The sequence below is a fragment of the Indioceanicola profundi genome (genome assembly GCF_003568845.1).
GTDB classification, from domain to species: Bacteria; Pseudomonadota; Alphaproteobacteria; order Azospirillales; family Azospirillaceae; genus Indioceanicola; species Indioceanicola profundi.
On sequence record NZ_CP030127.1, the window covers coordinates 813,101 to 868,907 of the forward strand.

Annotated in this window: 51 protein-coding genes and 1 riboswitch (2 of these 52 cut by a window edge); of the genes, 20 read left to right on the top strand and 31 right to left on the bottom strand. The window is 66.0% G+C overall.

Going from position 1 to position 55,807, the window contains the following annotated elements:
- The 3 genes from DOL89_RS19780 to DOL89_RS19790 all read right to left on the bottom strand — a co-directional run.
- Nucleotides 1–87: the start of an NAD(P)H-dependent oxidoreductase gene (locus tag DOL89_RS19780; RefSeq protein WP_119681072.1), read on the bottom strand. It extends 1,239 nt beyond the left edge of the window; 87 of the gene's 1,326 nt are visible here — the first part of the coding sequence; the start codon lies at nt 85–87; its stop codon lies off the left edge, out of view.
- Between the two features lie 27 nt (nt 88–114).
- A complete protein-coding gene (locus DOL89_RS19785; protein WP_119681073.1) occupies nt 115–918 on the bottom strand; it encodes a phytanoyl-CoA dioxygenase family protein in 804 nt (267 codons plus the stop codon).
- Between the two features lie 61 nt (nt 919–979).
- Nucleotides 980–1,660: a GntR family transcriptional regulator gene (locus tag DOL89_RS19790; RefSeq protein WP_162937704.1), complete on the bottom strand. Its 681-nt coding sequence runs from the start codon at nt 1,658–1,660 to the stop codon at nt 980–982.
- A gap of 242 nt (nt 1,661–1,902) precedes the next feature.
- Here DOL89_RS19790 and DOL89_RS19795 point away from each other — a divergent pair, with 242 nt between their 5' ends.
- Entirely contained in the window at nt 1,903–3,387 is a 1,485-nt protein-coding gene (locus DOL89_RS19795; RefSeq protein ID WP_404813515.1) for an inorganic phosphate transporter, read from the top strand.
- 6 nt (nt 3,388–3,393) lie between these two features.
- Here the strand turns inward: DOL89_RS19795 and DOL89_RS19800 are convergent, their stop codons facing one another.
- A complete protein-coding gene (locus DOL89_RS19800) occupies nt 3,394–4,848 on the bottom strand; it encodes an NAD(P)-dependent oxidoreductase (protein WP_119681075.1) in 1,455 nt (484 codons plus the stop codon).
- Between the two features lie 39 nt (nt 4,849–4,887).
- Nucleotides 4,888–5,133, bottom strand: a complete 246-nt coding sequence (locus tag DOL89_RS19805) for a hypothetical protein (RefSeq protein WP_119681076.1) — start codon at nt 5,131–5,133, stop codon at nt 4,888–4,890.
- Nucleotides 5,134–5,337: 204 nt separating this feature from the next.
- Between DOL89_RS19805 and DOL89_RS19810 the strand changes: the two genes are divergently transcribed.
- On the top strand, nt 5,338–6,132 hold the full coding sequence (locus DOL89_RS19810; RefSeq protein WP_119681077.1) for an SDR family NAD(P)-dependent oxidoreductase: 795 nt from the start codon (nt 5,338–5,340) through the stop codon (nt 6,130–6,132).
- 313 nt (nt 6,133–6,445) lie between these two features.
- Here the strand turns inward: DOL89_RS19810 and DOL89_RS19815 are convergent, their stop codons facing one another.
- Complete coding sequence (locus DOL89_RS19815) at nt 6,446–7,387, bottom strand: LysR family transcriptional regulator (RefSeq protein WP_119681078.1); 942 nt, start codon at nt 7,385–7,387, stop codon at nt 6,446–6,448.
- A 101-nt stretch (nt 7,388–7,488) separates the two neighbouring features.
- Between DOL89_RS19815 and DOL89_RS19820 the strand changes: the two genes are divergently transcribed.
- A complete protein-coding gene (locus tag DOL89_RS19820; RefSeq protein WP_119681079.1) occupies nt 7,489–7,959 on the top strand; it encodes a DoxX family protein in 471 nt (156 codons plus the stop codon).
- A 78-nt stretch (nt 7,960–8,037) separates the two neighbouring features.
- The gene (locus tag DOL89_RS19825; protein WP_162937705.1) at nt 8,038–8,850 is read left to right on the top strand and encodes a DODA-type extradiol aromatic ring-opening family dioxygenase; all 813 of its coding nucleotides are present in this window, start codon (nt 8,038–8,040) and stop codon (nt 8,848–8,850) included.
- Between the two features lie 7 nt (nt 8,851–8,857).
- Here the strand turns inward: DOL89_RS19825 and DOL89_RS19830 are convergent, their stop codons facing one another.
- The 8 genes from DOL89_RS19830 to DOL89_RS19865 form a co-directional block, all read right to left on the bottom strand.
- Entirely contained in the window at nt 8,858–10,675 is a 1,818-nt protein-coding gene (locus tag DOL89_RS19830) for an ABC transporter ATP-binding protein (RefSeq protein ID WP_162937706.1), read from the bottom strand.
- Nucleotides 10,676–10,677: 2 nt separating this feature from the next.
- Nucleotides 10,678–11,766 carry a glycosyltransferase family 2 protein gene (locus tag DOL89_RS19835; RefSeq protein ID WP_119681081.1) on the bottom strand — a complete coding sequence of 363 codons (1,089 nt, stop codon included), beginning with the start codon at nt 11,764–11,766 and terminating at the stop codon, nt 10,678–10,680.
- The gene (locus tag DOL89_RS19840) at nt 11,763–12,674 is read right to left on the bottom strand and encodes a glycosyltransferase family 2 protein (RefSeq protein WP_119681082.1); all 912 of its coding nucleotides are present in this window, start codon (nt 12,672–12,674) and stop codon (nt 11,763–11,765) included. The genes DOL89_RS19835 and DOL89_RS19840 overlap by 4 nt, the downstream gene beginning before the upstream one ends.
- 11 nt (nt 12,675–12,685) lie before the next feature.
- Complete coding sequence (locus DOL89_RS19845; protein WP_119681083.1) at nt 12,686–13,708, bottom strand: polysaccharide deacetylase family protein; 1,023 nt, start codon at nt 13,706–13,708, stop codon at nt 12,686–12,688.
- Complete coding sequence (locus DOL89_RS19850) at nt 13,705–15,378, bottom strand: glycosyltransferase (RefSeq protein ID WP_162937707.1); 1,674 nt, start codon at nt 15,376–15,378, stop codon at nt 13,705–13,707. Before DOL89_RS19850 ends, DOL89_RS19845 begins: the two co-directional genes overlap by 4 nt.
- Before the next feature lie 13 nt (nt 15,379–15,391).
- Nucleotides 15,392–16,552, bottom strand: coding sequence for a glycosyltransferase family 2 protein (locus DOL89_RS19855; protein ID WP_119681085.1), 1,161 nt, complete (start codon nt 16,550–16,552; stop codon nt 15,392–15,394).
- Between the two features lie 535 nt (nt 16,553–17,087).
- The gene (locus DOL89_RS19860) at nt 17,088–17,780 is read right to left on the bottom strand and encodes a ChrR family anti-sigma-E factor (protein ID WP_119681086.1); all 693 of its coding nucleotides are present in this window, start codon (nt 17,778–17,780) and stop codon (nt 17,088–17,090) included.
- Nucleotides 17,777–18,388, bottom strand: coding sequence for a sigma-70 family RNA polymerase sigma factor (locus tag DOL89_RS19865; protein WP_119681087.1), 612 nt, complete (start codon nt 18,386–18,388; stop codon nt 17,777–17,779). The genes DOL89_RS19860 and DOL89_RS19865 overlap by 4 nt, the downstream gene beginning before the upstream one ends.
- Before the next feature lie 350 nt (nt 18,389–18,738).
- Between DOL89_RS19865 and DOL89_RS25070 the strand changes: the two genes are divergently transcribed.
- Nucleotides 18,739–18,906: a hypothetical protein gene (locus DOL89_RS25070; RefSeq protein WP_162937708.1), complete on the top strand. Its 168-nt coding sequence runs from the start codon at nt 18,739–18,741 to the stop codon at nt 18,904–18,906.
- 27 nt (nt 18,907–18,933) lie between these two features.
- On the opposite strand, the gene DOL89_RS19870 is transcribed toward DOL89_RS25070, so the two are convergent.
- Nucleotides 18,934–19,497 (bottom strand): GNAT family N-acetyltransferase, encoded by a 564-nt coding sequence (locus DOL89_RS19870; RefSeq protein ID WP_119681088.1) that lies wholly within the window; start codon nt 19,495–19,497, stop codon nt 18,934–18,936.
- Between the two features lie 136 nt (nt 19,498–19,633).
- Here DOL89_RS19870 and DOL89_RS19875 point away from each other — a divergent pair, with 136 nt between their 5' ends.
- Nucleotides 19,634–20,305, top strand: coding sequence for an HAD family hydrolase (locus tag DOL89_RS19875; RefSeq protein ID WP_318658543.1), 672 nt, complete (start codon nt 19,634–19,636; stop codon nt 20,303–20,305).
- Between the two features lie 16 nt (nt 20,306–20,321).
- On the opposite strand, the gene DOL89_RS19880 is transcribed toward DOL89_RS19875, so the two are convergent.
- The 5 genes from DOL89_RS19880 to DOL89_RS19900 form a co-directional block, all read right to left on the bottom strand.
- The gene (locus DOL89_RS19880; RefSeq protein ID WP_119681089.1) at nt 20,322–20,855 is read right to left on the bottom strand and encodes a Csu type fimbrial protein; all 534 of its coding nucleotides are present in this window, start codon (nt 20,853–20,855) and stop codon (nt 20,322–20,324) included.
- Complete coding sequence (locus DOL89_RS19885) at nt 20,855–23,143, bottom strand: fimbria/pilus outer membrane usher protein (RefSeq protein ID WP_119681090.1); 2,289 nt, start codon at nt 23,141–23,143, stop codon at nt 20,855–20,857. The genes DOL89_RS19880 and DOL89_RS19885 overlap by 1 nt, the downstream gene beginning before the upstream one ends.
- Nucleotides 23,079–23,825, bottom strand: a complete 747-nt coding sequence (locus tag DOL89_RS19890; RefSeq protein WP_119681091.1) for a fimbrial biogenesis chaperone — start codon at nt 23,823–23,825, stop codon at nt 23,079–23,081. The genes DOL89_RS19885 and DOL89_RS19890 overlap by 65 nt, the downstream gene beginning before the upstream one ends.
- A 10-nt stretch (nt 23,826–23,835) precedes the next feature.
- Nucleotides 23,836–24,333: a Csu type fimbrial protein gene (locus tag DOL89_RS19895; RefSeq protein ID WP_119681092.1), complete on the bottom strand. Its 498-nt coding sequence runs from the start codon at nt 24,331–24,333 to the stop codon at nt 23,836–23,838.
- Between the two features lie 317 nt (nt 24,334–24,650).
- Nucleotides 24,651–25,031 carry a YbbN family protein gene (locus tag DOL89_RS19900; RefSeq protein ID WP_205574712.1) on the bottom strand — a complete coding sequence of 127 codons (381 nt, stop codon included), beginning with the start codon at nt 25,029–25,031 and terminating at the stop codon, nt 24,651–24,653.
- Between the two features lie 183 nt (nt 25,032–25,214).
- Here DOL89_RS19900 and DOL89_RS19905 point away from each other — a divergent pair, with 183 nt between their 5' ends.
- The 3 genes from DOL89_RS19905 to DOL89_RS19915 all read left to right on the top strand — a co-directional run bounded on the left by DOL89_RS19905 (nt 25,215) and on the right by DOL89_RS19915 (nt 29,472).
- Nucleotides 25,215–26,870: a hypothetical protein gene (locus DOL89_RS19905; protein WP_119681093.1), complete on the top strand. Its 1,656-nt coding sequence runs from the start codon at nt 25,215–25,217 to the stop codon at nt 26,868–26,870.
- Nucleotides 26,867–28,051: a glycosyltransferase family 87 protein gene (locus DOL89_RS19910; RefSeq protein WP_119681094.1), complete on the top strand. Its 1,185-nt coding sequence runs from the start codon at nt 26,867–26,869 to the stop codon at nt 28,049–28,051. Before DOL89_RS19905 ends, DOL89_RS19910 begins: the two co-directional genes overlap by 4 nt.
- A 131-nt stretch (nt 28,052–28,182) precedes the next feature.
- Nucleotides 28,183–29,472 (top strand): DUF4185 domain-containing protein, encoded by a 1,290-nt coding sequence (locus tag DOL89_RS19915; protein WP_162937710.1) that lies wholly within the window; start codon nt 28,183–28,185, stop codon nt 29,470–29,472.
- 10 nt (nt 29,473–29,482) lie between these two features.
- On the opposite strand, the gene DOL89_RS19920 is transcribed toward DOL89_RS19915, so the two are convergent.
- The 4 genes from DOL89_RS19920 to DOL89_RS19935 are packed head-to-tail and all read right to left on the bottom strand — an operon-like array spanning nt 29,483 to nt 34,138.
- On the bottom strand, nt 29,483–30,259 hold the full coding sequence (locus DOL89_RS19920; protein WP_119681096.1) for an SDR family NAD(P)-dependent oxidoreductase: 777 nt from the start codon (nt 30,257–30,259) through the stop codon (nt 29,483–29,485).
- The gene (locus DOL89_RS19925; RefSeq protein ID WP_119681097.1) at nt 30,256–31,608 is read right to left on the bottom strand and encodes an FAD-binding oxidoreductase; all 1,353 of its coding nucleotides are present in this window, start codon (nt 31,606–31,608) and stop codon (nt 30,256–30,258) included. Before DOL89_RS19925 ends, DOL89_RS19920 begins: the two co-directional genes overlap by 4 nt.
- Nucleotides 31,605–32,624, bottom strand: coding sequence for a lysylphosphatidylglycerol synthase transmembrane domain-containing protein (locus tag DOL89_RS19930; RefSeq protein WP_119681098.1), 1,020 nt, complete (start codon nt 32,622–32,624; stop codon nt 31,605–31,607). The genes DOL89_RS19925 and DOL89_RS19930 overlap by 4 nt, the downstream gene beginning before the upstream one ends.
- Nucleotides 32,625–32,638: 14 nt before the next feature.
- Complete coding sequence (locus DOL89_RS19935) at nt 32,639–34,138, bottom strand: UbiA family prenyltransferase (protein ID WP_119681099.1); 1,500 nt, start codon at nt 34,136–34,138, stop codon at nt 32,639–32,641.
- Nucleotides 34,139–34,357: 219 nt separating this feature from the next.
- Here DOL89_RS19935 and DOL89_RS19940 point away from each other — a divergent pair, with 219 nt between their 5' ends.
- On the top strand, nt 34,358–34,732 hold the full coding sequence (locus DOL89_RS19940) for a response regulator (protein WP_162937711.1): 375 nt from the start codon (nt 34,358–34,360) through the stop codon (nt 34,730–34,732).
- A 123-nt stretch (nt 34,733–34,855) separates the two neighbouring features.
- Here DOL89_RS19940 and DOL89_RS19945 read toward each other — a convergent pair whose 3' ends face one another.
- On the bottom strand, nt 34,856–35,869 hold the full coding sequence (locus tag DOL89_RS19945; protein WP_119681101.1) for a UDP-glucuronic acid decarboxylase family protein: 1,014 nt from the start codon (nt 35,867–35,869) through the stop codon (nt 34,856–34,858).
- A 308-nt stretch (nt 35,870–36,177) separates the two neighbouring features.
- Nucleotides 36,178–36,372: riboswitch (cobalamin riboswitch) on the top strand.
- A gap of 201 nt (nt 36,373–36,573) precedes the next feature.
- Between DOL89_RS19945 and DOL89_RS19950 the strand changes: the two genes are divergently transcribed.
- Genes DOL89_RS19950 through DOL89_RS19980 form a run of 7 tightly spaced genes read left to right on the top strand, consistent with a single transcriptional unit; the run spans nt 36,574 to nt 43,697 of the window.
- Nucleotides 36,574–38,457, top strand: a complete 1,884-nt coding sequence (locus DOL89_RS19950; RefSeq protein ID WP_162937712.1) for a TonB-dependent receptor plug domain-containing protein — start codon at nt 36,574–36,576, stop codon at nt 38,455–38,457.
- Nucleotides 38,458–38,460: 3 nt separating this feature from the next.
- Entirely contained in the window at nt 38,461–39,285 is an 825-nt protein-coding gene (locus tag DOL89_RS19955; protein ID WP_119681103.1) for an ABC transporter substrate-binding protein, read from the top strand.
- The gene (locus DOL89_RS19960; protein WP_119681104.1) at nt 39,282–40,304 is read left to right on the top strand and encodes a FecCD family ABC transporter permease; all 1,023 of its coding nucleotides are present in this window, start codon (nt 39,282–39,284) and stop codon (nt 40,302–40,304) included. Before DOL89_RS19955 ends, DOL89_RS19960 begins: the two co-directional genes overlap by 4 nt.
- Nucleotides 40,301–41,095 carry an ABC transporter ATP-binding protein gene (locus DOL89_RS19965; protein ID WP_119681105.1) on the top strand — a complete coding sequence of 265 codons (795 nt, stop codon included), beginning with the start codon at nt 40,301–40,303 and terminating at the stop codon, nt 41,093–41,095. The genes DOL89_RS19960 and DOL89_RS19965 overlap by 4 nt, the downstream gene beginning before the upstream one ends.
- Nucleotides 41,088–41,621 (top strand): bifunctional adenosylcobinamide kinase/adenosylcobinamide-phosphate guanylyltransferase, encoded by a 534-nt coding sequence (gene cobU, locus DOL89_RS19970; RefSeq protein ID WP_119681106.1) that lies wholly within the window; start codon nt 41,088–41,090, stop codon nt 41,619–41,621. The genes DOL89_RS19965 and cobU overlap by 8 nt, the downstream gene beginning before the upstream one ends.
- Entirely contained in the window at nt 41,614–42,231 is a 618-nt protein-coding gene (gene cobO / locus DOL89_RS19975; RefSeq protein WP_119681107.1) for a cob(I)yrinic acid a,c-diamide adenosyltransferase, read from the top strand. Before cobU ends, cobO begins: the two co-directional genes overlap by 8 nt.
- The gene (locus DOL89_RS19980; protein WP_225889996.1) at nt 42,231–43,697 is read left to right on the top strand and encodes a cobyric acid synthase; all 1,467 of its coding nucleotides are present in this window, start codon (nt 42,231–42,233) and stop codon (nt 43,695–43,697) included. Before cobO ends, DOL89_RS19980 begins: the two co-directional genes overlap by 1 nt.
- A 13-nt stretch (nt 43,698–43,710) precedes the next feature.
- Here DOL89_RS19980 and cbiB read toward each other — a convergent pair whose 3' ends face one another.
- Entirely contained in the window at nt 43,711–44,730 is a 1,020-nt protein-coding gene (gene cbiB, locus DOL89_RS19985; protein WP_119681108.1) for an adenosylcobinamide-phosphate synthase CbiB, read from the bottom strand.
- On the opposite strand from cbiB, the gene cobD reads away from it, so the two are divergent.
- Nucleotides 44,729–45,775 carry a threonine-phosphate decarboxylase CobD gene (cobD, locus tag DOL89_RS19990; RefSeq protein ID WP_119681109.1) on the top strand — a complete coding sequence of 349 codons (1,047 nt, stop codon included), beginning with the start codon at nt 44,729–44,731 and terminating at the stop codon, nt 45,773–45,775. The two genes, cbiB and cobD, sit on opposite strands and share 2 nt — an antisense overlap.
- A gap of 24 nt (nt 45,776–45,799) precedes the next feature.
- Here the strand turns inward: cobD and DOL89_RS19995 are convergent, their stop codons facing one another.
- Nucleotides 45,800–47,266, bottom strand: coding sequence for a PDZ domain-containing protein (locus tag DOL89_RS19995; RefSeq protein WP_119681110.1), 1,467 nt, complete (start codon nt 47,264–47,266; stop codon nt 45,800–45,802).
- A 212-nt stretch (nt 47,267–47,478) separates the two neighbouring features.
- Here DOL89_RS19995 and DOL89_RS20000 point away from each other — a divergent pair, with 212 nt between their 5' ends.
- Nucleotides 47,479–49,173, top strand: a complete 1,695-nt coding sequence (locus DOL89_RS20000) for an AMP-binding protein (RefSeq protein WP_119681111.1) — start codon at nt 47,479–47,481, stop codon at nt 49,171–49,173.
- 373 nt (nt 49,174–49,546) lie between these two features.
- Nucleotides 49,547–50,965, top strand: coding sequence for an MHYT domain-containing protein (locus DOL89_RS20005; RefSeq protein WP_119681112.1), 1,419 nt, complete (start codon nt 49,547–49,549; stop codon nt 50,963–50,965).
- Nucleotides 50,966–51,027: 62 nt separating this feature from the next.
- Here the strand turns inward: DOL89_RS20005 and DOL89_RS25075 are convergent, their stop codons facing one another.
- From DOL89_RS25075 to DOL89_RS20020, 4 genes are all read right to left on the bottom strand, one after another.
- The gene (locus DOL89_RS25075) at nt 51,028–51,180 is read right to left on the bottom strand and encodes a hypothetical protein (RefSeq protein ID WP_162937713.1); all 153 of its coding nucleotides are present in this window, start codon (nt 51,178–51,180) and stop codon (nt 51,028–51,030) included.
- 87 nt (nt 51,181–51,267) lie between these two features.
- Nucleotides 51,268–52,092 (bottom strand): DUF1206 domain-containing protein, encoded by an 825-nt coding sequence (locus DOL89_RS20010; RefSeq protein ID WP_119681113.1) that lies wholly within the window; start codon nt 52,090–52,092, stop codon nt 51,268–51,270.
- Nucleotides 52,093–52,343: 251 nt separating this feature from the next.
- Entirely contained in the window at nt 52,344–53,183 is an 840-nt protein-coding gene (locus DOL89_RS20015) for an aldo/keto reductase (RefSeq protein WP_119681114.1), read from the bottom strand.
- A gap of 125 nt (nt 53,184–53,308) precedes the next feature.
- Nucleotides 53,309–55,807: the 3' portion of a hybrid sensor histidine kinase/response regulator gene (locus DOL89_RS20020; RefSeq protein WP_162937714.1), read on the bottom strand. 66 nt of this gene lie beyond the right edge of the window; 2,499 of the gene's 2,565 nt are visible here — the last part of the coding sequence; the start codon falls outside the window, past its right edge; the stop codon is at nt 53,309–53,311.

The window sequence follows — 55,807 nt, forward strand, 5'->3', positions numbered from 1 at the left end:
GGAGCCGAACTTGCCGGCCCCGATCAACCCGACACGGACCGGCCTTCCCTTGGCGGCGCGCTCTTGCAAGAGGCGGTATAGGTTCATGCGCTGTCTCTCCCTGTTTTCTTATTGTTATTCGGCGGCTAGGACCGGTTGTTGCCGTGCCAGTTGAAGCAGGGCGTCGTCGCTCGACGGCTCGATCGGCGTGAAGTCGCGGTGCGCGATCCAGTCCGGCCGGGTCGGAGTTCGAATGTAGTTCGAAACGGCGTTGAGCGTCAGATAGACAATGGTGCGGCCATAGGGGGTGATGTTGCCGGCGCTACCATGGACCAGGTTGCCATGGAACATCAGCACGCCGCCCGGCTTGCCGACCGGGGCAACGATCCCGCCCTCCTCCACCAGACGCGTCACCGTGGCCTGATCCAGCGTCCAGAGCGGGTAGGAGGTAGTCTGAAGGTCGTGGCCCGCCGGCAGCACGCCTTCCTTATGGCTCTTCGGAACCAGCATCAGAGGGCCGTTGATCGGCATCACCTCGTCGATGAAGACGGCGATGTTCATGGCCTTCGGCTCCGGCATGCCGTCGTCGCGCGCCCAGGTGCCGTAATCCTGGTGCCATTGCCAGACATCGCCGTTGAAGGCTGCCTTGGCGTTCACCTTGAACTGGTGCATGTACAGCTTCTCGCCGAAAAGCTGCTCCACCGGTTCGATCAGGCGCGGGTGCCGGCCCAGGATGCCGAAGGCGTCATTGTAGGTGTGGGCGGCGAAGGCGGTGCGGGGTGCGCCCGATTTCTCCCGCCAAACCTCCTGCCGGTCGGTGGCGTAGATGGCCTGCGCCTCGCGGCGGAGCAGGGCCACCTCCTCCTCCGAGAAGCATTCGGGCAGGAACAGCCAGCCCTGCTCATCGAAGTCGGCGAGCTGCTGAGGGGAAAGCTTCATGGCGTGAATCCTCCGTCTATCCGGCTCTTGACGGCCGTGATGGGTTGGAGCGGCCGCCTTCTCAAGCAGCGGTCCGCCGGGACAGGCGCAACACGGTTTCGTTCCGTGCACGGTCGGTATGGCGGCGGGCGGCCTCCGCCGCCCTGTCGCCATCCCCCGCCAGGATAGCGAAGAGGATGGCGGCGTGTTCCGCCCAGATAACGGGCCGGCCGGCGGCATCCGCCAGCACCATGCCCATGGACCGTTTCAGGTGCGGCCACTGAGCCGCCACCGTCTCCTCCACGGCGCTGTTGCCGCTGAGACGGTAGATAGCGCTGTGAAAGGCTACGTCCGCCTCAATATAGGACCCGACGCCGGCCTCGGGCCCGAGCTCCTGACCGGCGGCCAGGGCAGTACGGACGGCATCGACCTCCGCCGCCGCGGCGGCCTTGCGCGCCACCCGCTCCGCCGCCAATCGGGCGGCAAGCTGCTCGATCACCGTGCGCACCTGATAGAGGTCGTTGATGCGGGCAGCCTCCACATGGGCCACGATCAGGCCTCGCTTCCCGGACTGTTCCAGCAGGCGCTCCCGCCTCAGCAGTTGCAAAGCATGGCTGATCGGCTGGCGGGAGACGCCCAGCATCTCCGCCAACTCCCCCTGGCGGATGCGGTGCCCCGCCGGCAGGGTGCCATCGACTATGGCCGTCAGGAGCCGCTGATGAACCTGATTGATCAGAATCGGCTGGTTGCCAAGTGGCTCCATCAGCGGCCCTGCCCTGAACATGGAATTCGGAATTCCGAATGCGAAGACAGTGTCACCTTGCCGCGGCTTTGGTCAAGTCTGCCCGGCGTCAGCAGCGGCGGCAATTAAGGGTGAGCTCCGCTCCGATACTGCCCTCTTTTTAGGTGCTGCGCGAACCAGAGCCGGGAAATCAGCGTTGAACGGCGTTGGCGAAGAGGGAGTGCAGGTTGGCTCAGCTTTCCCCATCACTGAAGAAGCATGCCTTGGAGCAGGATCGGCGCGGGCCGGCGAAGGGTTTCAAACCGGGCGTATCCGGGTTCCTTCCAATCGGGTTGAGCCTGGGATTCCTGGCACTCGTCGCAGCTGTCGCAGCAAGCAGCGCTGGCTCGGTGACTGGCAGCTGGCTGATCGTCGGGGCGGCTGTGATCGGCGGCTACATGGCGCTGAACATCGGGGCCAACGATGTTGCTAATAACATGGCCCCGGTGGTTGCCGCGCGTGCGCTGACCATGGGCGGAGCGCTGGCCGTTGCCGCGGTGTTCGAGGCCGCCGGCGCCCTGCTGGCCGGAGCCGACGTGGTGGAGACGGTGAGCCGGGGCATCATCAACCCCGCCGGCATCGCCACGAGCGGCATCTTCGTGGCGGTGATGATGGCAGCCCTGCTCGGGGCGGCACTATGGCTCAACCTTGCGACCTATGTGGGCGCTCCGGTCTCGACCACCCACTCCATCGTCGGGGGCGTACTGGGCGCCGGACTGGCGGCCGCCGGGCTGGAGGTGGTGAACTGGCCGGTGCTGGCCGCCATTGTGGCAAGTTGGGTTGTATCACCGGTGCTGGGCGGCATCCTGGCCGCCTTGCTGCTGGCCGTCCTGAACAGGCTGATCCTGCAGGCGCAGGACCGCATCGCCGCATCCAGGTTTTGGGTGCCGGTCGTGGTCGGAGCCACGGCAGCGACATTCGCCGCCTATCTGATCCAGAAGGGTCTATCGCGGGTATGGAAGCCTGACACGATCCTAATGTTGGCCTTGGTGGCAGGGATCTTCGTGCTGGTCGCCTGGATTGCCCGCATGCTGGTCGACCGTCAGGCGCCGTTGTTGGAGAACAGTAAAAAGGGGGTGGGAACCCTGTTCGCGATTCCGTTGATCGTGTCCGCGGCCATCCTCTCCTTCGCCCATGGCGCAAACGATGTGGCCAATGCCATCGGTCCGCTGGCCGCCATCGTTTCCTCCGTCCAGGGCACGGTGGGTGAGAAGGTCCAGGTACCGGGCTGGATCATGGTCATCGGCGCCCTGGGCCTGTCGGCGGGCCTTGCCCTGTTCGGCCCGCGGCTGATCCACATGGTGGGGCAGCAGATCACACGACTGACGCCGGTGCGGGCCTTCTGCGTGGCTGTGGCCGCCGCGGCTACGGTGCTTGCCGCCTCGGCTCTAGGGCTCCCCGTCAGCTCCACCCACATCGCCGTCGGGGCGATCTTCGGGGTAGGGCTGGCGCGGGAATATTACGGCAGTCGTGGCGGGCACCTGAAGCGCGCCCGTCGGGAACGGGAGGCATCGCTGTCGACATCGGTCGCCCAGATTTCCGCCCTTCCCGCCGCCCCGGGGAAGGAGAAGCGGCGCCGGCGGAAACTGGTCCGCCGACGCCATCTGCTCACCATTGTCACGGCATGGCTGGTTACGGTGCCGCTGACGGCGCTGCTGAGCGCCGTGCTATTCCATGTGACGCGACTGCTGACCGGCCCTGTTTCTTGAAGCCGGTCAGGCGGCGGTGGCGACGGGATTGGCCGTGGCAGCCTGGGCCTTGCGGCGCAGGTAGGTATGAATGTGTTCCGCCACGTCGCGGCCGTCGCGGATTCCCCAGACCACCAGACTGGCCCCCCGCACGATGTCTCCAGCCGCGAAGACGCCGTCCAGGCTGGTCATCATGGTGCGGAAATCGATGGATACGGTGCCCCATCGGGTGACCTTCAGATTGGCGTCCCCGAACAGAATCGGCAGATCCTCCGGCTCGAAGCCCAGAGCTTTGATGACCAGATCGGCCGGGAGGGTGAATTCCGATCCCGGCACCGGTTGCGGGGTCTGCCGGCCGGCGGCATCGACGACGCCGAGATGGATGCGGGACGCCAGCATGCCCTGCACCCGGCTGTCGCCGTGGAAGGCCTCAGGCGCGGTTTGCCAGACCAGCTCCACGCCTTCCTCCTCCGCATGGGACACCTCGCGCTGGGAGCCCGGCATGTTTCTGCGGTCACGGCGGTAGACGCATTTCACCGATTTGGCGCCCTGACGGATCGCTGTGCGGACGCAGTCCATGGCCGTGTCGCCGCCGCCGATCACCACCACATCCTTGCCGGCTGCCTTCAGGCGACCGCTCTCATAATCCACCACCGTGTCGCCCAACCCAACCCGGTTATTGGCGATCAGGTAGTCCAGAGCCGGCACGATCCCGTCCAGCGTGCTGCCCGGCGCGCGAATGTCGCGCGCTTTGTAGACGCCGGTGGCGATCAACACCGCATCATGCCGCTGCCTCAGTTCCGCGAGGGTAATATTGCGTCCGACATCGGTGCCGGGGTGAAAGCGTACCCCCTGCTCCTCCAGCCACGCGATCCGGCGGAGTACGATGAACTTCTCCAGCTTGAAGCTGGGGATACCGTAGATCATCAGCCCGCCCATGCGGTCGTGCCGGTCATAGACATCAACGCTGTAGCCCTTGGCCCGCAGCATCTCCGCCGCCGCCAGCCCGGCCGGGCCGGCGCCGATGATTCCGACCGACTGGTCGCGCTCTCGCAAAGGCAGGCGCGGCTTCACCCACCCCTTCTCGAAGGCCGTGTCGGTGATGTAGCGCTCAATGGTGCCGATGGTCACGGTGCCGTGGCGGGACTGCTCAATCGTGCAGTTGCCCTCACACAGCCGGTCCTGCGGGCAGATGCGGCCGCAGATTTCCGGAAATGTATTGGTCGCGGAGGCGATCTCATAGGCCTCCTCCAGCCGCCCCTCCGCCGTGAAGCGCAGCCAGTCGGGAATGTTGTTGTGCAGCGGGCAGTGCACCTGACAGAAGGGCACTCCGCATTGGGAGCAGCGTCCGGCCTGTTCACCAGCTCGGTCCTGGTGAAAGCCGGGATAGATTTCGTTGAAGTCGTGCCGACGCTCTTCGGCCGACCGCTTGTCGGGCATCCTCATCTCGGTATGGACGAAACCGAGCATTCTGTGCGCCATCAGCCGCTCCTCTTCTGCGCTCGCGTGCTGGAGACCCGCTTAAGATTCGCCCCTACGGGTGGGATCGGTCACCAGATGGGACGTGGTGCTGGCCGGCGGGTGCGGCACGGCGTTATCCCGGCCCCGGTTCACATCGGCGCTCTCCGGAGCGATATCGGCGACGGCGTCATGGTCGAGGCGCTTTGCCTCTTCAATCAGTTCCCGGCCCTGGGGATCGCCCTGCTTGAGCTTGCGGGCGCCCTCCTCGGCCATTTCTCTCGCTTGGTCGATATTGTCTTCGGCCATTGCAGGATCCTCCACCCGTCAAACCAGCAGCAACAGGCTCTGGCCGGGGTTGTTCCCCCTGCTTGGGCCAGGGATGGTGCAGCGCACGCGACACCGGCCGATGTTGTTGGTTTCCGTACACGGCTGTAAGCGCCGATTTTTCCGGAATGGAAGCTTCCAGGCCTTTTGTACTTCGCAGGATCGAACAGCAGGACGGATCGAGAGATGAAGATCGAGCTGAACGGTAAGACCGCCATCATCACCGGCTCCACCGCGGGCATCGGCTATGCGATTGCAAAGGGCTTGGCCGGGGCCGGAGCATCAGTAGTCCTGAACGGACGCAGGCAGGACACGGTGGATGAGGCGGTCGGCCGACTGACGAGCGAAGTGGCGGACGTGGAAGCGCGCGGCATTGCCGCCGACCTCGGCACGGCGGAGGGCTGCAACGCCCTTGTCTCCGCCGTTCCGGACGCGGACATCCTGGTCAACAATGTCGGAATCTTCGGCCCACAGGATTTCTTCGACACGCCCGATGAGGTGTGGGAGCGGTTCCTGGCAGTGAACGTGCTGTCCGGCGTGCGGCTTTCACGGGCCTATCTGCCCGGAATGGTGAAGCGGGGTTGGGGCCGGGTGCTGTTCCTGTCGTCGGAATCGGCGCTGAACATCCCGGCCGACATGATCCATTACGGGGTCACCAAGACCGCGGACTTGTCATTGGCGCGCGGTCTTGCCAAGCGGATGGCGGGCACTGGCGTCACGGTGAACGCCATTCTGCCCGGCCCGACCCTGTCCGACGGTCTGGAGGCCATGCTGAAGGAGGAGCAGGAAAAATCCGGAAAGCCGATTGAGCAGGTAGCCGCCGACTTTGTGATGGCCAACCGCCCCAGCTCCATTATCCGCCGCGCGGCGACAGTAGAGGAAGTGGCGAACCTCGCCGTCTATGTGGCTTCCCCCCTCTCCTCTGCCACGACGGGCGCTGCCTTGCGCGTGGATGGCGGAGTGGTGGAGACGCTCGCTTAGCCGGTCGGTACCGCTGCACTGGCCGCAAGGGAGCATTGCTGCATCTGCAAAGACCGCGATGCAACATTACGGCGCCTTTCTGAAAGCCGCAGGATTCCAAGGTTCTCCGAGGTTTGGGTGGGATTTCCTTGCTGGATCGTCATTTCAGAAACCGAATGGTTCGAGAAAAAAGGGCTTCCCATGCTGCGGTGCAATACGTAATGTCTGTCTCGCGGCGTTCGCGCCGCACGCCTTCTTGGGCGTTTCCTCCCTAAACTCAGGCCGCCGTTACTGGCGGCCTTTTTTCTTTTCAGGGTTCTGGCAGGCAGCGAACTCAGCCCGGATCGGCCCTTCCCTTCATCCCGGCCAGTTCGGCCCGGATGAACTCGCGGAAGACGCGCACACGGGCCGGCATCTCCCGGCCGCCCAGACTGATGGCGTGCAGCTTCGCCTCCAGCCATGTCCAGCCAGGCAGAACCTGGACCAGACTCCCAGATGCGACCGAGGCCGCCGCAACGACGTCCGGCACCGGGCCGATTCCTCCGCCAGCGGCGACGATCCGCAGAACGCTGGAAAAGTCGGTCGTGCGGATCACCGGACGGGCCAGCACCTGCTCCATCCGCCCTTTCCGGTCGCTGAGGCCGATCTGCATCGCACCTACGGCGCCATGGGCCAGGACGAGATCATGGCCGGAGAGGTCGGCCGGCATCTGCGGTTCCCCCCGCGCGGCGAGATAGACGGGAGAGGCATAGAGGCTGGCGCAGAAGGTGGCGAGTTCGGACGCGCGGTAGCCCATGTCGGGCAAGGCGGTGGAGGAGGCGCGCAAGGCCAAGTCGATTCGGTTCGCCGCGAGGTCAAGCGGGGAGTCGGTCAGCAGCAACTCCACCATGATCTGCGGATGCAGTGCGCGGAAGCGGACCACGAGTTCTGACAGCACCTCAAGCCCGATATCCAGCGAGGCCGTCACGCGAAGATGACCGGATGGTACGGAGCGGGAGGATCGCGCCCCCTCCGCCGCGTCGTCCAGCAGCCGGAGGCCATCGCGGGCCTTGATGTAGAAGGCCGCACCCTCCTCGGTGGGAGTCACGGCCCGCGGCGTGCGTGCCAGCAGCCCGACGCCGAGATGCCGCTCCAGCCGCGATACTCGCCGGCTAACCCCGCCCTTGGTTTCCCCCAGTAGCCGTGCCGCTGCCGACACAGTGCCGAACTCCACGACAGCGCAGAAGGCGCGTATATCGTCCAATGACCCGCCGATGGTTTCCGCTTCGTCAACCATGTGTTCCAAACCAGCCGTCTCCCGCGCTCCCGGAAACCATAGCACATTCAGGCCCAGACAACGGCGCGATCCGCAGCGCCCATTTAAAATGGAGACCTGACATGACCGCTTCCACCATCTTCCAATCCGCTCCCACCGGCCTGACCGCAATCGCTGACAAGGCGGCCCCGCTGGCCTACCCCCTGGTGCGCGCCACCGCCGGACTGCTGCTGATCCCGCACGGGGCGCAGAAGCTGTTCGGCTGGTTCGGCGGCTACGGGCTGAGCGCGACGGGTGAGTTCTTCGCGACCCAACTCGGGATGCAGCCGGGATGGCTGTTCGCACTCGGCGCCGGCATGGTGGAGTTCTTCGGCGGTCTGGCTCTGGTCCTCGGCCTTCTGACCCGGCCTGCGGCACTGGCCATTGCCGTCCTGATGGCGGTGGCTGTCTTCTCCGTCCACTTGCCCAACGGCTTTTTCTGGACCGATGGCGGTTACGAGTATCCTCTGATGTGGGGCCTGATCGCGATTGCCATCTTCCTGCAGGGCGGCGGCCGCTACTCCCTGGACCGCCGGTTGGGCCTGCCGGTCTGAAGTGAGTATAAGGGGCGCGGCCGGTCCGGCGGACCGCTGCGTCCCGATGATTTCCTGCCGTTCATGAGGGACTTCAAGATGACGGACAAGCTGCCCACCCTCTTCGTGCCGCATGGCGGCGGTCCCTGCTTCTTCATGGAGTGGAACCCGCCGGATGCCTGGAACCGCATGGGCGACTGGCTGCGCGGCGTATCCGGCCTGATAGGCGCGCGGCCCAAGGCGGTGCTGGTCGTCTCCGGCCATTGGGAGGAGCCGTCCTTCACCGTGAATGCCCAGGCCGCCCCGCCCCTGCTCTACGACTATAACGGCTTTCCGGAACACACCTACCGCCTGACCTACCCGGCTCCTGGCTCCCCGGCCCTGGCGGCCCAGGTGCGGGAACTGCTGTCCAAGGCAGGGTCTCCTACGGCGGAGGATCACCGGCGCGGGCTGGATCATGGGGTGTTCATCCCCTTCAAGCTGATCTACCCGGATGCCGACATCCCGGTGGTGCAGCTCTCCCTCCGCACTGGGCTGGACCCGGCGGAGCATATCGCCATGGGCCGGGCCTTGGAGCCGTTGCGCGAGCAGGGCGTGCTGATCGTCGGCTCCGGCATGAGCTTCCATAATATGCGGCGCTTCCGCTGGGACGGCTCCTCGCTGGACCCGGACTCGGTGCGCTTCGATTCCTGGCTGGCCGAAACGGTGGAGGCGGAACCGGCGGAACGTGAGCGGCGGCTGACCGCCTGGGCGGACGCGCCGAGCGGCCGCGTTTCCCACCCGCGTGAGGAGCATCTGCTGCCGCTGCATGTGGTGGCTGGCGCGGCGGGCGGCGATCTCGGGCACCGGGTGTTCGAGGACCGCGTGCTGGGCAGCGCCCAGTCCGCCTTCCTGTTCGGCAAGGCGGCATGACCCGGACCTAGAGCTGGGCGGCCTCTGCGAAGGCGCCGCTCTGCAGTTCCCACAACTTGGCGAAGGCGCTGCCCTTGCGGCGCAGCAGGTCGACGGGCCGGCCCTGTTCCACCAGCCGGCCGCCGCGCATCAGCACCACATGGTCGGCATCGCGGATGGTGCTGAGACGGTGCGCGATGACGATGATGGTGATTGTCCCGGCAAGCGCGCCGAGCGCATCCTGGATCAGGCTTTCCGAAAGACTGTCCAGGGCGCTCGTCGCCTCGTCCAGGATCAGGATATCCGGCCTGCACAGCAGCGCCCGAGCCAAGCCGATACGCTGGCGCTGCCCGGCGGAAAGTTGCAGGCCGCGGTCCCCGACCGGCGTGTCGAGGCCCTGGGGCAGCCTCTCGATGAACTCCGCCGCATGGGCCTTGCGGGCGGCTTCCATCACCTCTTCTCGCCGGGCGTCCGGGCGTCCATAGGCGATGGCGTCGAAGATGGTGTCACCCAGCAGATCGGCGTCCTGGCCTGCGAAGGCCAGCCGCGCCCGCCACCCCTGCAACTCCAGCTCCCGCAACGGCACGCCATCCACCCGGATGTCGCCCCTGTCGGGATCGTAAAGCCGGCAGAGCAGGTTCAACAGCGTGCTCTTCCCCGCCCCGGACTCGCCCACCAGGGCGGTAACCCTGTTCCGGGCGATCTCGAAGCTCACATCCGTGATCGCCGCGCGCCTGCCCTCGCCGTAGGAGAAGCAGACATTGTCGAAGACGATGCTTTCCCGCATGCCGCTGTACGGAATTGGGCCGGAGACAATGTAGGGTTTCTCGTCGCGGCGGAGCAGGCCCACGATCTGCTGCACCGCCGGCAACAGGGCAGCGATTTCCACCCTTATATGGTCCAGTCGTCTGGCATGGGGCTGCAGCCGGTAGAGAAGAACCAGAAAGGCGATCAGGGTCGGGAAGGCAACGCTGGCGGACCAGGCGAACAGAAGGATACCCAGGAACAGCGGCCCGTACAGCATCTCCGTCGCCGGCTGGATCATGGCTCCCGCCAGTTCCACCTTGAGGCTGGCCGCCCGGTCCCGCTCCGCCGCCTCGGCGAAGCGGCGATGCTCCCGATCCTGCTGACTGAATAGGCGGATGACCCGCATGGCGCCCAGCGCCTCAATAGTGCGCTTGGACAGCGCGGCGGAGCTTTCAACCGTCTCCGCTCCCAGCCGACCGACACGCCGCGCCACCACGCGAACCAGCAGCGTAATGGCGATGCCGCCCAGCGCTGCCGCCAAGGTCAGACCGGGAGAGATCAGGAGAAGCAGCCCCCCGAACACGGCGACGGCACAGATACTGATCATGGCGCGCGACAGCAGCAGGATAAACTCCCCTACCAGCCAGGTTTCCCCGCGCACCATGTCGAAAAGGCGTCCCTGGTCCCGACTGGCGAAGAAGGCGTAGCCGACATCCATGAGTTGGCGGAAAAGGGCCAGCCGCAGGCGATGAATCATGTGCCCGCTGAACCAGATCGACAGCGCTTCGTACCCGTACTGGACCAGGGATTTCAGCACGATCAGTCCCATGATCGTGCCGGCCAGCAAGGCGATGCGCCCCTCCTGTCCCAGCCCGGCCCCGAACCAGTCGAACAACGCGGTGAAGACGCCCGCCTCCTGCCCCGTCTCGAACAACGATGCGAAGAGCGGGATCATCATGCCGATTCCCAACCCTTCGGTCAGCGCAGTGAGCAGGCCCAGCACCACCAGGACTGGAAGTGCCCAACGGCGTCCCTCCGTATGGAGATAGACGGTGTGGATCAGTTGAGGGTCCATTGCCGCCGGGGATTGGTCCTGCACGGCTACCTCCCGGCCGGCGACGCAAGGCTGCGCCAGCCGGAAGCAAAGGCCAACCGCCGGGCGGCGGTCGGCGGCGTTGATGTGGGCAGGTCAAGCCCATCGCGGGGGGCCAGCTCCAGGAAGGCAGGGCCGGGCGCGTCAGGGGCCATGATGGAATTTCCAGCAGCAGATCCCGACCGCAGCGCCTTGCGCAAGGCAATGGAGAGGGCGTGCAGGGTGCGGCGGCGCAGCAGTGCGCCTGGATCGCGGACCAGCGTTCCGGCCAGTTGGCGCAATCCCCGCTCCATCTGACCTGCATAAAGCGCCTCCGTCGCCAACCAAGCCCGGCATTCCCCCTCCGCCCAGCGGAGCAGGCGAGCCGGCAGTCGGGGACAGGAGGTGCGCAGTTCCTCCAGTACGAGCTGCTGGGAGCGGAGCATGGCGGCGGCGTTGCCGGACATGCTGGCGCCGGTGCGGCGGTAGCCCATCAGGAACTCCTCCGCGACGCCCACCTCCCAGCGGGCAGCGATGGACAGGAAGAGCTTGATATCCTCTGCTCCCTCCGCCCGATGGCTGCGCAGTCCGGGATCGAAGCCGCCCGTTCCTTCCAGCGCCGACCTGCGGATCAGAGCAGCACTGCCACCGCCGATGAAATTGCACAGCACCAATAAACCGAAGACATCGCCTTGATAGGGCGGCAGGGCCGGACTGCGCAGCACTTGGCCGGCCGCGTCGATCTCCCGGTACCGGCAATAGACCAGCCCGCACCGGCTGCCGCCCCTGCGCATGACCTCCATCTGCCGTTCGATCTTGGTCGGGTGCCAGATATCATCGGCATCCAGCAGCGCAATGTAATCGCCTCGGGTCTCGCCGATGGCCCGGTTGCGGGCGGCTGCCACCCCGGCATTGGCCTGACGCACCAGCCACACCCGCGGGTCCGCGGCGGCCAAGCCGGCGACGATCTCCGCCGTCCCGTCGCGGGAGCCGTCATCCACGACGACGACTTCCAGCATGGGGTAGGTCTGGTCCAGTGCGGAGCGCACCGCCTCGCCGATGAACGCCTGCGCATTGTAGGCCGGTATGATGACGGAGACGAGATCGGCCATACTCATGACGGCGCTCCCGCCCCCAGGAGCTGCCCAATGGCCCTGCGCCCGATCCGCTCAACCCGGCTCATCCATGGATAGCGGTAGGGCCGCAAAGCCCGCCGGGTGAGCCGCCATACCGGTGTCCCCGTCAATTCCCGCCCACGCAGATACTCCTCAAACCAGTGAAGAAAGCGGCTGCGGTGCAGGTTGTAGGATGCGCCGGTCAGATCGACCTGCATGCTGGAACCCGGCCGTTGCCGGTACAGGTCCCAACAGGCTGCGGAGACATAGACAGGCGTGGCGAGATAGATTTTGGTCAGGAACGCCTGATCCTCATAAGCAACGCGGAAGCTGTTCTCCCAACCGCCGACCCGGTCCACCACGTCGGCCCGCACCAGGACCGTGTTCATGGAGGGCGCCGCCCCGCCGGCCAGGGGATAGAGCAGCTCCAGCAGGTGCGGCGGCGCGTAGACTTTGTCCGGCGGAGCCCCGATAGCGACCACACGGTCCTTGGCGGCATCCTCCGCCCGACCGGTCCAGCCATGCCAGTATCGGCTGGCGCCGATGACCAGCCCCACCTCCGGATGACGGCTTAATATCTCCATCTGCTCTGCCAGCTTGCCGGCCAGCCAGACATCGTCGCCGTCCAAGCTGGCAATCCAGCGCCCGCGGGCATGTCGGCGTCCAAGATTCCGCGATGCGCTGATCCCTAGGTTGGCATGGCCGGGATGCTCGACCCGGCGGATGCGTCCGGGGTGCCGTTCCGCATATCGCTTCGCGATTTCCGTGCTGCCATCGGACGAGCCATCATCCACCAGGATCAGTTCCCAATCCTGGAAGCTCTGCGCAAGCACGCTCTCCACCGCCTCCGCCAGAAAACGCTCGAGGTTGAGGAAGGGGATGATCACGCTGATCAGGGGCCCGGTGGTCATAGCGCCTTCCTTCAGTAGAGATCGCCGGTGGCGAGCCGGCGGGCCAGCTCCGCTCCGGACCAGTCCTGCATCGGTATGCGTGGCAGGCGGAAAGAGTCCGTGCCCCGGTGCAAAGGGCCGGCCATAGTGACGCAGGCGGCCGTGAAGCCGGCCATGCGGACCAGCTCCGGCGTCTGCGGGCCATGGTCGCCATAGGGATAGGCGAAGCTATGGACATGGCGCCCGGCGATCTCCTCACAGGCCGATCGCCCATCTCGGATTTCCCGGAGCTGGCAGCCGGTATCCTGGGCCGGCAGGGTCGGATGGGTCAGGGTATGGCCCCCGATTTCGGCCATGGGGGATGCAGCCAGACGCGCCGCCTCATCCCGGTCCATCGGCCGGTTGCGAATGTCACGCGCAGGAACGCCGCCGGTCTGCTCAGCTAATTCCGCCAGCATGGCCTGTCGCCGGTAATGGGGCAGCGGACGCAGGCGGGACCAGAGGTCGAGATACAGTGCGTGCCGGGGCGTGGGCGGCGGCTCCCACACGCGCCAGCCGCGGTGCCGTTCCTCATCCTCCGGCGACAGGGTCGCGGCGGCGCCGAATTCGACCGGATCGGTCCATTCGCGTAGGGCCGGTCGGGACGGGATGGTGCCGGGCCGCAGCAGAATTGCCGCAAGCTCGTCCCACCAGAATGGCGTCCGCCCGTCCAGCAACCCCGGAGCTAGGAAGAAGGTTGCCGGTACGCCTGCCCGCTCCAACCGCGGCAGGGCGTTCAGCAGATTGTCGGCATAGCCGTCATCGAAGGTCACGGCGATTGCCCGGCGCGGCAAGGTTCCGTCCGCATGGCGGAGCGCCATCTCTCCCAGCGTCATGCAGGGGCCGTAACCGCTGAGCACCTGGAGGTGTTCGGCGAATCGGTCCGGCGTCACGGCCAGCCCCCAGGGGTCACGATCCAGCCGCTCCACCCGATGGTACATCAGCACATATCGGCCGCCGAGGCTGGCCTGGACCTGGCGTTTGAAGCGGCCGGCCATGCAGCGCAGCCGGTTCATGCCGGGCCTGCCTTGACCGCCCGCGCGGTCACGATGACCGGATACGCCGGGTCCTTGGTCCCCAGCTCCGCGGGCGTCAGCTCCTGTGCCGAGAGGCCCTGGAGGAAGGCGGTCGCGCTGAGGACATTGCCATGGCTTTCCACCTCCAGGCCCGACCAGTCCTCCGCCAGCAGGCGACGAACGGCGGCCGGGGTGAGCGCCCAGTACCAGGATTCGCCCCATTCCCCGCGGTCGATCTGGCTGATCCCCGGCACGGTCAGCAGCAGCACGCCGCCGGGCTTCAGTATCCGGTGCAGGGTCGCAACAGCGCGGGGCATGTCGAAAATCAGATGCAAGGTCTGGGTCAGCACCACGCAGTCGAAAGCATCGGACGGAATATGCTCCGCGTCGGTGAGGTCGCCGACGAAGGTCGCCAGCGGATTGGCGTCGGACACATGCAGGATGTCGCTCTGCCTGACGCGGCTGCCCCCGAACAGCATGGTGTAGGCATTGTCCCCCACCTCCAACACGCGGCCGGAGATGTCTGCGGCGCGGCTGTGCAGGAACGCTTCGATATAATGCCGGTCCACGGGCAGACCGCGGCCGAAGCCGAAATCGGGGTCGATGGGCGCCGTACGGCGCAGATCGCCGAAAGTCACCTCCCCGACGGGCGGGATCAGGAGCTTGCCGGAAGCCTTGCGCATTACCCGGCGAAAGCCGGTGGGAAGCCGCCGTTCCAGCCGCCGAACCGCCGCCCTTGCCAGCGCCGCAGCGGCTGGCGGAAAGGCGCGGGGTGCGGTGCGTACAGCCAGCGCAAGATGCCGCCGCGCTTCCTCCCGCCGCCCTAGATCGGCCAAGCCCTTCAGCGCCTGGAGGATCAAGGGCAGCCCGTAGGAGCGCTGGTAGAAGACCAGACCGCGCGCCAGGGCGCCTGCATGTTCTGGATCGACCGCATAGCGTTGCTGGGCTTTCAGGACGGTGAGCGCGGTAGTCAGCATGCGCTCCGGATCGCGGGACATGTTGGCGTCATGCTGCCGGTATTCGGCAATGACTCCGCTGTGGCAGGCAATGGGATGGCGGCGCGCAAGGCGAAGATAGACGTCGTAATCCTCACATGCCCGCAGCCCCTCATCGAACCCGCCGGCATCCAGCAGCAGGCAGCGGCGGTAGAGCACGGTGGCATGCATGCCGATCACGTTGGCTGCCAGAAGGGCGCGGTAGCTGGCTTCCTCCGCCTGGGCCCGGACTTCCCACAAGGGTGCGCGCCTCTCATCCACGCCGAGATGCCCGCCATAGACGAAGGCGCAATCCGGACGGGCGGCGAAGGTGTCCAGCCCTTTCTCCAACGCCTGGGGCAACAGCAGGTCATCCGCGTCAAGGAACGCGACGAAATCTGAAGCAGCGGCGCGCAGCCCCGTATTGCGGGCCGCACTCAGCCCTGCATTGTCCTGCCGGATGTACCGTATCTCCGCATAAAGACGGGCAACCTCCTCCGTATTGTCGGTGGAACCGTCATCCACCACGATGATCTCTGCCGCTGGAACGGTTTGCGCCAGCACGCTGTCAATTGCCGCCGCAAGGAAGCGTCCGTGATTAAAGCAGGTGATGATTACGGCGGCCGACGCCCGGTCTGTCCGCCCGGCGGGTGCCTCGGATTGCGGGGCGGGCAGGACTGCAACATTGCTGACCATGATCCGGCGGCTCCTAGGCGGAACGTTTGCGGCGGGTGCGCACGGAACGGCTCGGTGCGGTCGGGCTGATCCCATCCGCTCCGTCCGCAGGCGGCGTGCAGTGCACGGCTTTGGCTACGGCCTGACGGTGGTTTTCCCACGCCTCCGGAAGCCCCCCATCCAGGCAGGCAGGGTCCATATCGCCGAAATGGGCCAGGGGCCGGCGGATGCGCCCGCGCAGGCGATCCGCGCAACGGCTGAGCACCGGTTTGACCCCCAGCCGCTGCGCCAATCGCGCGGTCAGGATTTCCACCAGTGTGGCCAGCATGCCGGGGCGCAGCGTCGCCGGGTCCTCCACGGCCGAACGGGCGAGCAGGGTAAGACCCGTCCCGACCTGTCCGTAGCTCAAGGTGTTGAAGCCCAGCCAACGATGGAAGTTGCCGGCCGCCCAGTTGAACAGCCACACCGGGATCTCCGGATGGCGCGCCTTGACCTCCTCCATCACCATGAGCCATGAGCGCTGCATCAGTACCGCATTGGCGGACATGCCGGACCGGCTGACCCGGTATCCGACCAGATATTCCGGGCAGAGTTCGAACCGGCAGCGCTCCGCCAGCATGAGATAGAGCTTCAGATCCTCGCAGCCCTGCGCGCCGCGCTCCCGCAGCGACCGGTCATAGCCTCCGACCGCCTCCAACTCACGGCGGCGGATCAGCGGGATGCTGGCGGAACGGATGAAGTTGCTGAGCAACAGCGTCGTGAAGACATCACCGGTCCGCTGGCCGGGCGGCAATGTTTCCACCACCTGATCGGCCTTGTCGATCAGCCGTGTGTAGCAATAGACGACCCCAACCTCCAGCCCGGCGGCGGTCAGCAGCGCCAGTTGCTTTTCTATCTTCGTCGGATGCCAGATATCGTCGGCATCCATCGGGGCGATGTAGGCGCCGGACGAAATGGCGATGCCGGCATTCCGGGCGGCCGCCACGCCGGCATTGGACTGATAGACGTATCGGATACGCGGATCCTGCCGCGCCATCGCCACCACGCGCACACCGGTCCCGTCGGTGGACCCGTCATCGATGACCACCACCTCAAGCGCCGCATGGGTCTGGGCGAGTACGGAAGCCAGCGTGGCTTCGATCGTAGAGGCCGCGTTGTGGGCTGGAACGATGACCGAGACCAGATCTTCGCGCATCAATCCTCCAACGGGACACAAGTTCGGCGCCTCCGCGACAGGTCCGCGGAGCTTCCACCATTCGGCATTCAAGAGCGTCAGGCTCCGGGCCAGTTGAGCCTGGAGAAGGGATATCAGGTCAGACGCCGCCCTATTCGCGGCTCTACGGCAAAACACCCACAGCACATGCGCCGCTGGCGTTACTGATACCCCTCTTTCATCTGCGCGGTTCAGGCGCTTCGTCTTGTTCTACACGACGGCTCTCTTCATCGCTTGGCTCACGCCAGACGCCAGCTTCGATCAGCATTTTCGAAAGCGGCATAGCTGCGCGAATATTCCTGCGCAAAAGGCCGGTTTTCCACCGAATATAAGGCCAAGAGATAAGCAAGTTCGGAGAGCCCGAATGGGCGAAGCCGCCCTACCGGACGTATAGGCCCGATGCGAAAGAAGTGCTTTTTGATTCAGCGGGCAGAGCGCCGGCAAGCTAGGCAGAGCACCCCCAGGGCAGCCCCCCGCGAATCTGCCCAGCCCCCGACCTGCTGAAAGCAACGAAAGCTCAGCTATCGTGCTGTTCGGAATGGGCAGCTTCAGCCGCGTCGCCTTCCAGGAATTCGAGTTCGCCATCGAGAAGAAACAGACAGACACAATCCTCGGTCCCTGTTCCGACCGCGTGGTGAAGCGAAGCCGGCTCGTATGTCACCACGTCGCCCTTGGCATAGGAGCCATATTCATCCCGGAAGGTTCCAGTCAGGAGAAGCAGCCCTTCCAGCGCAGTATGGCGGTGAGCCGGAACAACCCCACCCGGCGCCATACGGAGCAGGCACACACGGCTCCCGGAGGCCTCATAAGCCCATTCGGACAGGCTGACGCCCTGCGCGATATCGGTCCAGTTGCCCTTATCGGTAAAGCCACGGTAACTGCGGAGCGGTTCCGGAACCCATTGCGCGGGAGCAAACGCCGGGTCCTTGCGCGCCGCCGCATCCACTTGGGCACTGGACGGGGCTTCAGGCTCGTCAAGCCGACCGAGCAGGTCGGCGAGCAGCGCTTCCATCCCATTGTCTTCCATAGTCGGCGCGATATCCGCGAGCCACTGGCCGCAGCTTTCCTCATAGGCGCGCACACGGGCTCGGCAGGCCGGGCAATAGGCCAGGTGCGTGGCGACAAACAGCGCCTTCACCTCGAACAGCGATCCGCTCGCATATGCGAACAGCAGATCGTCATCGGGGTGGTGGTCGGGTAACCGGCTCACGCGCAGGTCTCCATCAATTCCCTCATACGCTTCAGCGCGAGACGGGTTCTCGATTTTACAGTTCCAAGCGGCACACCTAGCATTTCGGCGATGTCCGTCTGGCTCCGATGCTCGTAATACGCAAGCCGGAGCACTTCGGATTGCTCACTCGGCAAAAGTTTCAGTGCCGCAGCCATATTGCGGACCTGATCCGCCTCCAGCGCCTCCTCCTCCGGCGTCCGAGGGGCGGCAACCTCCATCGCTGGATCGGAAATGTCGGGCTCGGGCCGAAGCTCTCCCCGGAACCGGTCGATGAAACGATTACGGCCGATTGCGAAGATCCAGGCGGATGCCGTTCCCGCGGCCGGGTCGAAGCTGTCGGCACGGCGCCAGACGGCCAGCATGGCCTCCTGCGCAATCTCCTGCGCCTGAGCGGGCGGAGCGCCAAGGCGTTGACAATAAGCAGCCAGCCGGGGCGCAAAGCTGCGGAACAGCTCTGCAAATGCCCCCTTGTCCTTTTCGCATGCCACGGCCAGGAGCAGGCGTTGCAGCCGCACACTGTCTGCAACGCCCGCCTCGTCCCGCGCCAGCCCAGGCGTTGCATCCGCAGGGGCTTCGGTTTCCGCCATTGGCACCGTCCGCATCCACCCTGTACTGGCGCTTCTGCAGCGCCGTTCATTTGATGCCTATTCTAACCCACCCGAATTAAAACTTAAGCAGATAAGCGATGTCCCGGCCACTAAGCAGATATCCCTCGAGTTTGGCGGCCAGCGTTCTCCGCGCACTCCGGTCGCTACGACGCCACCGGGCAACCCACTTCCCGCACGGGGCGGACAGTTGCCTCGATGGCATGCTGCTATGCGAAAAGCACAAGGGGCATATCAATTCCGTAATATTGTTGTCACGTGGCGTATAGAGATATCACTTCCTTGCCTAGGCGGATCGCCCGGTCAAAAATACGCTGGCAGGGAGAAGCTCTATGTCCATCTACTCGGTTCAGCATATCGGTCCCGAGCAGCCGTGGGGACGCCCCGTCCTGCGGAGCTACTGCACCACCGATATTGCCGACGCCAGAAAGGTCCACCGCGACTGGAGCGGCGGCGCAGCCGCCGAGGATGAGGTGCGGCTGATCGAAGAGGAGATGTGAGCGGCGTCCCGGCCAAATACCGGCCCGTCAGACGACGGACGGGCCAATCGTTTTTCCCATCCGGATCAGGGGTACGATGGCCCGGCCGGCCGGGCCAGCCATAGTCCGCTCTATCTCCTGGTAACCGCAGGCGCGGTACAAGGGTTCTCCCGCCATGGTCGCCATCAGCTCGACCCGGCCGAATCCTTCCGCCGCCGCAGCAGCTTCGCTCAAGTGAAGAAGCAGGCGTCCGACGCCACGGCGCGTATATGCGGGATGGGTGTACATTGCCCGGACCCTGGCCGCATCACGCGTGGGGTCGAGCAGGGCGGCGTTTCGAACATCCCCGCTGTGATCCCCGCCATAGAGCGTGGCCCGCCGACTCCATCCGCCGCAGCCGGCCATATCCCCGCCGATCTCCACTATGAAATAGGTCCGATCAAGGACGAGCTGCGTATCCAGCCCCATGATGGAACGGCTGGCCTCGATCTCGGCAGGGCTGAGGAAACCCTGTTGAAGCTGGTCGATGGACAGGCCCATCAGTTCCCGGAGGGCAGGCAGATCATCTTCCGTTGCCAACCGGCCCGTCAGAGCGGCAAGTGCGTGTTCCATCACCTTTCCCCGTCCAGCCGTCTACCTGGAGATGGTATTGTGCAGTGCAAAAAGTGGCAATCGGTCCGGAACGGAGGACGCGCAACAGATCTCCCGTTCCGCTTGTTGGCGTCCCGCACTTTGGAAGGGAAGCTCAATGGCCATCGAGGCGGTGATATTCGATGTCGACGGAACGCTGATCGACACAGTGGATCTGCACGCCGCCTCCTGGCGTGAGGCGTTGCACCGATGGGGCGTTGATGTTCCGCATGCCGAGGTGCGCGCCCAGATCGGCAAGGGCGGAGACCAGCTCATGCCGGTGTTCCTGCCGAAGGAGCTTGTCGAGAAGGAAGGCGAAGAGATCGAAGCCTTCCGCAAGCAGCTCTTCATGTCGGATTACCTGCCCCGCGCCCGGCCATTTCCGAAGGTGCGCGACCTGTTCGTTCGGCTGCGGGAAGACCGGAAGAAGATCGTGCTCGCCTCCTCCGCCAAGGGAGACGAGTTGGAGCGCTATATCGAGCTGGCGAACATCAAGGACATCATCCAGGGCGCTACCAGCTCCAGCGACGCAGAACGCTCCAAACCATACCCCGACATTTTCCTGGCGGCGCTTGAGGAGGTCGCTCCCTTCACGGCCGAGCAAAGCGTCGTGATCGGCGACACCCCATACGACGCGCAGGCAGCGGGAAAGGCGGGCCTGCGCACGATCGGCGTACTTGCCGGCGGCTTCCCCGCAGAGGAGCTGAGACAGGCCGGTTGTGCGGACCTGTACTGGGACGCGGCGGACCTGCTGGAGAAATACGCGGATTCGCCATTGGCGAGGGGATAAAGCCAGTGTCGGCGGCTCAATGTTCCAGCATGACCGTGACCGTGTCGAAATAGCCGCCGACCCGGCGGTTCTGGCCGCCCGGCAGACGGCCATAGATAGTGTAGGTCCGGCTGACCTGTCTTTGCGGCCTGGAGATCGTCAGGATGTCCTCCAGAACGTAGGAGCCGGCAGTGCCGTCTCCCAAGGGTTTGGTTCTGGCCGGATCACGGAACAACGCATAATCCAGCCGTTGGCCCGCCTGCGCCAGTTTCCGGGAGGTGGGATTTCCGGACAGGCCGGCATCGAAGAACAGCCGTATGTCCACCTCATAGACGTAGTTGCCGGCCGGTTCGAAGGTGAGATCGCAGGTCACGGTCACGATCGTGGTGGCCTCGCGGGCGGTGAAATCGAAGGGCGATCCGCCTGCGAAATCCAGTGTGTCCGCCGCCACGGTGCAGACGCAGAGCCAGGAACAGGAAGGGGCCGCCCGTGCCGTCCCGGTTGGCACGCTCAAGCCGAGCGTGAGGACGACCAGCAGCAAACTCAGCCTGATTGCCGCGCCCAGGCGCATCACGCGGCCTCCCTGCAGACCAGCGGGCCGATGAGCGGCAAAGCTTCGTCCAGCGGAGGTGCCGGGACGAGAACGGTGCACCCTCCGCCCGTCCAGTGGACGGTCAGTTCCGCTTCCCCCGTCAGGTCGGGCAGGAATACCTCGCCGCCATGGCCGACCGGCTGCGGCGGCCCGCCAGAAAGGTTCGCGCGCGCGCCGAGCGGAACCGGTTCGCCATTCGACCGCACCAGCCGGAGCCGAACACCCCGCTCAACCGTGATCGCGAAGTCCAGGCGAAGGCCAGAGCGATAGTAGGGAACCGCCGCCCGGTCGGACTCGGCCACCGTGCTTTCAAGGGGCAGATCGGTCGGATCAAGCTGAACGTTGGTCTGCTCATAGGCCCTGAGGCCGGTGACGAGAGCGAGGCCGCGCGCATCGGTGCGCGCCACCTTGCGGCCATTGGCGCGGATGTCCATTCCTTCCAGCCCGCCGGCATCGACCACCGCGAATCCGTCCTGGATGATGCGGGCGGCGAACAGGTTCCCTTCCGCCCAGACAATGCTTCCGGCCGCTTGCAGTCGTACGTCCGTTTCCCCGCCGAACCGGGCGGCCTCGCCCGAAACGGTGGCCCACATGGAGTTGGCGGAGAGTCCTGCAACCGTCCGTCCGCCATCTCCTTGGGTGTGCAGAAGACGCCAGCCGGTACCCTCCACTGGGTCGGCGCTGCGCTGCGCCTGCACGGTCGCGCGCTGACGTCCGGCTTGGCTGGTTATCGAGGCCCCCGCCGTGATGCCGCCTCCCAGGGGCATGACGAAGGACAAACCGAAGACGGCGTCCCCCTGTGCCGGCTCATAGTTCGCAGACACAGACAGGAAACCCCTTGCTTCCGTGCGGACGCTTGCCGTGGCGCCCAGCAGGGTGATATCCCCGCCATCGACGCGCCCGCCCAGATGGGTCGCCGACAGCCCCAGGCTCAGCCCATCCGTCGGGATCAGCCCGGCGCGTGCCTGGATACGGCGACGGTAGGAATGGTCGGGGTCGTCGCCGATCTGCCGGAAGCGCCTGCTGGACCATTCCACCAGCCCGCCGAAAGACAGGACCCGCCCCGCCCTGTCGATGCCCAGACTTCCCAGCACGCCGTCGCCATCATCGGACCGGCTGGCGGCGAGCGCGGCCGTGACGGTTCCCAGTGCCGATCCCGTAACTACACCCAATCCAGCCGTCACATGGTCCGGCCCTGCCTCCCCATGCGCTTCCGCCGTGAGCCATTCCGTGATGCCTCCCCGCGCCGTCCCGGTGGCGAAGAGATCGCCATAGCTCATGCTGCGACGGCCATACTCCTCCCGCAACGCCCCGGCCTGCACCGCGAAGTCGGTCAGGCCGGGGCGCAGAAGTCCCTGCGTGGTGGTGTACTGCGCGGTGATCACCTGTTCCCGTCCCAACAGATCGCGGATCACCAGTTGAACGTCACCGCCCGGTCCCACCTGCGGCACATCCTCCACCACGAAGGGGCCGGCGGGCACCTCCGCCCGCCGTTGGAACACGCCATCCACATAGAGGTCCACGGTGGAGGGAAGCTCGGCGGCGCCCATCGCATCCAATGTCGGCGTCGTCACGAATCCCGGAACCACATCGAACGCCCGCCCGATCTGCAGACCGCCGAACCGCACCGGCCTGCCCCAGCTCGAACCGCGGGAGATGCTGTCGCCCAGGCGCCAGCGAACCCAGTTCCCGGTATCGTCATGGGTCATGCTGGTATCCAGCCTGACCATGGCCGGCCCGCTTCCATGCGTGGAAAGCCGGCCGGTGCTGGTAGCGAAGAGACTGCCCCCGTAACCGGCGAGTTCCAGAAGCCCCGCCCCCTCCGTATCGCCAGCGGTGTGGCCGGCCAGCAGATCATAATTGAGATACAACCCGCGGCTACCGGACATAGGGCCGGCAACAGCATCATCACGGGCGCTGAGCCGGGTGGTGCGGAACAGCTCCGGCCTGGCGTTGAGGATGAGAAGCTGGGCTGCGTCATCGATCTGCCAGGACAGGCCGCTAAAGCCGGAAAGGCGATAATAGAAGGTTCCTTCATGCTCGGCAGCCGGGGCGCCGGAATAAGTGAAACGCAGGCTTTCCAGCAGCGCGGCGGGGGCAAGCACCTCCCCCTGCTCCACAAGGAACAGCTCCACCCGTCCGGTCCGGGTGCCGTTCAACTCCACTTCCAGGAAGTGGCTCCGCGGGGCGGAGCCTGCCGCGTCAGCGGCCATCGTCCAGGTCAGGAAGCAGAGCCACGTCGCCATGCGGGCGAGCCAGCCTTTCATCCACACCGCCCTCGTCTGTGGTCGCGCTCACGCGCAGCTCTCCTCCTGCCGCGCCGGCTTGGTCGGGGCCGATGCGGAACCGCCGTTCGGAGCCGGGAAGCACGTAGACGAGCCCGCCGAGACTCCTGTCGCCGCCAGTGTCGGTGATGCGCAGGTTCCGGAGCTTTTCGTGTGACGCGCCATCGTTCCGCACCGCCAGTTGCAGCTCGCGTCCGGTGGAGATCAGCTCCCAGGACAGGTTTGGCTCTCCTGGGGAACCGACACGCGCAAAGACTGGGAGGGAGATGCGCAGCGGCAGCGAGAGGGCCTGACCAGCCTGCCTGTCAGCCGATGGAATCTCGTCCAGCAGCAATCGGTAGCTGTACTCGCCCGCGGTTGCAGGCATGGAGCGCAGCCCGACGCGCACAATCTGGGTCCGACCCGGTTCCAGCTCGAAAATCGGCGGACTTGCGATCAATTCGGTCGTGTCGGCCAGCCGGTCGTTGCCCCCCTCCTGGCTCCACCGGAACCCGCGCACCTGGACAGTCACCGGCTGGCGGCCCGAATTCAGCACCTTGAGCGCAGTGACGCGCGCGTCCGGCCTCAGGTCGAGCCGGGTGGGAGATATCTCAAGCTGGCCGGCAAAGGCCGGCGCTCCAGCCAGAAGGCCCGCCAGCGCCGCGACCGCACCCCAACCTCGCATGCCACCCTCCTCAGAAGGTCACATGGACGGTGATCGTGTCGGAATATATCCCTACCGCACTGTACTGTCCGGCGGGGATGCGGCCATAGATCGCGTAGGATTGTGCTGCGCCCGTTCCGGTCCCTGCCTGGGCATTGGCTTCTGCCATTCCCCAGAGTTGGGTTCGCTGCGCATCTTGATAGAGGCCGTAGCCCAGGCTGCGGCCACCATTCATCATACGGCGATCGTTAACGGTGGCGCCGGTGCCAATCCCCTGATCCAGGCCGATCTGGTAGCCCGCGCCGTCCGAGCAGGTCACCGTCACGCTGGTGGCGGCCTCGACCGGACTTTCCTCACTCGCGACATAAGCCCCGAAGCTCAGATCATTAGCGGAAACGCTGCATGCGGCCTCGACGGTCGCGGTTACCTGGAAGCTGGTGGTGGCGGAGCCCGCCAGGGCAGCCGTGCCGCCGCCCGTACAGAACAGGGTCGCCAGGACCAAGGATTTTGACAGGCGGACTCGACGCATGGGCCTTCCTCCGTCAGCAGATTCTGGAACAAGAGGCCGGTCTCAGCTCGAGTACCGGCCCGAACAGCGGATCCAGCCGCTTCAGGAAAAATTAACCCTTATTTGAGCGCAATTACAGGGAGCTTGCGGATTGAATCGAATCCGAGGTGGTAGATGGTGGTGCGACAGCAAGCCCGTAGGACTCGCGCATCCGCCCCGACAGGCTATACCTCTTTTGGCGAGACCTCAGCGGATTGTTAATCCGGCCGCCGTAATTGCGGGCCAAGGAGCTTGGCTTGTGTCCGTAGCCGATATGGCATCCAGGCTGCCGCCCCAACTCATCCGCCGCGGCCCTCTATCTGGCGAGTGATTGCATCGGCAAAGGCGTCCACGCCCGGCCAGCTCGTTATCCGACCGCGAAGCCTGTGTCCCTTGAAGACCAGGAACACCGGAATTCCGTGCAATCCGAACCGGTTCGCCAAATCGAAGTCGTCATAGACGTTGTCGTGCAGCCAGCGAACTTGTGGCCAGCGGAGCCGGCCCGCCGCGTCCAGGATCTCCCGCTTTGCAATGTCGCAATTCGGACAGTCCCGTCCCCAGAGGAAGAGCACTGTCACGAGATCCCTGCCGGCCTCTGCCAACTTATCGTCCAGCGAACTGCTGGTTACACGCTCCATAGGGAAGCGCTGGAAGAATTCGGGAACCATAATCTCAGCCATGCGCGCCTGTTCCTTCCGGGCCGGATCATTGGCCGTTGAAGGCCGTAGTACGTATGTGACGTTTGGACGGATCGGTCAGCCCTATTTTTGTCCGCATTCCAGAGCAGATTTCAGCGTCCGAGCCGGGGACAAAACAGCCTGCACGCCCGTTATGACGCGGGCAACATTGTGCAGAGCAACAAAATGGCGGCAACCAGCGAGGCCTATTCGGGAGTGGTCCGCCCGGTCAGGGCGACGTCGCTCTCCACAGGGATTCTGACGGCTTTTACCTTCTTCCTGATCGTGCTCTCGGCTCTGCCGCTGCTGATTACCGATTCCCCCCCGGTCTTCGATTACCCCAATCACCTCGCACGAGTTCATATCCTGGCGCATCTGGACGAGGTCCCCGCCTTCGCGGCCAACTTTACCCTGGACAGTCTTTTCCTTCCGAATGTGCTGGCGGATTTGATCCTGCTGGCCCTCGAACCGTTCCTGGGAATCGAGCTGGCGGGTAAGGTTCTCCTTCTCCTTCTGGTGACCCTGACCGTTTCGGGAACGGTGGCGCTGGGCACGGCCGCCGCTGGCCGCCGCACCGTCTGGCCCCTGCTGGTCGCAGCGCTGGTCTGGAACGAGGTGATGGTCTGGGGCTTTCTGAATTATGTGCTGGGCGTCGGACTACTGCTCTGGGCCCTGGCCGCGTGGCTCCACCTCGATCGTGTTTCCAGGACGGGACAGCTTGCCTCGGGTGTGGTGTTCGGGCTGTTGCTGTTCCTGGCGCACATGGTCGCTTTCGGACTTTTTGCCGTGGCCATTGCCGTTCTGGAACTGGCGCGGGCCTGGACGCGCAGACAGGAAGGGCTCGCTCCGGTCATGCGGCGGCTGGTCGTCTCCGCCCTGATCTTCGTGCCGGCACTGGCGCTGTTCTGGATCAGCAGTCCGGCCAGCGGTCTGCCGATGGAGTTCCGCTTCGCCTTTACCGCGTGGCAGAAATTCTCGCCCTTCACCCGCCTGCTTTCCACCGGCAACACCGTGCTGGATGTGGCAACGCTGGCCCTGGTGGTTGCAACCATCTGCATCCTGCTGTCCAGCCGGCGGGTCAAGCTGCATCCCGGACTGGGGCTGGTCGCGTTGGCCTTCGTCGTGATGGTGCTGACGCTGCCCTACTCCGCCATGGGCTCCTACTTCCTGGACAGCCGCATCGCACCGGCTGCGGTGATCCTGCTGACAGCGGCATTGATCCCGGCGCGGCCATCCCCCCGGCTTGCCGCAGCGTTCTGTCTGGCGCTGGTGGCGGTGGTGGGAACCCGGGGCGTCGTCATGGCCCGTGACTGGGCGCCGCAGGATCAGCGCATTGCCGCAATCAAGCAAACGCTCCAGCAACTTCCCTCCGGCGCGATCCTGGTTCCGGCGGAGGCGGCGCCCTTTGAGCTTGGCGACTGGACCACAACCCGCCGCACCAACCCGGCGCATGAACATACGGCCACCTACGCCGCCATCCACCGCGACGCGGTCGTGGTCAACCTCTTCGCCCGCAAGGGCCAGAACCCCCTCATCTTCACGCCGGCCGAGAGCGCGCTGTTGGCAGTCGCAGGCAATCCCATCGCCCGCGCCGGCACGGATGAGGAGCTGGTCGGCTTTCTTGAGCGCGTGAACGAGGCAGCCCGCAGCATGAAAGACAGGCCCAGGGTCGGTGTACCCGGCATCTACGTCATCGTCTTCCATCGTGGGTGCGGGACGTTGCCCAAAGGCCTGCCGGTCCAGACGGTGGCCTGCGAGTCCGACCACATGCTGATGCGCATGCTGCCGGCGAAGCCGGAGAACGAAGATTACGACGCGGTGGCTGAAGGGAGCAGCTCATGAGGAGAACCGTGGGGGAGCGGAATGAACCGGCCGCAAGGATCGCGGCCGCCATTCTCGTTGCCGGCCTTACAATGCTTATTGTGTGGCAGCTTCAGCGCTCCCTGCCGGGGCCGTTGCTCTGGGATTTCGGTTCCTTCATGGGGTCGGGGCGGGGCGCTGCGGAGGGGCTGAATCCCTACGACATCTATCCCGGCCTGACCTTCCGGCTGGAAATCCCCGGCTTCGAAAGTTGGAATCATAATCTTAATCCACCGGTGGCGCTGCTTCTGTTCCAGCCGCTCTCGCAGCTCGAGCCCTTCATGGCATTCCGTCTCTGGTGGGCTGTCACCGTGATATCCTATGCGGCCCTGGTCTGGCTGCTGGTCCAGCGCTACCGGCCCGAAGCGCCGCTGGTCCCGGCCCTGGCGGCATTTGCCGCGGCGGGCTTCTGGGACACGCTGATCCTGGGCCAGATCTATGTTCCCCTGGCTCTGGCGGCTGTCGGCGCTTGGCTGCTGCTGGAGCGGGATCGGCCCATCGCCGCGGGCATCCTGATCGGCATCGTCGTGGCCGTGAAGCCGAACTTCCTGGTCTGGCCCGGCCTGCTGTTCCTGGCCGGGCACTATCGCGCCGCCTTCGCCTGCGGCGCGTCTGCCGTGGCGCTCTCGATCATCCCCGCCCTGCTTTATGGGCCGGAGGTCTACCGGTTCTGGCTCGATCTCGTCGCCAATGATGAGGGCCGGGCCGTCTTCCTGACCAATGCGTCGCTTCCGGGCCTATTCCAGCGGTTTGGACTGAACAGTCTCGGCATGGCCGCAAGCCTGTTGCTGCTGGCAGGTCTCGCGTTCTGGGCTTGGCGGCGGCGGCCGGACCCGCTGCTGGCGAGCGCCCTCGGACTGCTGGGCGCTCTTTTAGCGTCGCCGCTGGCCTGGATCCATTACACGCTTTTCCTGCTGCCGCTCTTCTTCTGGCTACGGATGACGCCGCTCCTATCGGTCACAGCCTTGCTGCTGATCGTTCCGGTAACAGTCATCCTCGACCGCTTCATGGTGGCTCCGGCCTGGCAGCAGGCCACCATCGGGTCCGCCTATGGCTGGGCGCTGCTGCTGCTGTTCGCGGCCGTACTGCTGCAGGTCCGCGATCCCCGGACGGAGCCGTCGCCCCGGCGGCATCTGGAGCCCGCAATCAATCCGGCTGAGTAAGTGGAAGCAAGTGGGTCCGGCAAATTCGGCCCATCAGGGAGGAGGTGTGACCGGTTGTGTCATCTCGGGTGCTAGAGGGTGCTGTTAACCGGTTGGTCAGCAGTACACCCCCCTTTTATCGCGCCATGAAGATGCGCGACCTTTTCCTGATCCTCGCCGGCGCCGCGGCCCTTGCGGTTCCGGCGACCAGTGCCCTCAGCACCCTGCCGACGGCGATCCCATCCCCGCGCCTTGGCCAGGGAGGGGCTGTACGTGTGCAGCCGCTGGCGACGCAGAAAATCTGTCAGCTCATCGGCGAGGTTGACCGGCAGACCGGCGCTCCCACCATCAATGCCACCGAGAGCCGCTTCGGCTTCTGGGGCAGCGATCTCGGCATTTCGGTGGAGCATGCCGGCCGGCTCTATTTCCTGTTCGGCGACACCCACGCCCGGCCCGGCCTCGGTCGCCCCCACGATACGGACCTGATCGCGAGCACCGCCGACCGGGACCCGGAACGCTGCCTGCGCCTCGACGTTCCGCGGGCGGAGGATGGCGGGTACCGGCCCCTCACCATTCCCGGCGTATCTTCCGGCGCGTTCGAGGTGCCGACCGGCGGTTTCAGCGCCAACGGAAAGCTTTATCTCATCGCCAGCACGGACAACTCCCCGCACCGTACCATGGGTCGCTCGGTCCTGGCCGCCTCGGAGGATGATGGGGCGAGCTTCACCAGGATCATGGACCTGTCCACGGACAAGTTCATCAATGTCGCAGCAACGGTGATCGGCTCGTCGGAAGTTCCTGGACTACCTACCCCGCCGGGCGGCGCCGTGCTGATGTGGGGCACCGGCACCTATCGTGCGAGCGCGCCGTTCCTGGCCATCTCCCCCTCCGCCCAGGTGGAGAATGCGGCTGCCCGCCGCTATTTCGCCGGCATGGAGAGCGGGCTTCCCCGCTGGAGCGACAAGGAGGCCGATGCGGTACCCTTGTTCCAGCAGTCCTGCATGGGCGAGGTCTCGGTCGCCTGGAACGAGCATCTGCGCAAGTGGGTCATGCTGTACAACTGCATGGGGCCGGGCGGCCGCTCGCAGATCCTGATGCGCTCCGCCGATCTGCCCTGGGGCCCGTGGGCGGAACCGCTGATCGTCTTCGACCCGGCAGTGGATGGCGACTGCCGCTTCATCCAGGCTGGCGGCCCCATGCCTGCGGGCCAGCCCTGCGCCATGGTGGGGGACCCGCACGTAAGGTTCTCCCCGGGCGATGCCTATGGCCCCTACCTCATCCCGTCCTTCAGCCGCCCGGCGCCGGGCGGCGGCGTTCACATCTACTTCACCATGTCCACCTGGAACCCCTACACCGTGGTGCTGATGCGTGCCACGCTGTTGCAGGATCAGCCGGAAGCACCGGCCCAGGACGCGGTGCCGCCAAGGCTGGTCGCCTACTGAACCGGCCAGGTCAGATGTTGGTGCGCTTGAACACCCGCTCCGGCACCGTGCGGATGATGGTCATGATGCCGAGCCAGGGCCAGGGCACATAAACCACGTCGCGCTTGGCCTTCAGGTGCTTCATGATGGTGGCGGCGAAGGCGTCCGGCTGCATGGCCATGGGCAGCTTGCCCAATGACCATGTCATGGCCGTGTCCAGGAACCCCGGCTTCACCGTCATCACATGCACGCCCGCCCGGTGCATGCGCGCCCGGTAACCCTGGACATAGGCATGCAGCCCCGCTTTGGCGGAGCCGTAAACGTAGTTCTTGAGCCGCCCACGGTCGCCGGCAACGGAGCCGAGCACGACCACGCTGCCGCCCCCCTGCGCCTCCAGCCGGGGCGCGAAGCGGGAGAGGACGGAAACCGCGCCAAGATAGTTCGTCTCCACCGTCCGGCGCGCGAGAGCGAAGTCGTTGTCGATTTCGGTCTGCTCCGGCATGTCGCCGAAGGCGATGAACAGGTTCAGCCGCCCGCGCCCGGCGAAGGCGGCGGCACGCTCCACCAGCCCGCAATGGCTGTCATAGTCGGTGGCGTTGAAATTCACCGCCTCCGCCCGGCAGTCATGACGGACGCGCAGATCGCCGGCCATGCGCCCAAGATCGTCCATGTCACGGCCGCAGAGCAGCAGGTCGGCATCGGGGGCAACGCCTCTGGAAAAGGCCCGCGCCACGGCGGAGGAAGCTCCCAGGATGACCCAGACCTCCCGCGCCAGGGGATCAGGGGGAAGTGCTGCCACGTCCGTCATGCCGCCCCTCCCTCACGGATTTTCAGACGCCGCGCCATATCGCTCATGAACTTGCCGTCAGGGTCCCACTTCTTCAACGCCGCCTGGAAGCCGGCCAAGCGCGGGTACATGGCCCGGAATCCGTCCGGCGACAGATGGCTGTCCTTGGCCAGATAGACGCGCCCGCCGGCATCCAAGGTCTGCCGTTCCAGCCGCGTCAGCAACTCATCCACGCCGGGGCGGTTCGGGATGTCCACTGCCAAGGTCAGGCCGGGCATGGAGAAGCTGAGGTCGCCCCGCCCCTCCCGGCCCATGGCCTTCAGAACGGCCAGGAAGCTGGCCCGGCCGGCCTTGCCCAGGGTTTCCAACAGGCCCCGCACCGCGGCGGGCGCCTCATCCTGCGGCACCACGCACTGGAACTGGTGGAAGCCAGCCTTGCCGTACATCCGGTTCCACTGGTGGATGGCATCCAGCGGATAGAGGAAGCTGCGCCAGTGGGTCGGCCGCTCCGTCCCGCCGGCTGGCACGCGCCGCCAGTACATCTCGTTGAAGGCGCGAACCGTGGGGCCGCTCAACACGAATCCCGGCAGGTCGACCGGCAGACCGCGGGCCTTCACCGCCTGCTCCGGCAGGGGCTCCTCCGCGGGTGCGGCAAGCTCCAACACGCCGCGGCCGAGATTGCGCCCACCGGCCAGGGCATCGATCCAGGCCACCGAATAGGGCGTGTCCGGATGCGGCGTGGTCAGCCCTTCCACCACGGCATCCAGATCGGGCAAGCGCCTCAGCTTCACCATGGCGGCATTGCCGGGTACGCGCTGCAGGCGCAGGGATAGCGCGGTGATGATCCCGGTCAGGCCGATCCCGCCGACCGTAGCTGCGAACAGGTCGGCATTCTCCTGTGCCGAGGCGCGCACTACCTCGCCCTTCGCGGTCAGCACCTCGATCCATTGCAGATGGTCGCTGAAATTGCCGGCGGCCTCCTGGTTCTTGCCATGAACGTCGTTGGCGACGGCGCCGCCCAGCGTGGCAAAGGCGGTCCCTGGAGTCACCGGAACCAGCCAGCCCCGCGGCAGCAGCACCCGCATCAGGGTCTCAAAGGTAACGCCGGGTTCCGCAACCAGCTCTCCGGTAGCGGAATCGAAGGAGATCAGCCGGTCCAGCCGTTCAGTCAACAGGGCATAGCCGCCGCTGTTCAGCGCGGCATCGCCATAGGACCGGCCGGCGCCGAAGGCCAGCACGGGCTTGCCGTTGGAGCTTTCGAGGGCGGCGCGCAGCGCGGACTGACGCTCCGGTCGGGCCGCCTTGCTATCGGCGCGGGCCGTGCGGCCCCAGCCGGTCAGGCTGACATCACGCCAGGGAGAGGTGCTCATGCGGCACCTCCGGCGGCGACGCCATGGCCGGCCGCCTCATCCGCCCGCATCATGCGGGTGGCGATGGGCAGGGCGATGAAGCCCAGCAGCACCGCGAACCACAGCGTCGTGACGCGGATGACGGCGGTGGCCGCGACAGCCACGTCCGCCTGGACGCCCAAAGCCACCAGAAGCCCGAACATGGATACCTCCGTGCCGCCTAAACCGCCGGGCAGCATGGCGGCCGCCCCAACCAGCATGGCGAAACAGAAGACGAAAGCGGCCTGGAGCATGGTGACATCGGCCCCAAACACGTCCAGCAGCACCTTCAGCGCATAAGCCTCCGCCCCCCAGCCGATAAGCGCCAGGACCAGACCACCGAGATAAAGTCCCGGCGAGCCGAGGCGACCCGCATGCAGCAGCATGCGCCGCACGCGCCCGAACAGGCGCGGCGCCCGGCCGACAATGCGGTACGCTAGATTGACGATGGGCAGGCTCCAGCGCGGAGCGAGCAGCACGATGGAAGCGCCGCCGACCACGACCGCTCCGATCGCGATAGCCATCCCGTGGCCGGCAAACACGCCGCCCAGGCCGGCAATGGTCAGCAGCACCGCCGCCGCCGCATCGCTCAGACGGTCGGCGATCATCAATCCGGCCGTACGCTCATAGGGATAGCCATGGCCGCGGCGCAGGAACCAGAGCCGCACAGCCTCGCCCAGCTTGCCGGGCGTGGTCGACATGGCCAGCCCGGCCATATAATAGAGCCCGTTCTGCCCTGCCGGAACGGAGAGACCGGCACCGCGTGTGAAGATCAGCCAGCGCACCGTCCTGGCCAGATAATTGATGAGCGACAGCCCCAGCAGCGCAAGCGCCACGCCGGGTCCAATGCGGCCGAGCTGATGCAGCGCCTCCGGCCCGCCGGCCAGAATGCCGGCGATGATGGCGACAACGGCGAAGGCGACGGCGCCGCCGATCGCCCATTTCTCAATGCGTCCGAGGCCGACCGGCATGCCCTCGCGATTGCTGCTTCGGTCCATTCCTGTCAATCCTGTCAAGCCCCCGGCAACCAGTTGATATGTGCGGCCACGACCAGCAGCACGGTCAGAACGCCCAGCATGCGGGACTGCCGGTCACGCAGAGCGAAGAGCACGGGGTCGTCGTTCATCTGTCCGCGGAGGGCCGTGAGCCAAGCGGAACTCAGCCAGTATCCGAGGATCATGCAGATGAACCACAGGATCTCCGGCGTCGCGTAGGAGTGTGCCGGGGAGTCCGGCTCCACCAGATACATGAAGAAGACCAGGGCCGAGCAGAAACCGCTGGCCGCCCCCATGGCGAGCAGCCAGGGATGGTCGCCGGAGCGGTAGCCCCGCCCGGGCGTCGAACGCTTGCCGCTCCGCTCCAGTTCACTGCATTCCGTGTATCGCTTCATGGCTGCGAGGCTGAGAAAGAAGAACATTGAGAAGGTTAACAGCCACGGCGACATGACGGCCCCGATCACGGTGATGCCGGCCAGGATGCGCGTGGTGAACAGGAAGGCGAGGACAAAGAGGTCCAGGTTCGGAACGCGCTTCAGCCGGAACGAATAGGCCAACGTGACCACGAGGTAGAGCAGCGTCACAGCCGCGAATGCCGCCGGCGTGAACAGCAGCAGCACGCCCACCGCGGCCGCAAGCACAGGAATCGCCAGCAGACCGTTCGCAAGCGGCAGGGCGCCGCAGGCGAAGGGCCGCTTGCACTTACTCCTGTGCTGACGGTCATCGGCAAGGTCCAGCAGGTCATTCAGCAGATAGGTCGCCGAGGCGACGAGGCTGAGGATCAGCGTTCCGAGCGCCGCCATGGCGACTGCCCCGAGGTCCAGAACTTGGCCTGACAGCAGCAGCGGCACGAAGACCAGACCGTTCTTGGCCCATTGATGGACGCGGAGCGCCTTGGCCCAGATGCGCCAGTTCGCCGGTTCCAACGCGAACTGCTCATGCACCACGACATCTTCCGGAAGCCGCTTGGCAAGCTTGGTTCCGTTGCCGACCAGCACGGCCGAGCGGCAATGCTCCCAGACATGGATGTCGGTGACGGCATCGCCGCAATAGGTGAAATCCGGTCCGAACTTGGCCGTGATCGCATCGATCTTACGGCGGCCGGACAGGTTCGTCACCCCGTCGCTGCCGATCGCGTCATGGAAGAAGCCGATATCGGCCGCAACCTTGTCGACCAGACTTTGATCGGATGCGGAGACGATGGCGACCGTGCGCCCGTCCAGGCGCTGACGCAGCACCCAATCCAGGAAGTCCCGGTTCAGCGGCAGCGACCCGACGTCAAGATCCACCCGCCGGGCAATTTCCCGCTTCAGGTGGGCCTTGCCGCCGACGAAAAGCCAGTAGGGAATCAGCAACAGCAGCCAAGGCTGCTGTTTTATCAATAACGTAAAGCTTTCATAGAGCAGATCGGTCCTGAGCAGCGTGCCGTCCAGATCGACGATTAATGGACGGCTTTCTACCACGCCGCGGGCTTCGTCGAAGTCGTTCGCGGCGATGGCGGTGTTGCTGTGCAGCATGTAGGCCCCCTCGTCAGCGCCACCTCCAACACGCCGCCAACGCAAATGTCTCCGCGTTGCGGTGCAACATACGCGATATGAGCTGGGACTAATTTGTGACGAAGGGTCTGTAGTTCGGGAAAACCGCCGCTCAAGGGCATTCAACCCGTTTTTGTGACGCAACCCTGTGCTGCTTCGCGCATTAGGATGCTGCGGGAACACTGGCGGGGTGGAGAGGAGATGGGATTGAGGGTCCTGGTGGCGGAGGACGACGTGCTCATCGCGATGCAACTCGGATCTATACTCGAGGATCTGGGCCACGATGCGTGCTGGTTCGCCACAAGCGGCCCGGAAGCCATGGAGCTTGCCCGGCGGCACAAGCCGGACCTTGTGACCATGGACGGCCACCTCGCTGCCGGAACCTCCGGCATTCTGGCGGCATCGGCGATTTCCAGCACGCTCGGCATTCCCGTGGTCATGGTGTCGGGTCATCTCGATGCCCAGACCGCACAGGATGCCGGAGCGGTGGTTCTTGTCGGAAAGCCGTTTCAGCCGGCCGACATCGAGAATGCGCTCCACATCGCCTGCAAGCTCCGCCTGCCGACGCAAAGCTGACCATGGATAGCCGTCCGTCGGAAGCGGCGGGACACTTCTGACATCGGCATCCGATCAAGCGGTGGCTGAGGCGGCACGCCTCATCTCGCGCGTACCGCCTCCTGACGGACGAGCCGGTTCCGCCTAAACCTTACCGGCGCCGACCTTGACGGCGGCTGGCGCGGGGGCGGTGAGACGCTCGGCGAAGTAGTCCACGGTGCGCCGCAGCCCCTCCTCCAGCGACACTCTCGGCTCCCACTCCAGCATCGTGCGGGCGCGGGTGATGTCCGGGCAGCGCTGGATCGGGTCGTCCACCGGCAAGGGCTCGAACACGATGGGGCTGGAGCTGCCGAGATAGTCGCGGATCTTTTCCGCCAGCTCCAGCACGCGGGTCTCCACCGGATTGCCGAGATTGATCGGGCCGGTCACCTCGTCCGGGGCGTTCATCAGGCGGATCATGCCCTCGATCAGATCGTCCACATAGCAGAAGGACCGGGTCTGCGAGCCGTCGCCATAGATGGTGATCGGCTCCCCCTGCAGGGCCTGGACGATGAAGTTCGACACCACGCGCCCGTCCGCCGGGTGCATGCGGGGCCCGTAGGTATTGAAGATGCGCATCACCCGGATGCGCAGATCGTGCTGGCGGTGATAGTCGAAGAACAGGGTCTCGGCACAGCGCTTGCCCTCGTCATAGCAGGCGCGCGGACCGATCGGGTTCACATTGCCGCGGTAATCCTCGGTCTGCGGATGCACCGTGGGATCGCCATACACCTCCGAGGTGGAGGCCTGGAGGATCTTGGCCCCGGTGCGCTTTGCCAGTCCCAGCATGTTGATGGCGCCGTGCACGCTGACCTTGGCCGTCTGGACGGGGTCGTGCTGATAGTGCACCGGGCTGGCCGGGCAGGCGAGATTGTAGATCTCGTCCACCTCCACATAGATCGGGAAGGTGATGTCGTGGCGCATCACCTCGAAATGCGGGTTCTGTAGCAGATGGGAGATGTTCGCGCGGTTGCCGGTGAAGAAGTTGTCGACGCAGAGCACGTCGTTCCCCATCGCCAGAAGCCGCTCACACAGGTGAGAACCAAGAAATCCGGCGCCCCCCGTCACCAGGCAACGTTTGCGCCCACCAAACCGGTCCAGCAGCTCCCGACGGTGCATTCTTTCCCTCCACGGTTTCTTGCAAGCTGAACGCTTCAGCGGGCGATGCGGCACGGTAGAACCGGTTCAACATCTACAAAAGGGCAGGAAAAGTAGGTCGCCGGATGGCGAGGGATACCTCCGACCGAACGTAAAAACGCCAACGATCAGCTAGGATGCCCCCTCAATAGGCACCATGAAAGGCAGGAATACGGAACCGACCTATCCGTCCGCGCGGGGCGTCTGGAACGGGGCGGCCGGCATGCCGGCCGGACAGCGCACCGTGCTCTCAAAGGCTTATCGGACTTGTGCGGCGCGAAAGGCTGGACTATCAAGGCTGCATCGAAGGTGCCCCCTCGGGGGTGAAAAGGGAATGCGGTGAGGTCCGGAAGGACTGAATCCGCGGCTGTCCCCGCAACTGTGAGCGGTGAGCGCTGCCCGTCTACGGCCACTGGGAAACTGGGAAGGCCGGGCATGCGCCCTGACCCGCAAGCCAGGAGACCTGCCTTCGGAAATGCGTCGCACGGCCGTTGGGCGGGGTGTCCTGGCGGGGCGGGTTTCCGTTTCGTGCCGGCGCTTCGGAAGGAGTGCGCCCGCGTGAACGCCATGCCATCGCATGTCGGCACCGACCCGGCCTGTCCGGTTCCGCCAGCATCCGTCCCTTGGACGGTTGCCGCGCGGGCCTGCTTCCGATTTCGCATCATCGCGGAACGGAGCCTTGAAAAGTGCCAAAGTCCAGTCTCTACCCAATGTCCCGCCGGCCAGCGTTGTGGCTGGCATTCGGCATCGCCGCCGTCCTTCCCCTACCGGCATTTGCCCAGGCGGGCGTGCAGGCCGGAGACATAGAGGAAATCGTCATCACCGCCACGCGCGTGCCGACCCGCCTCGACCGTGTCGGCAGCAGCATCAGCGTGATCACCGCCAAGGAGATTGAACGTAGCCAGCAGCCCCAGGCCATAGACGTGCTGCGGCGCGTGCCGGGCGTCTCCATCTCCCGCAGCGGCGGGGTGGGATCGACGTCCCTCCTGCGCCTGCGCGGCTCAGAACCGGGCATGGTCAAGGTGGTGATCGACGGCGTCGAGATGAACGATGCGTCCAGCGCCAACCGGGAGTTCGATTTCAACGCCCTGCTCACCGATGATATCGAGCGGATCGAGGTGCTGCGCGGCCCGCAGAGCGCGCTTTACGGCAATGATGCCATGGCGGGCGTGATCAATATCATCACCCGTCGCGGCCAGGGTCCGCTCACGGTCCGCGGCCTGATCGAAGGCGGCGCCTACGACACCCTCCGCCAAAACCTGTCGGTGAGCGGCGCGTCCGGCGGCGTGGAATATGCCCTGTCGGGCAGCAACTACGAGACGGACGGTTTCTCCCGCATTGCCGCAGGCGATGAGGATGACGGAAGCACCGCCCGGTCGGTGCAGGGCCGGCTCGGCTTCCGCCCCAATGAACAGGTCCGGATCGACCTTTCCGGCGGCTGGTCCTGGCTGGACACGGATTTCGATCCCGGCGCCACCAGCGACGGGCTGGCCTTCCAGGAAAAGGAAACCCTGCATGGCCGGGCAGCAGGCATGCTGACCGGGTTGGATGGCAGATTGGAAACCACCATGGCCGTGGGCGCCAGCCGGACGGAGCGGGATTTCGACGAGCCTCTGGGCTTCTATCGCTTTTCCACCTTCGACAGCGACCAGCTCGGCGTCGACCTGCTCTCGAACCTGCGTCTGCGCGCGGCGGACGTGGCGACGCTCGGCGTCGCCTGGGACCGGGAAAAGGCTGAGACAACGAACACCAGTGCCGGCGTCACTGCGCCAGGCGTGTCGGCGGACGTGGAAACCTGGGCCGTGTTTGGCCAGTACCTGGCCGCCGTCACGGAGGAGCTGACGGTCACGCTGGGACTGCGCCATGATGATCACGCCCAGTTCGGTGGCGAGACGACCTGGCGCACCACCGCGGCCTATGCGCTGGACCAGACCGGAACCGTGTTCCGGGCCAGCTACGGCACCGCCCGGCGAGCGCCCAGCCTGTATCAGCTTTTCGACCCAAGCTTCGGCAATGCCGAGTTGGAGGCGGAAGAAAGCTGGGGAGCGGATGCGGGCATGGAGCAGAGCCTGCTGGATGGCAAAGTGACCGCCGGGGTCACTGTGTTCCGGAATCGCTACGACGATCTGATCGCCTTTACCAACGGCTATGTGAATGTCGGTGAGGCGCGCAGTCAGGGTATCGAGGCCAGCCTGTCCGCACGCCCGGCGAGCTGGTTGGAGCTGAGCGCGAACTATACCTGGCTGGACACCAAGAACCTGGATACCGGCCGCGAACTGCCGCGCCGTCCGCGCAACATGGTGAATCTCGCGGCGGATATCGCCTTGACGGAGGTTGCCAGCCTTGGGGCCGACCTGCGCTATGTCAGCTCTCAGCTTGATCGCGCCACCGCCACCTCGCCCCGGCTTGACGGATACGCGGTCGTCAACCTGCTTGGGCGCTGGCGTGTGGCGGACGGCATCAGCCTGTTCGGCCGCATCGAAAACCTGTTCGACGAGGAGTATCAGGAGGTCCTGAACTACAACACGCCCGGCCGCTCCGCCTATGGCGGCGTCCGGGTGGAGTTCTGATCGATGATCGCCCGCGCCCTTCTGATGCTGCTGTTTATCGCGCTGTCCGTCGGAGGGGCGCAGGCGGCGCCGACCCGCGTGGTTTCGCTCTCCCTCTGCACCGACCAGTTCGTGCTGGCGCTGGCAGAACGAGGACAGGTCGCGGCGTTGAGCCGTCTGGCCGGCGACCCGCATCTGTCGCCCTTTGCCGCCCAGGCAGCGGGCATGCCCCGGCATGGCGGCACGGCGGAGGAAATCCTGATGCTGAAGCCGGACCTTGTTGTAGCAGGCGGCTTCGCCCGCGGCCGTACGGTGGAGATGCTGGAACGGCTGGGCGTTCCCGTGCTGCGCCTGCGCTCCGCCACCTTGCTGGCCGATATCCTGCCCCAGGTGGAGCAGGTGGCCCAGGCGCTTGGCCGTATGGAGGAGGGCCATGCCCTGCGGGCCTCCCTCGAAGCGCGGTATGCCGCCAAGCAGGGCGGACAGCGGGTCGGCACGGCGGCGCTGTACCGCCCCGGCGGGGATGCGCCGGGCACCCGCGACCTTGCCAACGACATGATGTCGACCGCCGGTCTGACCAACATTGCCGGCAGGCTGGCCCGCCGCGCCAATGGCCGGGTGTTCGTAGAGCAGCTGGTGCTGGACCCGCCGGACATATTGGTGGTGGACAGCCGACGGCCGGACCGGCCGGGCATCGGCCAATCCATCCTGGATCACCCCGCCCTGCGCCCCATCGCCGGCCGGATGCGGGAGGTGGAGTTCCCAATCAAATACTGGCTCTGCGCCGGTCCAGGCTCGTTCGACGGGGCCGAGGTGCTGCGTGCCGCAGCGTTGGAAACTAAGCCATGACCGTCCTTTCCGTTCCGGCACGGTCCCTTGTAGCTGACATGCCGCTCTGCAGTGGGCTGGCGGCGTTGCTGGCGGTGCTGTTCGTGACATCCCTGGTGGTCGGCCCGGCGGCGGTTCCGCCGGGAGAACTATTGGCCGGGCTCTTCGGTCGGGGCGATCCGGCCGTAGTGCTGGTTGCACAGGAGATAAGGCTGCCCCGCGCCCTGTTGGGAGCATTGGTCGGGGCCGGGCTGGGCATGGCCGGGGCAGCGCTGCAGGGCTTTCTGCGCAATCCCCTGGCCGATCCTGGCCTGGTTGGCGCCTCCTCCTCCGCCTCGGTCGGGGCCGTGCTGGTGCTGTATTTCGGGCTGTCGGCCGCCTTTCCCCTGGCGCTGCCCCTGGCCGGAATGACGGGCGCTGGCGTCGGCATGGCCTTGATCCTGATGTTGGCTGGCAGGCAGGCAAGCGTACTGAGCTTGATCCTGGCCGGGGTGGCTGTGCAGACGCTGGCGGGATCGTTGACCTCCCTTGCCCTCAACCTCGCCCCCAACCCCCACGCGGCGCTGGAGATCGCCTTCTGGCTTCTCGGCTCGCTCACCGACCGCACGCTGGACCATGCCGCGGTGGCCGCCCCCTTCCTTGCCGCCGGGCTGGTCATGCTGTTCCAGGCCCGGCGGCATCTGGACGCGCTGGGTCTGGGGGAGCGGACAGCGGTCAGCCTGGGGGTGGACGTGGACAGGCTGCGGCTGCGGGTCGTACTTGGCACGGTGCTGGCCGTGGGGTCCGGGGTTTCGGTGACCGGCAGCATCGGCTTCGTCGGGCTGGTGGTCCCGAACCTGTTGCGCCCGCTGGTCGGGCATGAGCCCGGACGCCTGCTCCTGCCAAGCGCCCTGGCCGGCGGCGCCCTTCTGCTGCTGGCCGATATCCTGGTGCGGCTGGCGCCAACCAATGATGAGCTGAAGCTGGGCGTCGTCACCGGCCTGATCGGAGCGCCATTTTTCCTGCATCTGCTGCGCAAGTTGAGAGCGGAGGTCCGATGAGCGGGCTACAGGCCACAGGCATCTCCGTCGCCCTGGGGGGCAGGCCGGTGCTGGACGGGGTAACCGCCCGGCTCACCCCTGGGGAGCTGGTCGGGCTTATCGGCCCGAACGGGGCCGGCAAGACCACCCTGCTCGGCGTGCTGGCTGGGCTGACCCGGCCCGACAGGGGAGAGGCGACGCTGGACGGTGAGCTGCTTGCCGCCCTACCGGGACCGGAACGGGCGCGGCGTCTGGCGTATCTGGACCAGAATGCCCACAGCCATTGGCCGTTACGGGCCGAGCGGGTGGTCACGCTGGGCCGGCTGCCACATGCCGATGCTTGGCGCGGTCCGGCGCCGGAGGATGCGGCGGCGGTGGAGCGCGCATTGGCGCGCTGTCAGGTCATGCATCTGCGCGACCGCATCGCGACCACCCTGTCCGGCGGGGAACGGGCGCGGGTCATGTTGGCCAGGGCGCTGGCGGTGGAGCCTGACTATCTGCTGGCGGACGAACCCGCGGCAGGCCTTGACCCCTATCACCAGCTCCAGGTGATGGAACTGCTGGCCGGGTTGGCGGCTGCGGGCATGGGGGTACTCGTCGTGCTGCACGACCTTACGCTGGCGCTGCGCTTCTGCACCCGGCTCTGCCTGCTGGCGGAAGGGGCAGGGATCGTCGCCGATGCAGCTCCCGCCGACCTTATTGAAACCGGCCTGCTGGAGCGGGTCTATGGCATCGAGTTGCATCACGGCGCCCGCGACGGGCAGCCCTTTGCACTGCCCTGGCGACGTGGGCCGGGAGCATGCAATGCCTGATGCCCTGCCCCGCGTGACCCTGGTTCTCGGGGGTGCCCGCTCAGGCAAGAGCCGCCACGCCGAAACCCTGATCCGCGCCCTGCCTTCCCCATGGAGCTATATCGCCACTGCCCAGCCCTTTGATGCAGAGATGCAGGAGCGGATCGCCCGTCATCAGGAGGATCGTAGCGAAGGCTGGATCACGGTGGAGGAACCGCTGGATTTGGCCGCGGCCCTGCGGGCACAGGCGGGCGGGCCGGTTCTGGTCGACTGCCTGACCCTGTGGCTCAGCAATCTCATGCTGTCTGAGCGCGATCCGGAGATGGAGACGGGCCGCCTGCTTGCGGCACTGGATGTAGTGGCCGGACCCGTCGTGCTGGTGTCCAACGAGGTCGGGATGGGCATCGTGCCGGACAACGCCTTGGCCCGCGCCTTTCGCGATGCTGCCGGCCGGCTGAACCAGAGGGTAGCGGCCATGGCCGACCGCGTCGTGCTGGTGGTCGCCGGACTGCCTTTGACTGTGAAACAGGAGACATCCCATGGATGAGTCGAACCCGGAGGAAGCGGCCGCCCGGCACAGGATCAAGATGCAGAAGCGCAAGGCCCTGCAGGACGCACGGATCGCCGCGGCCACGCAGGAGAAAGGCTTGCTGATGGTCCACACCGGCCCCGGCAAGGGCAAGTCCACCGCGGCTTTCGGGCTGATGATGCGCGCCGCCGGGCACGGCTTCCGAGTGGGGCTGGTCCAGTTCACCAAAGGTACTTGGGCGACGGGCGAGGATGTGGCGCTGGAGCGCTTTGCCGACCTGATCGACCGCCATGTGATGGGAGAGGGTTTCACCTGGGAAACCCAGGACCGCGACCGCGACGTTGCCGCCGCTCGCCAAGCCTGGAAGAGGGCCAAGACGCTGATGGCGGACCCGGCCTACCGGCTGGTGGTGCTGGATGAGCTGAATATCGTGCTGCGCTACGGCTACCTGGATGTGGAGGAGATTGTAGCCGTGCTGTCCGCACGCCGGCCGGACCTGCATGTGCTCGTCACCGGACGCAACGCCAAGCCGCCCCTGATCGAAGCGGCCGATCTGATGACGGAGTTCGTTGCCGTGAAGCACCCCTTCCAGGCCGGTATCAAGGCGCAGGCGGGAATCGAGTTCTGATGAAGCGCCCGGCCAGCCTGATGATCCAGGGTACCGGTTCCGACGTCGGCAAGTCGTTGCTGGTGGCGGGGCTGGCGCGCGCCTTCTCCCGCCGCGGGCTGGCGGTTCGTCCCTTCAAGCCGCAGAACATGTCGAACAACGCGGCAGTCACGGCGGATGGGGGTGAGATTGGACGGGCACAGGCATTGCAGGCGCTGGCCTGCGGCGTGGAGCCGACCGTCGACATGAATCCGGTGCTGCTGAAGCCACAGAGCGATATCGGCGCCCAGGTGGTGGTGCAGGGGCGGGTTTTGACCGCGGCGCGGGCCGGGGATTACCAGCGCCTGAAGGGCCAGCTTCTGACCCGCGTGCTTGAAAGCTTCGGGCGGTTGGGACAGGACGCCGATCTGGTGCTGGTGGAAGGCGCCGGCAGCCCGGCGGAAACCAATCTGCGCGCCGGCGACATCGCCAACATGGGCTTTGCCCAGGCCGCCAGCGTGCCGGTGGTGATCGCCGGCGACATAGACCGCGGCGGCGTGATCGCAAGCTTGGTAGGAACCCATGCCGTCCTGGCCCCGGAGGACAGAAGCCTGATACGGGGCTTTCTCATCAACCGGTTCCGGGGCGATGTCCGCCTGTTCGACGAAGGCATTTCGGAAATCGGGCGACACACAGGCTGGGCCTGCTTCGGTGTGCTGCCGTACCTGCCTGCTGCCCGCCGCCTGCCGGCAGAGGATGCGGTCGTCCTGGATCGCGCAGCAGGGCAAACGGCTGCCGGCCTGAAGATCGCCGTGCCGATGCTGAGCCGCATCGCCAATTTCGACGATCTCGACCCATTGCATCTTGAGCCGGAGGTAGAAGTGGAGATGGTGTCGCCCGGCCGCGCCATTCCCGGCGATGCCGCCTTGGTGATCCTGCCGGGCAGCAAGGCTACCATCGCGGACCTGAAGTTTATGCGGGCACAGGGCTGGGACATCGACATCCAGGCGCACCTGCGGCGTGGCGGACATGTGCTGGGCCTGTGTGGCGGCTACCAGATGCTGGGCCGGACGGTATCCGACCCTGAGGGTATCGAGGGCCCGGCAGAGACGGTGACTGGCTTGGGCCTGCTGGAGGTGGAGACGGTTCTGGCTGGGCCGAAGGTCCTGCGCCGCGTCGCGGGCAGGATGGTGGATGGCGGTGCGCCATTCGACGGGTATGAGATCCATATCGGCCGCACCGGGGGGCCGGACACGGCACGACCACTGCTCCGTTTCGAGGACGGAACGTTGGACGGCGCAGTCAGCGCGGACGGCAGGATCGGCGGCTGTTATGTCCATGGCATCTTCGCCGATGACCGCCTGCGCGCCGCCTTTCTGAAGCGGTTCGGCTGCACGGGCGGCCTGTCCTACCGGGCAAGCGTCGAGACGGCATTGGACGGGATCGCCGATGCCATGGAATTGCACCTGGACCTGGATGGGCTGCTCGCCATCGCCCGGCAGGGGTGACGGAATGTCCGCCCTAGACCAGCAGTGCCGCGAAGACACCTGCCGCCCCCAGAAGCCACAGGATCGCCAGAGCCCCACGGTACAGATGCAGAGCGTCCCGGATATCCGCTGCGGTGGCAGCGGCCCGGCCCCGCCCCATCCAGGCATCCTCCACCCGCGTTTCCCCATAGACCCGAGGCCCCGCCAGCCGAAGTCCCAACGCCCCTGCCATGGCAGCCTCCGGCCAGCCTGCGTTCGGGGAGCGGTGCCGGGGCGCATCGCGCCAAGCCGCCCATACCGCACCCGACGCGCTGAAGCCGGAGCGGAACAGGGCAGCGCCGGCGATCAGCAGGGCTGTGAGGCGGGAAGCCGGCAGGTTCAACAAATCATCCAGCCGTGCCGCCGCCCAACCAAAATACAGGTGACGGGGCGTGCGGTGCCCGATCATGCTGTCCGCGGTATTTACCGCCTTGTAGAACAGCAGTCCCGGCAGTCCTCCGACCAGCAGCCAGATGGCCGGCGCCACGACGCCGTCCGAAAAATTCTCGGCAAGACTCTCGATGGCGGCGCGGGAGACGCCGGCCTCATCCAGGCTTTCCGGATTGCGCCCGACGATATGGGCCACCGCACGACGTCCGGCCGGGAGTCCCCCCGCCCCAAGCGCCGCAGGAACATCCGCGACGAACCGGTACAGGCTGCGCTGGGCCAGCAGCGTGGCGGCGACAATAGCTTCCAGCAGCAGCCCTGCCAGTCGATACGGTTCCGGAATGAGGTCGACCAGCTTCTGGATGGCAAGGCCCGCCGCGATTGCTCCGGCCGACAGCATCACGACTGCAAGAACGCCGGCCGCGCGCTGGCCCGCGCTGCTCCGGCATGGTCGGTTCAATCCTCTGTCCAATACGGATATCACGGCGCCGATCCAGACGACCGGATGCCGGATCGCGCGATAGAGCCGGTCCGGGTAGCCGAACGCCGCCTCGACTGCCAATGCGGTAAGCAGCAGGAGAAAGGCGTGCGCCAGCGCGTCTTCGATGAGGGAGGAAAGTGGGTCCATGGCGCGATCCCATAGCATAGCTCCATTTGCGGGACAGCCGCCCGCTTCGCCAGCCCTGCCCCATGGCGGCGAGCTCGACGCGGCCCGCCGCCTCTATCCTGACGCCCCACAGCCCTGGATCGACCTCAGCACCGGCATCAATCCCTGGCCCTATCCTGTCGAGCCGGTCTCACGGGAAGCATGGACGCGGCTGCCGGGAGCGGACGCACTGGCCAGGTTGCTGACGGCAGCCGCGCAATGTTACGGCGCGCCCGGACCGGCCGATGTGGTAGCTGCCCCAGGCACGCAGGCCTTGATCCAGATGCTGCCGCGTCTGCGCCATCCGGGTCGTGTCGTGATACAGGCGCCGACCTATGCCGAGCATGCCAGATGTTGGGCGCTGGCCGGGCATGAGGTCGTTTTGGTGGATGATCCGGAAGCCGGGCTGGACAGCGCCGACGTCTGCATCATCGTCAATCCCAACAATCCCGACGGACGGCGGCACGATCCCACAAGGTTGGGCCGCTGGGCCGCCCGGCTGGCGGCACGAGGCGGTTGGCTGCTGGTGGACGAGGCTTTTTCCGACGCCGATCCAGGGCTCAGCGCGGCCAGATTCGTGGGATCGCCCGGCCTCGTAATCCTTCGCTCCTTCGGGAAGTTCTACGGTCTGGCCGGGGTGCGGCTGGGATTCGTCCTCACCGATGCCGGTCTGGCCGGGCGGATCGCCGACATGCTCGGCCCCTGGGCAGTGGCCGGCCCGGCGCTGGAGGTCGGAACGCGGGCGCTGCTGGATCATGCATGGGCCGACCGGACCCGCCGCCGCTTGACAGCGGCGGCTGCGGGGCTGGACCAAATCCTGTCGCACGGTGGGCTGGACGTATTGGGCGGAACGAGTCTGTTCCGGCTGGCAGGCATCCGCGACGCCGAAGTTCTGTTCGAACGGCTGGCTCGAGCCGGAATCTGGGTGCGGCGCTTCCCCGACCAGCCGGACCGGCTCCGCTTCGGCCTGCTGCCGGACGACAGGGCGGCGGACCGTCTGCAGGATGCACTGGCTGGTCGCCCCTGACGCCCAGCCATCCCAGGCGCTGCCTCAGCGGCGTTCCGCCGAGGTCAGCCGAATCCCTGCACAGCTTTCCGTACCGGACTCCGGCTGGGTGCCGAGCGGGGGCTTGGCCAGGGTGGCCGCTACCCAGTCCGCCAACACCTCTGCCACGCGCGGGTTGCCGGCCGCCGGCTCCTCACCTTGCGTCCGCGCTTCTTGGCGCACCTCCCCACGGCTGCCGACCCGGTCCATGCCATGGTCGGTCTCCAGAAATTCGACGTAGCAGGCGGTTCCAGGCCGGTAGTGGTTCACGACTTCGGCGATCAGGCGGTGATCCTCATCATTCACGGCCGCCGCATCCTCCGCCCCGTGCAGCACCAGCGTCTCCGCCAGCGTATCGCGCCAGGCGGCGGTCAGTGGCTGCTCGGGCAACTGGTGCCAGTAGCTGTAATGCCGCCCAAACAGTCGTTCCTCGCCGTCCCAGCCGTGGAAATCCCTGAGAATGCGGCCATGCAGCGCGTCCTCAGCTTCCAGATCGGCGGGCGGACGCTTTTCCAGATAGAAGCGGCGCAGGGTCTCGCGGGCGCTTTCCGCCCGTTCGGCGGACTGCACCGGATCGCCGTCGCCGAAGACGACGTCCTGAATGCGGATCACATCCAGGATATAATCGTGCCAGTTCCGCAGAACGGTACCATAGACCGCCACGCCGCGCGGCGCCGGCCCTTGGGCGGCGAGCAGCGGTGCTTCCAGACCGCCCATCGAGTGGCCGAACATGAAGATCCGTTCCGGCGGGATGCCGCGCACTTCCATCATGGCCTTGTAACCGGCCTGGAACGCGGCCAGCTCGGTTTCGAAGTCGATGGAATCGCACCGCGGCGTTCCCCTGCTGTCCCCCATGCCCGACTTTTCCACCCGATAGGTGCCGACGCCGTGGGCCAGCAGTTCAGCAGTCAGCCGGGAATAGATGAAGTCCGGACTTGGCGACTCCACGGACGAACAGGTGTAGCCCTGGATGATGAAGACCACGGGCGCATCCGGGCGCCCCTCCGGCAGCACCAGGATGTCGCGCAGCCTGCCGCCCTGGAAAGGCACGGCGCCATAGCTGACCGATGCGTCCCGATACGTCTCCTCCGGCTTGCCGACGGCCGTGCCGGAAACCGTCAGTTCCCGGCCGTCCCGCCAAAGGGTGAGTTCCAGCGCATCTCCAGCCCGCACCACGCCAATGGCGGCGACCAGCCCTGCGGGCGAGGAGATCGCCGTGCCGTTGAGCGCCAGGATCACATCGCCGGTCTGGACTCCGAGCCGCTCCGCGTTGAGGGCGGGCAGAACCTGCCGCACTAGCACGCCGCGCCCCTCGCCGACCTCGGCGACCAGCTCCGGCGGTACTGCGACGGGCGCCACCCCGAGGGCGGCCGTCCGGGGAAGCACATCCTCCGCGGCCCGAACAGGACTGGCGGCGAACCCGGCTCCGATCAGGAGCAAGGCCAGTGCGGGAGCAAGGCGGCGAAGCGGCATGGGGGAATCTCCGGGCCGGGTTGCATGGATGCAGATTAGCCCGGCAGACGGGGGATGTAGAGGCCACTGCCGCAGTCTTGCCTGGAGCCACCTGCTGAAACGAGGCACCCTGATTGGGATGGCTGCGCACCCAGTCCGGATGGGCGCGTATCCGCAAGTCCGCGGCTAGACTGCCGCGCAACGACGAATAACCAGGATTCGGGAGGAACCGCGTGACCACAGCAGGGCAGAACTTCATTGCCGCGCGCGACGCGCTTCTGGCCGCGCGCACCGACTATGCCGCCGCGCGGGCGACGTTCCGCTGGCCGGAGACGGAGCGCTTCAACTGGGCGCTGGACTATTTCGACACGATCGCCCGCGGCAATGACCGCACGGCGCTGCATGTGGTGCAGGAGGATGGCGGCGACGTCCGCCTGTCCTATGCCCAGCTCTCGGAGCGGTCCTCGCGCCTGGCCAACTGGCTGCGCGGCGAGGGCGTGCAGCGCGGCGACCGCATCCTGCTTATGCTGCCCAATGTGGCCCCGCTCTGGGAAGTAATGCTGGCCGCCATGAAGCTCGGCGCGGTGGTGATCCCGGCCACCACCCTGCTGGAAGGGGAGGAGTTGCGCGACCGGCTGAGCCGCGGCGGGGCCAAGTTCGTGATCGCCACAAAGGAACAGTGCGTCAAGTTCGACGGCATGGGCGAGGGCTTCCACCGGATCGCGATCGGCGGAGCTCCGGACGGCTGGCGGGCGCTGGAAGCCGGCTATGACGCGCCGGCCGAGTTCGCCCCCGATGGGGAGACCCAGGGCGACGACCCGATGTTGCTCTATTTCACTTCCGGCACCACGGCCAAGCCGAAGCTGGTGCTGCATACCCACCGCAGCTATCCGGTCGGGCACCTGTCAACCCTGTACTGGGTCGGGCTGCGGCCGGGCGACGTGCATTGGAACATCAGCTCTCCTGGCTGGGCCAAGCATGCCTGGAGCAACGTCTTCATGCCGCTGAACGCGGAAGCCACGGTTTTCGTCTATAATTTCAGCCGGTTTAACGCACGGGCCGTTCTGGACACGATGGTGCAGCATGGCGTCACCTGCCTGTGCGCGCCGCCCACCGTCTGGCGCATGCTGATCCAGGAGGACCTCAAGGCCTGGCCGGTCAAGCTGCGCGAGGTGGTCGGGGCTGGTGAGCCGCTGAATCCGGAGGTGATCGAGCAGGTGCGGGATGCCTGGGGATTGGATATCCGCGACGGCTACGGCCAGACCGAGACCACGGCCCAGATCGGCAATCCGCCCGGCCAGCCGGTCAAGCCCGGCAGCATGGGACGGCCGCTTCCGGGCTACGATGTCGTGCTGCTGGACGCCGACGGCAATGAGACGGAGGAAGGGGAGATTGCTATGCGCCTCAATCCCCGTCCGGCGGGTCTGATGGCCGGATATCAAGCTGCGGCGGGCGAGCCGGTACAGCCGCCCCAGGGCGAATACTATCGCACGGGCGATGTCGCCAGCCGGGATGCCGACGGCTATCTGACCTATGTCGGGCGAGCCGATGACGTGTTCAAAGCCAGTGACTACCGGATCAGCCCCTTCGAGCTGGAAAGCGCCCTGATCGAGCATGACGCGATTGCGGAAGCTGCCGTCGTCCCCTCGCCCGATCCCGTCCGCCTAGCCGTGCCGAAGGCCTTCCTGGTCCTGGCCGGCGGGTTCACGCCCGACCGGGCCCTGGCGCTGGAGGTGTTCCGGCACATCCGTGCCGCCCTGCCCCCTTACAAGCGCATCCGCCGCATCGAGTTCTCCGACCTGCCGAAGACGATTTCCGGCAAGATCCGGCGCGTGGAACTGCGCAAGGCGGAACTTGCCCGGACCATGCCGGCGGAGCGGCGGCCGCTGGAGTTCTGGGAGGAGGATTTCCCTGAACTGAAAGGCTAGAGGAAGGGCGCAGACCGGCCGATGCGGGCACTCCCGCATCGGCCGGCACCGTACCGTATCAGTACTGCTCCCGGGCAGGCCCTACGCAGGATTATCTAAAATTTGCGAAAAAGTGCAATTGGTGCAATCCTTGGATTGACCGCGGGCACCGGCGGGATGGGACGTCCGAAATCCTGCGTGCCGTTAGCGTTTCGCTAACCGCGGGGCGGTAGCAAAAACTGGCCGCCCTGTCTTTCCGGGCGTTCGGGTGGAGTATGCAGCACGATGGGCAGGTCTCTTCGATGTGCCTTATGAAGTTCCTGGCTGAGCGGAAGGCGTCTCCGACGATGCATCGGTGGACGGTGCTGCCGTGTGATCGGAGCCTGCTGTCATCATGAATCTGGAAATCGCGGGACTCTGCTTCACTTCGGAAGCGGGCGCCGCATCGTCGCACGATGTCTGGCTGGTCGTGCTCTCCTATGTCATCGCGGCACTCGGGTCCTTCACATCCCTCGACATGGCGGAGCGCCTGCGCCATGCCTCCGGACATGCGGCTCGGATATGGCACTTCGGTGCTGCCGTGGTCCTGGGCGGCAGCATCTGGGCGATGCATTTTGTCGGCATGCTGGCCTACTCGACTGAAGTCGAACTTGCCTATGAGCCCGGCCTCACTCTGGCTTCCCTGGCGATTGCGGTCGGGTTCGTCTGGCTGGGGCTCTATCTGGTCAGGGGGCGCCAGCCTGAATTCAGGCGGCTCGCGGTGGCCGGCACCATATTGGGGCTCGGCGTGGCAGCCATGCATTATGCCGGGATGGCGGCGATCCGCCTCTCCGGCAGTGTCGCCTACACGCCCGTTCTATGGACCGTCTCTATCCTGATCGCCATCGCCGCGGCGACGGCTGCGCTCTGGCTCGCCCTCAATGTATGGGCGGCGTGGCAACGCGCCATCGCAGCCCTCGTGATGGCGCTGGCGATCTGCGGGATGCACTATACGGGAATCGCCTCCACAGTGATCAGGTTGGATGCCCTTGACCTGAAGGCGCACGGCCTGTCCAACGGCCCCCTGGCAGTGGCGGTGGGGGCCGGCACGCTGGCTCTCCTTTTCATCGCCCTGATCTCCTCGGTCGCGGACCGCAGGCTTTCGTCCGCGTTGGCGCGCGAAGCTGAGACCCTGCGCGCAAAGAATGCCGAACTGCAGGCCGTGCAGATGCAGCTTGAGGCCACGCAACGCGAAATCATCCGGCGCCTCTGCTCGGCTGGCGAATTCCGCGACGACATCACCGGACAGCATGTCGCCCGCATGGGCATGCTGGCGCATCGGCTTGCCCTGGCCGCGGGTTGCGACCGCGCATATGCCGACCGCCTCCGTGAAGCGGCGCCGCTGCACGATATCGGAAAGATCGGCATACCTGACGGGGTGCTGCACAAGCCGGGGAAGCTCGATCCCGACGAATGGGCCGTGATGCAGACCCATGCGGAGATCGGCGCCCAAATCCTGGGCGGCAGCAATCTGCCGCTGCTGGATCTGGCCGCGGAGATCGCCGCGACCCATCATGAGAAATGGGACGGCACCGGCTACCCTCGAGGGCTGAAGGGTGAGGAAATTCCCCTATCCGGCCGGATCGTGGCGCTGGCGGACGTATTCGATGCGCTGTTGTCGCCCCGGCCCTATAAGGAACCCTGGCCGATGAGCCGGGTGGTGGCCCTGATCCGCGAGCAGTCAGGACGGCATTTCGATCCCCATCTGGTGGAGATCTTCCTGGCCGAACTTGACAGCATGATAACGGTGCGGGGCGCACTCGAAAGCGTGTGACCCATCTTCGTGAATGCGCCTGATGCCGCCCGCAGCCGGAACTGCGGACGGCCCGGGCCGCGTCAGACCGGGTGGCCCGGCGTCGGCTTCTTGTCGCGATCGGCGTTCTGCGGCTTGATCTTGGCGCCCTGCTCGAAAGCCGGCTCATCCTTACGGCCGCCGCCGGCCTGACTGCCTCCGGACGCAGGGCCGGTTGCCTTCTTGTCCTCTCCCATTTTCATCTTCCTTGTTCGGTTGCGACGGAACGCCGGGAGCAACAGAACCGGCGGGGGAGCGTTCCGGGATTTGCTTCCGTCCCAGCCCTATCCGCCAGCCGCGGACCGCAGCCGATGCACCGCCTTCGGCGCGTCGATCCGGCGGTAGATAGCTTCCACGATGCTGTAGATGCCGAAAGCGATCAAGCCCAGCGCCAGCAGGCCCAGCAGCCAGGGCCCGAACGGCTGTGACTGCAAGGTGCGGAGCACATCGCCAAGCCCGCCAACCTCGGAAGCATCCGCATGTAGAGCCGCCGTAATGAAGAAGCCGCCGAGAATGATGAAGACAACGCCCTTGGCCGAAAGACCAGCCCGACCGACCGGGTCGACGATGCGCCGCACCTGCGGATCGGGCGACATGTGCTTGCGGAACCCGGCCTTATAGGCCTTCACGAAATGACCGACGGCGGCACCCAGCACCGCGACACCGACAGCGCCGACCAGCCACTGCCCGAAGGGCTTTTCCAGCAGCCATGCCGTCCAGTCCTGGGCACCGCCGCCGCCGCTTCCGCCGTCGGACCCGGTGACCAGGCCGACGGCAAAAATCGCCAGACTGGTATGGATCACGGCACTGGCCAGAAGACCGCCACGGATGGCGAGCCCCTTGGCGCTGGCGCCATGGTCATCCACGTCGAGTACGGCCTGGACCGCCCGCCATAGCGAATAGCCCAGCAGGCCGAGGGCGATGACCGCCAGCAGAATACGGCCCATAGGCTCATCCAGCAGCGATGATAGCGCGCCCTCGCTGTCGGTCGGGCTACCGCTGCCCCTGGCTGCCTGGATCGCGAAATACCCGATGATCAGATAGACCACACCGCGGGCGGCATAACCCAGCCGCGCCAGCCAACTCACCCGCCGCAAGGGATCGACCATGGCAATCTCCGCTCCGTCAGGATGGTATCCCCCGACCGACGAAAACGGGCGGGAATACTCAAACCGATACGGACCGGTGCTGGTTCCGCCTGATCTGCTCGACCGCCCGCCAGCATGACGCAGCCGGGCCAGCGGCATCGTCATTCCGACTGCAAGTGCTAATAGCTTCAAGATTGCCGTGCGCCGGGACGCTTGCCGAATATCTAACTGGCTTGCCCGTCACTTAAGAGCCCGTTCCCCGGCCCCGCTGGTCAGATCATGGGCAGGCTGCGCGGCTTTGGACCGCGCGGGAAGACGGCGTCGATCCGCGCCAGCTCCGCATCCGACAGGACAAGGCCGCCTGCGGCCGCATTGTCCGCGGCATGTACGGGCTGCCCGGTCTTCGGAATGGCGAAAAGAGATGGACGGCGGGTCAGGGCGGCCAGGGCCACTTGGCGCGAACTGGCGCCATGAGCGTCGGCGATCTCCGCCAGCAGGCGTCCGCCTTCCGTCCGGGGGCCGGGGAACTGGCCGCTGCCGAAGGGGCTGTAGGCGACGACGGCAACATTGTTCGCCTCGCACCAGGGAATGACGGCGTGCTCGATGGCCCGCTCCTCCAGATGATAGAGCACCTGGTTGCAGGCAATCCGCCCCGGCCCGACGATGGCCAGCGCTTCCTCCAGATCGCCCTCGTCGAAATTACTGACGCCCCAGGAGAGTATCTTTCCTTCGCTCTGCAGTTCCTCCAGCGCTTCAATAGTGTCCGCGAGAGGATGTCCGCCGCGCCAGTGCAGCAGATAACAATCCAACCGATCCGTCTTGAGCCGGGCCAGCGAGCGTTCGCAGGCGGCACGCGTCCCGCGCCTCGAAGCGTTCTGCGGAAGCACTTTGGAGACCAGGAAGACCTCATCCCGGCGGCCTGCGATGGCCTCTGCCACCAGCGGCTCCGCCTCGCCGTACATTTCCGCCGTGTCGATGTGGCTCATGCCCAGCTCCAGGCCGTGACGCAGGGCGGCGATTGCGCCGCGCCGATCATCCAGGTCGAGGTTCCAGGTTCCCTGCCCGATGACAGGGACGGAGCGTCCCGTGGAGCCGAAGACATGGTGGCGCATGGTTCCATCCTTCCTGACCGGAGCGGCCGCAACCGGCGTATCGGCGATACCCGACTTCCAGCTGGCGATCGACCCTAAGCAGGCGCGCGGACTGTTGCAATCGGAACAGCGGCCGCACTGCTATCCTATCCGCGCCCGTCCAGAAGGCGCTGCACGGACTGGAGAAGCTGGCGCGGGGCGATCGGCTTGTGAACGAGCATCACGTCGCACATCGCGGCATCCCTCTGGCATTCGGCGCCGATCTCCCCGGTCAGCAGGATGCTGGGAACGGGCCGGCCGATCCGCTCCCGCAGCTTCCGGATCGCCTCCGTCCCGACCTGGTCGTCGCGCAGGCGGTAGTCGGCGATGATGACATCCGGCACCCGCTCCAGCGCCTGCACACGCTCCAGCGCCTGTTCCGTGGAACCGGCGACGACGACATCGAAGCCCCAGTTCTGGAAGGCCGTCCGCAGCCCCATGAGGACGATCACGTCGTCATCGACCAGAACCGCGACGCGCCCCTGTTCGGGCTCCGTAACAGCCGGTTCGGCGGGCTCCGCATGTTCGTCCGCTGCCGCAGCCTGAATTGTGATTGAGAATGCGGTTCCCTTTCCGAGGTCGGACCGCAGTGCGACGGGGTGGTCCAGCAGCTTCGACAGGCGCTGAACGATGGCTAGACCGAGACCCAGCCCCTGCGTCCGGTCCCGTTCCGAATTCCCCACCTGATAGAACTCGTCGAAGATCCGCGCCGAATGTTCCGCCGAGATGCCGATGCCGCTGTCGGCGACCTGGATGGAAACATGGCCGTCCGCAACCTCGCACGACACGCGGACGAATCCTTGTCCGGTATAGCGGATGGCATTCTCGATCAGATTGCGCAGCATGCGCCCGAGCAGCAACCGATCGCTGCGCACGGCAAGGGACTGTGGCGGCTGAACGATCCGGAAGTCCAGCCCCTTGCTGGCTGCCACGGGCGCGTAGGCGTCGTCCAGTTCTTCCAGCAACGGGGCGAGCGGGAAATCGGCGATCTGCGGAACAATGACGCCGGCATCCAATCGCGACACGTCCAGCAGAGAGTTGAGCAGGTCCCTAAGCGCGTCGAGCGCACGTTCCAGGGACATCAGGGCGGTACGCCCACGCTCGTCCGTGACATGGCGGTAGAGGGTCCCCGCGAACAGGAGTGCGGACTGCAGAGGCTGGCGCAGATCGTGGCTCGCCGCGGCGAGGAAGCGTGACTTGGACGTATTGGCCTCATCCGCCCTCATCTTCGCATCGTGCAAAGCCTGCTCAAGTTCCTTCTGGCGGGTCATGTCGATGTTCAGCCCACTGAAATGCACTGGTCTCCCGTCAGCGTCGTAGCGGATTCGGCCGATCGACAGCACCCAGTGCACCGATCCGTCCGGATGCACGACACGGTATTCGAGCCGCGTGTAGGGCAGCTGCTCCGCCTCGGGCATTGTCCGATCCGATATCTGTGCACTCTCGACATCGTCCGGGTGGACTGCCGCAAGCCATGTGGCGTTGATGGCGCGGTGAATCTTCGGGTCGAGCCCCAGGATACGGTAGCTTTCCTCGGACCAACGCCCCTGCCCGGTACGGAGATCCCAGTCGAAGGTGCCGGCCTGGGCTGATTCGAGAGCCAGGCTCAGCCCATCGTTGCTCTCGCGCAACGCCGCTTCCGCTTCCTTGCGCTTGGTCACGTCCAGCACGAAGACCGACATGCCGTCCTTGGAAGGATAGACACGGACCCAGAGCCAGCGGCCGGTGCGCGCCCCCCGGAACTCAGCTTCCACTGGCCGCTGCTTGGCTACAGCTTCACGTGCATCACGGGCAATGGGGCCATTCGCCAATTCGGGGAAAGCTTCCCACAGCGTCAGACCCAGCAGGTCGCGCCCCTGTGCGATCAGCGATTTCGCCTGTTCGCTGAGGAAGGTGAAGCGCCATTCCCGGTCCAACTCGATCACCCCGTCCGCTGTGCTGGCCAGGAGCGCCGCGGTCCGGAGTGCGTGCTGCTGGGCCTGCTGGTGGACCTGCAGGTACCGGCGCACTCCCCAGGCAGACCCGAGTGCCGTCAACAGCAGTAATCCCCCAAAAATCAGCACCGACCAGAAGCTGGCCCGACGGACAGGGCGCATGGCCGCGCCGTGATCGATCCCGACATGCATGTACAGACCCGAAAAGCCTGTCGTGATCGGGGAATAGGCGGTGGTGCGCCGAATGCCGTCCAGCCCCTCCACCTCGACCACGCCGCGCGTCGTTTCCTCAAACAGGCGTTGGAAACGGTCCGGCAGTGGCTGACCGGTCAGTTGTCCCATGTCCGGCACCCGCGCCAGCACAGTCCCCTTCCGGTCCGCCAGGAGAACGGAGGCATTCTCCGGCAGCGGCTTGCGGGCGAGAAATTCCCGCAACCACCCCGTATCCAGAAAAGCAGTGACAACGCCCGCGATATTGCCAGTCCCGTCACGATAGGCAAGCGCCGTGGGGATAGCCGGACGTCCGGTGGTGCGGGACAGCATGAACTGGCCGCTGACGGCCCGCTCGGACGCCAGCGCCTCGCGGAAATAGGGACGGTCCCCGGTCGCAAGACCGACCGCGCCGGCCTCGGTCGAGCACCATACCGTTCCTTCGCTATCGGCCACATTGAT

Excerpts from the sequence above, each read along its gene's own strand:
- DOL89_RS19835 (WP_119681081.1), bottom strand. The coding sequence starts at position 11,766 with ATGAGTATGGCCGATCTCGTCTCCGTCATCATACCGGCCTACAATGCG.
- DOL89_RS19995 (WP_119681110.1), bottom strand. The coding sequence starts at position 47,266 with ATGCCGCTTCGCCGCCTTGCTCCCGCACTGGCCTTGCTCCTGATCGGA.
- cobD (WP_119681109.1), top strand. The coding sequence starts at position 44,729 with ATGGCGCGATCCCATAGCATAGCTCCATTTGCGGGACAGCCGCCCGCT.
- cobU (WP_119681106.1), top strand. The coding sequence starts at position 41,088 with ATGCCTGATGCCCTGCCCCGCGTGACCCTGGTTCTCGGGGGTGCCCGC.
- DOL89_RS19825 (WP_162937705.1), top strand. The coding sequence starts at position 8,038 with ATGACGGACAAGCTGCCCACCCTCTTCGTGCCGCATGGCGGCGGTCCC.
- DOL89_RS19915 (WP_162937710.1), top strand. The coding sequence starts at position 28,183 with ATGCGCGACCTTTTCCTGATCCTCGCCGGCGCCGCGGCCCTTGCGGTT.
- DOL89_RS19935 (WP_119681099.1), bottom strand. The coding sequence starts at position 34,138 with ATGCTGCACAGCAACACCGCCATCGCCGCGAACGACTTCGACGAAGCC.
- DOL89_RS19930 (WP_119681098.1), bottom strand. The coding sequence starts at position 32,624 with ATGGACCGAAGCAGCAATCGCGAGGGCATGCCGGTCGGCCTCGGACGC.
- DOL89_RS20005 (WP_119681112.1), top strand. The coding sequence starts at position 49,547 with ATGAATCTGGAAATCGCGGGACTCTGCTTCACTTCGGAAGCGGGCGCC.
- DOL89_RS19890 (WP_119681091.1), bottom strand. The coding sequence starts at position 23,825 with ATGCGAGGTTGGGGTGCGGTCGCGGCGCTGGCGGGCCTTCTGGCTGGA.
- DOL89_RS19885 (WP_119681090.1), bottom strand. The coding sequence starts at position 23,143 with ATGAAAGGCTGGCTCGCCCGCATGGCGACGTGGCTCTGCTTCCTGACC.
- DOL89_RS19965 (WP_119681105.1), top strand. The coding sequence starts at position 40,301 with ATGAGCGGGCTACAGGCCACAGGCATCTCCGTCGCCCTGGGGGGCAGG.
- DOL89_RS19960 (WP_119681104.1), top strand. The coding sequence starts at position 39,282 with ATGACCGTCCTTTCCGTTCCGGCACGGTCCCTTGTAGCTGACATGCCG.
- DOL89_RS19910 (WP_119681094.1), top strand. The coding sequence starts at position 26,867 with ATGAGGAGAACCGTGGGGGAGCGGAATGAACCGGCCGCAAGGATCGCG.
- DOL89_RS25070 (WP_162937708.1), top strand. The coding sequence starts at position 18,739 with ATGTCCATCTACTCGGTTCAGCATATCGGTCCCGAGCAGCCGTGGGGA.
- DOL89_RS19800 (WP_119681075.1), bottom strand. The coding sequence starts at position 4,848 with ATGGCGCACAGAATGCTCGGTTTCGTCCATACCGAGATGAGGATGCCC.
- DOL89_RS19955 (WP_119681103.1), top strand. The coding sequence starts at position 38,461 with ATGATCGCCCGCGCCCTTCTGATGCTGCTGTTTATCGCGCTGTCCGTC.
- DOL89_RS19945 (WP_119681101.1), bottom strand. The coding sequence starts at position 35,869 with ATGCACCGTCGGGAGCTGCTGGACCGGTTTGGTGGGCGCAAACGTTGC.
- DOL89_RS19845 (WP_119681083.1), bottom strand. The coding sequence starts at position 13,708 with ATGAACCGGCTGCGCTGCATGGCCGGCCGCTTCAAACGCCAGGTCCAG.
- DOL89_RS19790 (WP_162937704.1), bottom strand. The coding sequence starts at position 1,660 with ATGGAGCCACTTGGCAACCAGCCGATTCTGATCAATCAGGTTCATCAG.
- DOL89_RS19805 (WP_119681076.1), bottom strand. The coding sequence starts at position 5,133 with ATGGCCGAAGACAATATCGACCAAGCGAGAGAAATGGCCGAGGAGGGC.
- DOL89_RS19785 (WP_119681073.1), bottom strand. The coding sequence starts at position 918 with ATGAAGCTTTCCCCTCAGCAGCTCGCCGACTTCGATGAGCAGGGCTGG.
- DOL89_RS19820 (WP_119681079.1), top strand. The coding sequence starts at position 7,489 with ATGACCGCTTCCACCATCTTCCAATCCGCTCCCACCGGCCTGACCGCA.
- DOL89_RS19940 (WP_162937711.1), top strand. The coding sequence starts at position 34,358 with ATGGGATTGAGGGTCCTGGTGGCGGAGGACGACGTGCTCATCGCGATG.
- DOL89_RS19865 (WP_119681087.1), bottom strand. The coding sequence starts at position 18,388 with ATGGCGGAAACCGAAGCCCCTGCGGATGCAACGCCTGGGCTGGCGCGG.
- DOL89_RS19815 (WP_119681078.1), bottom strand. The coding sequence starts at position 7,387 with ATGGTTGACGAAGCGGAAACCATCGGCGGGTCATTGGACGATATACGC.
- DOL89_RS19810 (WP_119681077.1), top strand. The coding sequence starts at position 5,338 with ATGAAGATCGAGCTGAACGGTAAGACCGCCATCATCACCGGCTCCACC.
- cobO (WP_119681107.1), top strand. The coding sequence starts at position 41,614 with ATGGATGAGTCGAACCCGGAGGAAGCGGCCGCCCGGCACAGGATCAAG.
- DOL89_RS19880 (WP_119681089.1), bottom strand. The coding sequence starts at position 20,855 with ATGCGCCTGGGCGCGGCAATCAGGCTGAGTTTGCTGCTGGTCGTCCTC.
- DOL89_RS19980 (WP_225889996.1), top strand. The coding sequence starts at position 42,231 with ATGAAGCGCCCGGCCAGCCTGATGATCCAGGGTACCGGTTCCGACGTC.
- DOL89_RS20015 (WP_119681114.1), bottom strand. The coding sequence starts at position 53,183 with ATGCGCCACCATGTCTTCGGCTCCACGGGACGCTCCGTCCCTGTCATC.
- DOL89_RS19850 (WP_162937707.1), bottom strand. The coding sequence starts at position 15,378 with ATGGTCAGCAATGTTGCAGTCCTGCCCGCCCCGCAATCCGAGGCACCC.
- DOL89_RS19925 (WP_119681097.1), bottom strand. The coding sequence starts at position 31,608 with ATGAGCACCTCTCCCTGGCGTGATGTCAGCCTGACCGGCTGGGGCCGC.
- DOL89_RS19905 (WP_119681093.1), top strand. The coding sequence starts at position 25,215 with ATGGCGGCAACCAGCGAGGCCTATTCGGGAGTGGTCCGCCCGGTCAGG.
- DOL89_RS19900 (WP_205574712.1), bottom strand. The coding sequence starts at position 25,031 with ATGGCTGAGATTATGGTTCCCGAATTCTTCCAGCGCTTCCCTATGGAG.
- DOL89_RS19840 (WP_119681082.1), bottom strand. The coding sequence starts at position 12,674 with ATGACCACCGGGCCCCTGATCAGCGTGATCATCCCCTTCCTCAACCTC.
- DOL89_RS19875 (WP_318658543.1), top strand. The coding sequence starts at position 19,634 with ATGGCCATCGAGGCGGTGATATTCGATGTCGACGGAACGCTGATCGAC.
- DOL89_RS19895 (WP_119681092.1), bottom strand. The coding sequence starts at position 24,333 with ATGCGTCGAGTCCGCCTGTCAAAATCCTTGGTCCTGGCGACCCTGTTC.
- cbiB (WP_119681108.1), bottom strand. The coding sequence starts at position 44,730 with ATGGACCCACTTTCCTCCCTCATCGAAGACGCGCTGGCGCACGCCTTT.
- DOL89_RS19855 (WP_119681085.1), bottom strand. The coding sequence starts at position 16,552 with ATGCGCGAAGATCTGGTCTCGGTCATCGTTCCAGCCCACAACGCGGCC.
- DOL89_RS25075 (WP_162937713.1), bottom strand. The coding sequence starts at position 51,180 with ATGGGAGAGGACAAGAAGGCAACCGGCCCTGCGTCCGGAGGCAGTCAG.
- DOL89_RS19870 (WP_119681088.1), bottom strand. The coding sequence starts at position 19,497 with ATGGAACACGCACTTGCCGCTCTGACGGGCCGGTTGGCAACGGAAGAT.
- DOL89_RS19920 (WP_119681096.1), bottom strand. The coding sequence starts at position 30,259 with ATGACGGACGTGGCAGCACTTCCCCCTGATCCCCTGGCGCGGGAGGTC.
- DOL89_RS20010 (WP_119681113.1), bottom strand. The coding sequence starts at position 52,092 with ATGGTCGATCCCTTGCGGCGGGTGAGTTGGCTGGCGCGGCTGGGTTAT.